The sequence below is a fragment of the Bradyrhizobium sp. UFLA05-125 genome, from assembly GCF_059803515.1.
In genome coordinates this window covers 1-57,045 of sequence record NZ_JBANBJ010000025.1, presented here as the reverse complement: position 1 = coordinate 57,045, position 57,045 = coordinate 1, and the positions used below count along the sequence as shown (strand labels likewise).

Annotated in this window: 51 protein-coding genes and 3 pseudogenes (1 of these 54 only partly in view); 39 read left to right on the top strand and 15 right to left on the bottom strand. The window is 64.3% G+C overall.

Going from position 1 to position 57,045, the window contains the following annotated elements; translation table 11 throughout:
• Nucleotides 1–1,255 carry the 3' portion of an SMI1/KNR4 family protein gene (locus tag SO156_RS22240; RefSeq protein ID WP_498536239.1) on the top strand. The gene continues 56 nt to the left of window position 1, outside the view, so only the last 1,255 of its 1,311 coding nucleotides appear in the window; the start codon falls outside the window, past its left edge; it ends in the stop codon at nt 1,253–1,255.
• Between the two features lie 6 nt (nt 1,256–1,261).
• Here the strand turns inward: SO156_RS22240 and SO156_RS22235 are convergent, their stop codons facing one another.
• Complete coding sequence (locus tag SO156_RS22235; RefSeq protein ID WP_458148234.1) at nt 1,262–2,377, bottom strand: FUSC family protein; 1,116 nt, start codon at nt 2,375–2,377, stop codon at nt 1,262–1,264.
• 117 nt (nt 2,378–2,494) lie between these two features.
• On the opposite strand from SO156_RS22235, the gene SO156_RS22230 reads away from it, so the two are divergent.
• Entirely contained in the window at nt 2,495–3,865 is a 1,371-nt protein-coding gene (locus SO156_RS22230; RefSeq protein ID WP_498536238.1) for an MmgE/PrpD family protein, read from the top strand.
• 55 nt (nt 3,866–3,920) lie between these two features.
• Here the strand turns inward: SO156_RS22230 and SO156_RS22225 are convergent, their stop codons facing one another.
• A complete protein-coding gene (locus tag SO156_RS22225) occupies nt 3,921–5,348 on the bottom strand; it encodes a serine hydrolase domain-containing protein (RefSeq protein ID WP_498536237.1) in 1,428 nt (475 codons plus the stop codon).
• Between the two features lie 145 nt (nt 5,349–5,493).
• Nucleotides 5,494–6,555, bottom strand: coding sequence for a helix-turn-helix domain-containing protein (locus tag SO156_RS22220; protein WP_498536236.1), 1,062 nt, complete (start codon nt 6,553–6,555; stop codon nt 5,494–5,496).
• Nucleotides 6,556–6,747: 192 nt separating this feature from the next.
• Here SO156_RS22220 and SO156_RS22215 point away from each other — a divergent pair, with 192 nt between their 5' ends.
• The 3 genes and pseudogenes from SO156_RS22215 to SO156_RS22205 all read left to right on the top strand — a co-directional run.
• Nucleotides 6,748–7,665 (top strand): pirin family protein, encoded by a 918-nt coding sequence (locus tag SO156_RS22215; RefSeq protein ID WP_284261466.1) that lies wholly within the window; start codon nt 6,748–6,750, stop codon nt 7,663–7,665.
• A gap of 216 nt (nt 7,666–7,881) precedes the next feature.
• Nucleotides 7,882–8,796, top strand: a complete 915-nt coding sequence (locus SO156_RS22210; protein WP_498536235.1) for a phosphoribosylaminoimidazolesuccinocarboxamide synthase — start codon at nt 7,882–7,884, stop codon at nt 8,794–8,796.
• Between the two features lie 2 nt (nt 8,797–8,798).
• Nucleotides 8,799–9,089, top strand: a pseudogene (locus tag SO156_RS22205) (cyclic nucleotide-binding domain-containing protein); the annotation flags it as partial.
• Nucleotides 9,090–9,203: 114 nt separating this feature from the next.
• Here SO156_RS22205 and SO156_RS22200 read toward each other — a convergent pair.
• Nucleotides 9,204–10,697, bottom strand: coding sequence for an NAD-dependent succinate-semialdehyde dehydrogenase (locus SO156_RS22200; RefSeq protein WP_498536234.1), 1,494 nt, complete (start codon nt 10,695–10,697; stop codon nt 9,204–9,206).
• 123 nt (nt 10,698–10,820) lie between these two features.
• Nucleotides 10,821–11,141 carry a hypothetical protein gene (locus tag SO156_RS22195; protein ID WP_458148228.1) on the bottom strand — a complete coding sequence of 107 codons (321 nt, stop codon included), beginning with the start codon at nt 11,139–11,141 and terminating at the stop codon, nt 10,821–10,823.
• Nucleotides 11,142–11,480: 339 nt separating this feature from the next.
• Between SO156_RS22195 and SO156_RS22190 the strand changes: the two genes are divergently transcribed.
• Nucleotides 11,481–12,674 (top strand): serine hydrolase domain-containing protein, encoded by a 1,194-nt coding sequence (locus SO156_RS22190; RefSeq protein ID WP_498536233.1) that lies wholly within the window; start codon nt 11,481–11,483, stop codon nt 12,672–12,674.
• A 116-nt stretch (nt 12,675–12,790) separates the two neighbouring features.
• The gene (locus SO156_RS22185) at nt 12,791–14,485 is read left to right on the top strand and encodes an AMP-binding protein (protein WP_498536232.1); all 1,695 of its coding nucleotides are present in this window, start codon (nt 12,791–12,793) and stop codon (nt 14,483–14,485) included.
• Between the two features lie 149 nt (nt 14,486–14,634).
• Here the strand turns inward: SO156_RS22185 and SO156_RS22180 are convergent, their stop codons facing one another.
• Complete coding sequence (locus SO156_RS22180) at nt 14,635–15,648, bottom strand: adenosine kinase (protein ID WP_498536231.1); 1,014 nt, start codon at nt 15,646–15,648, stop codon at nt 14,635–14,637.
• Between the two features lie 187 nt (nt 15,649–15,835).
• Between SO156_RS22180 and murJ the strand changes: the two genes are divergently transcribed.
• The 16 genes from murJ (at nt 15,836) to trmB (ending at nt 30,942) form a co-directional block, all read left to right on the top strand.
• Nucleotides 15,836–17,386, top strand: coding sequence for a murein biosynthesis integral membrane protein MurJ (murJ, locus tag SO156_RS22175; RefSeq protein WP_498536230.1), 1,551 nt, complete (start codon nt 15,836–15,838; stop codon nt 17,384–17,386).
• 87 nt (nt 17,387–17,473) lie between these two features.
• Nucleotides 17,474–18,526, top strand: a complete 1,053-nt coding sequence (trpS, locus tag SO156_RS22170; RefSeq protein ID WP_458148223.1) for a tryptophan--tRNA ligase — start codon at nt 17,474–17,476, stop codon at nt 18,524–18,526.
• Nucleotides 18,527–18,635: 109 nt separating this feature from the next.
• A complete protein-coding gene (locus SO156_RS22165; protein ID WP_498536229.1) occupies nt 18,636–19,130 on the top strand; it encodes a universal stress protein in 495 nt (164 codons plus the stop codon).
• A 157-nt stretch (nt 19,131–19,287) separates the two neighbouring features.
• Nucleotides 19,288–19,857 carry a NifU family protein gene (locus SO156_RS22160; RefSeq protein ID WP_458148221.1) on the top strand — a complete coding sequence of 190 codons (570 nt, stop codon included), beginning with the start codon at nt 19,288–19,290 and terminating at the stop codon, nt 19,855–19,857.
• 201 nt (nt 19,858–20,058) lie between these two features.
• Entirely contained in the window at nt 20,059–20,754 is a 696-nt protein-coding gene (gene tsaB, locus SO156_RS22155) for a tRNA (adenosine(37)-N6)-threonylcarbamoyltransferase complex dimerization subunit type 1 TsaB (protein WP_498536228.1), read from the top strand.
• Nucleotides 20,751–21,236 carry a ribosomal protein S18-alanine N-acetyltransferase gene (gene rimI / locus SO156_RS22150; RefSeq protein ID WP_458148219.1) on the top strand — a complete coding sequence of 162 codons (486 nt, stop codon included), beginning with the start codon at nt 20,751–20,753 and terminating at the stop codon, nt 21,234–21,236. Before tsaB ends, rimI begins: the two co-directional genes overlap by 4 nt.
• Nucleotides 21,237–21,274: 38 nt before the next feature.
• Nucleotides 21,275–21,730 (top strand): Fur family transcriptional regulator, encoded by a 456-nt coding sequence (locus SO156_RS22145; protein ID WP_254101272.1) that lies wholly within the window; start codon nt 21,275–21,277, stop codon nt 21,728–21,730.
• Nucleotides 21,730–22,410, top strand: coding sequence for an HAD family hydrolase (locus tag SO156_RS22140; RefSeq protein WP_498536227.1), 681 nt, complete (start codon nt 21,730–21,732; stop codon nt 22,408–22,410). The genes SO156_RS22145 and SO156_RS22140 overlap by 1 nt, the downstream gene beginning before the upstream one ends.
• 192 nt (nt 22,411–22,602) lie before the next feature.
• Complete coding sequence (gene miaB, locus SO156_RS22135) at nt 22,603–24,000, top strand: tRNA (N6-isopentenyl adenosine(37)-C2)-methylthiotransferase MiaB (RefSeq protein WP_498536226.1); 1,398 nt, start codon at nt 22,603–22,605, stop codon at nt 23,998–24,000.
• A gap of 64 nt (nt 24,001–24,064) precedes the next feature.
• Nucleotides 24,065–25,060 carry a PhoH family protein gene (locus SO156_RS22130; protein WP_498536225.1) on the top strand — a complete coding sequence of 332 codons (996 nt, stop codon included), beginning with the start codon at nt 24,065–24,067 and terminating at the stop codon, nt 25,058–25,060.
• A 56-nt stretch (nt 25,061–25,116) separates the two neighbouring features.
• Nucleotides 25,117–25,614 (top strand): rRNA maturation RNase YbeY, encoded by a 498-nt coding sequence (gene ybeY / locus SO156_RS22125; protein WP_458148215.1) that lies wholly within the window; start codon nt 25,117–25,119, stop codon nt 25,612–25,614.
• Nucleotides 25,615–25,627: 13 nt separating this feature from the next.
• Entirely contained in the window at nt 25,628–26,746 is a 1,119-nt protein-coding gene (locus tag SO156_RS22120; protein WP_458148214.1) for a hemolysin family protein, read from the top strand.
• Complete coding sequence (lnt, locus tag SO156_RS22115; RefSeq protein WP_498536224.1) at nt 26,743–28,356, top strand: apolipoprotein N-acyltransferase; 1,614 nt, start codon at nt 26,743–26,745, stop codon at nt 28,354–28,356. Before SO156_RS22120 ends, lnt begins: the two co-directional genes overlap by 4 nt.
• A gap of 217 nt (nt 28,357–28,573) precedes the next feature.
• On the top strand, nt 28,574–28,987 hold the full coding sequence (locus SO156_RS22110) for a helix-turn-helix domain-containing protein (protein ID WP_027550026.1): 414 nt from the start codon (nt 28,574–28,576) through the stop codon (nt 28,985–28,987).
• A 117-nt stretch (nt 28,988–29,104) separates the two neighbouring features.
• Entirely contained in the window at nt 29,105–30,232 is a 1,128-nt protein-coding gene (locus SO156_RS22105) for a M20 family metallopeptidase (protein ID WP_498536223.1), read from the top strand.
• Nucleotides 30,229–30,942 (top strand): tRNA (guanosine(46)-N7)-methyltransferase TrmB, encoded by a 714-nt coding sequence (gene trmB, locus SO156_RS22100; RefSeq protein WP_498536222.1) that lies wholly within the window; start codon nt 30,229–30,231, stop codon nt 30,940–30,942. The genes SO156_RS22105 and trmB overlap by 4 nt, the downstream gene beginning before the upstream one ends.
• 3 nt (nt 30,943–30,945) lie before the next feature.
• On the opposite strand, the gene SO156_RS22095 is transcribed toward trmB, so the two are convergent.
• A complete protein-coding gene (locus SO156_RS22095; protein ID WP_498536221.1) occupies nt 30,946–32,028 on the bottom strand; it encodes a DUF2336 domain-containing protein in 1,083 nt (360 codons plus the stop codon).
• 354 nt (nt 32,029–32,382) lie between these two features.
• Here SO156_RS22095 and rimP point away from each other — a divergent pair, with 354 nt between their 5' ends.
• From rimP to pnp, 8 genes are all read left to right on the top strand, one after another.
• The gene (gene rimP / locus SO156_RS22090; RefSeq protein WP_458150193.1) at nt 32,383–33,138 is read left to right on the top strand and encodes a ribosome maturation factor RimP; all 756 of its coding nucleotides are present in this window, start codon (nt 32,383–32,385) and stop codon (nt 33,136–33,138) included.
• A 2-nt stretch (nt 33,139–33,140) separates the two neighbouring features.
• Entirely contained in the window at nt 33,141–34,751 is a 1,611-nt protein-coding gene (nusA, locus tag SO156_RS22085; protein WP_027528329.1) for a transcription termination factor NusA, read from the top strand.
• A gap of 24 nt (nt 34,752–34,775) precedes the next feature.
• A complete protein-coding gene (locus tag SO156_RS22080) occupies nt 34,776–35,459 on the top strand; it encodes an RNA-binding protein (protein ID WP_458150194.1) in 684 nt (227 codons plus the stop codon).
• A 70-nt stretch (nt 35,460–35,529) separates the two neighbouring features.
• Nucleotides 35,530–38,214 carry a translation initiation factor IF-2 gene (infB, locus tag SO156_RS22075; RefSeq protein WP_458150195.1) on the top strand — a complete coding sequence of 895 codons (2,685 nt, stop codon included), beginning with the start codon at nt 35,530–35,532 and terminating at the stop codon, nt 38,212–38,214.
• A 152-nt stretch (nt 38,215–38,366) separates the two neighbouring features.
• Nucleotides 38,367–38,798, top strand: coding sequence for a 30S ribosome-binding factor RbfA (rbfA, locus tag SO156_RS22070; RefSeq protein WP_498536265.1), 432 nt, complete (start codon nt 38,367–38,369; stop codon nt 38,796–38,798).
• Nucleotides 38,795–39,913 carry a tRNA pseudouridine(55) synthase TruB gene (truB, locus tag SO156_RS22065; RefSeq protein WP_458150197.1) on the top strand — a complete coding sequence of 373 codons (1,119 nt, stop codon included), beginning with the start codon at nt 38,795–38,797 and terminating at the stop codon, nt 39,911–39,913. Before rbfA ends, truB begins: the two co-directional genes overlap by 4 nt.
• A gap of 2 nt (nt 39,914–39,915) precedes the next feature.
• Nucleotides 39,916–40,185, top strand: coding sequence for a 30S ribosomal protein S15 (rpsO, locus tag SO156_RS22060; protein ID WP_008540131.1), 270 nt, complete (start codon nt 39,916–39,918; stop codon nt 40,183–40,185).
• Between the two features lie 379 nt (nt 40,186–40,564).
• Nucleotides 40,565–42,727 (top strand): polyribonucleotide nucleotidyltransferase, encoded by a 2,163-nt coding sequence (pnp, locus tag SO156_RS22055; RefSeq protein WP_458150198.1) that lies wholly within the window; start codon nt 40,565–40,567, stop codon nt 42,725–42,727.
• 72 nt (nt 42,728–42,799) lie between these two features.
• On the opposite strand, the gene katG is transcribed toward pnp, so the two are convergent.
• Nucleotides 42,800–44,956 (bottom strand): catalase/peroxidase HPI, encoded by a 2,157-nt coding sequence (gene katG, locus SO156_RS22050; protein WP_498536220.1) that lies wholly within the window; start codon nt 44,954–44,956, stop codon nt 42,800–42,802.
• Between the two features lie 113 nt (nt 44,957–45,069).
• On the opposite strand from katG, the gene SO156_RS22045 reads away from it, so the two are divergent.
• The 4 genes and pseudogenes from SO156_RS22045 (at nt 45,070) to SO156_RS22030 (ending at nt 47,869) form a co-directional block, all read left to right on the top strand.
• Nucleotides 45,070–46,008, top strand: coding sequence for a hydrogen peroxide-inducible genes activator (locus SO156_RS22045; RefSeq protein ID WP_498536219.1), 939 nt, complete (start codon nt 45,070–45,072; stop codon nt 46,006–46,008).
• Nucleotides 46,009–46,030: 22 nt separating this feature from the next.
• A pseudogene (locus SO156_RS22040) lies at nt 46,031–46,517 on the top strand (GNAT family N-acetyltransferase).
• Between the two features lie 51 nt (nt 46,518–46,568).
• Entirely contained in the window at nt 46,569–46,988 is a 420-nt protein-coding gene (locus SO156_RS22035) for a Rid family hydrolase (RefSeq protein ID WP_458150202.1), read from the top strand.
• 284 nt (nt 46,989–47,272) lie between these two features.
• Nucleotides 47,273–47,869, top strand: coding sequence for a glutathione S-transferase family protein (locus SO156_RS22030; protein ID WP_498536218.1), 597 nt, complete (start codon nt 47,273–47,275; stop codon nt 47,867–47,869).
• 116 nt (nt 47,870–47,985) lie between these two features.
• Here the strand turns inward: SO156_RS22030 and fabI are convergent, their stop codons facing one another.
• From fabI to fabA, 4 genes are read right to left on the bottom strand one after another with little or no spacing between them, the layout of a single operon-like run.
• Entirely contained in the window at nt 47,986–48,786 is an 801-nt protein-coding gene (gene fabI / locus SO156_RS22025; protein ID WP_498536217.1) for an enoyl-ACP reductase FabI, read from the bottom strand.
• On the bottom strand, nt 48,783–49,136 hold the full coding sequence (locus tag SO156_RS22020; protein WP_458150205.1) for a hypothetical protein: 354 nt from the start codon (nt 49,134–49,136) through the stop codon (nt 48,783–48,785). The genes fabI and SO156_RS22020 overlap by 4 nt, the downstream gene beginning before the upstream one ends.
• A gap of 8 nt (nt 49,137–49,144) precedes the next feature.
• Nucleotides 49,145–50,368, bottom strand: a complete 1,224-nt coding sequence (gene fabB, locus SO156_RS22015; protein ID WP_458150206.1) for a beta-ketoacyl-ACP synthase I — start codon at nt 50,366–50,368, stop codon at nt 49,145–49,147.
• 47 nt (nt 50,369–50,415) lie between these two features.
• Nucleotides 50,416–50,937, bottom strand: coding sequence for a 3-hydroxyacyl-[acyl-carrier-protein] dehydratase FabA (gene fabA, locus SO156_RS22010; RefSeq protein WP_458150207.1), 522 nt, complete (start codon nt 50,935–50,937; stop codon nt 50,416–50,418).
• Nucleotides 50,938–51,289: 352 nt separating this feature from the next.
• Between fabA and irrA the strand changes: the two genes are divergently transcribed.
• Nucleotides 51,290–51,781: an iron response transcriptional regulator IrrA gene (irrA, locus tag SO156_RS22005; RefSeq protein ID WP_458150208.1), complete on the top strand. Its 492-nt coding sequence runs from the start codon at nt 51,290–51,292 to the stop codon at nt 51,779–51,781.
• A 99-nt stretch (nt 51,782–51,880) separates the two neighbouring features.
• Here the strand turns inward: irrA and SO156_RS22000 are convergent, their stop codons facing one another.
• A complete protein-coding gene (locus tag SO156_RS22000) occupies nt 51,881–52,408 on the bottom strand; it encodes an SH3 domain-containing protein (protein WP_458150209.1) in 528 nt (175 codons plus the stop codon).
• A 328-nt stretch (nt 52,409–52,736) separates the two neighbouring features.
• Between SO156_RS22000 and SO156_RS21995 the strand changes: the two genes are divergently transcribed.
• Complete coding sequence (locus tag SO156_RS21995) at nt 52,737–53,738, top strand: 2-hydroxyacid dehydrogenase (RefSeq protein ID WP_458150210.1); 1,002 nt, start codon at nt 52,737–52,739, stop codon at nt 53,736–53,738.
• 3 nt (nt 53,739–53,741) lie between these two features.
• On the opposite strand, the gene SO156_RS21990 is transcribed toward SO156_RS21995, so the two are convergent.
• Nucleotides 53,742–54,653: a LysR family transcriptional regulator gene (locus SO156_RS21990; RefSeq protein ID WP_498536216.1), complete on the bottom strand. Its 912-nt coding sequence runs from the start codon at nt 54,651–54,653 to the stop codon at nt 53,742–53,744.
• Nucleotides 54,654–54,772: 119 nt separating this feature from the next.
• Between SO156_RS21990 and SO156_RS21985 the strand changes: the two genes are divergently transcribed.
• Entirely contained in the window at nt 54,773–55,780 is a 1,008-nt protein-coding gene (locus tag SO156_RS21985; RefSeq protein WP_498536215.1) for an aldo/keto reductase, read from the top strand.
• 10 nt (nt 55,781–55,790) lie between these two features.
• On the opposite strand, the gene SO156_RS21980 is transcribed toward SO156_RS21985, so the two are convergent.
• Nucleotides 55,791–56,594 (bottom strand): HesA/MoeB/ThiF family protein, encoded by an 804-nt coding sequence (locus SO156_RS21980; protein ID WP_498536214.1) that lies wholly within the window; start codon nt 56,592–56,594, stop codon nt 55,791–55,793.
• Between the two features lie 239 nt (nt 56,595–56,833).
• Between SO156_RS21980 and SO156_RS21975 the strand changes: the two are divergent.
• Nucleotides 56,834–57,045 (top strand): annotated as a pseudogene (locus SO156_RS21975) (peptidoglycan-binding protein); the annotation flags it as partial.

Sequence of the window (57,045 nt, the reverse complement as noted above, 5' to 3'; positions counted from 1 at the left end):
GCTGATCCTGGGCGGCGATCCCATGATCATCGGTACCTACATGCGCGAGGGACAGGACGGATCGGACGAGTTTCTGCGCGAGACCTATTCGGATGTCACCGTGGCGATCTCTGCGTTCCGGCGCGAAGCGGCCGGGCTCATCGACGCCGGTTATTTCGAGACCAGCCACACCAAATATACACTGCGCGACCTCTTGCCCGATCCGCAGGCCAAGCCGGATTGGCAGAAGGGCCTGGACGAGCTGATGATGGCCGCGCTCAGCGCGCCGCTTACCGAGCAGGCAAAGCATCTCCGGGCGCTGAGGGGCACGCCGGCCGAGCACGAGCCGCTGTATCTGTGGCTTGCCGCTCATCACGGCCTCGCGGCCGATGCCGAAGCGCAACAGACGCTCGGCTTTGCCGAACGGGCGCGCGATACGCTGGCTGCGCGGCGTGCCGCAAAGCAGCCGCACTACGCCTGGTCGATTTACGAGAGCGATCTGGAGGGGCGTATTCTTGAGTCGCTCAGCGACGCCTATGTGCGCGCGGGCAATCCATCCGCAGCGCTCGCGGCGATCGAGCGAGCCTGCAGGGTCGCCGCAAACCACGAGCGCATCCTGCAGCGCGCGAACGTGATCTGCCTTTGCTTTCCCGAGCGGCGGGAGGAGGCCTTCGACGACGCCTATCAATGGTCGCGGTTCGGCGGCTACGAAGACATCATGTCGTTCCCCGACTATGCCGAATACGAAGCCCGGCGCAAGGTGGGAACGTCAGCCAAGGGCTGGCGCTGGAAACCCGGTATGCCGGCGAGCGAAGCGGATGTCAGCGCGGCGGAGCAGGCGCTCGGTGCTCGGCTGCCCGACGATTATCGCAATTTCCTGCTGACGCGCGGCGAGACCGAGCTTTTGGTGCGGCTGCCCGAATCGTCGTCCGAGCTTCGCTTCTATGCGCCGGACGAACTGGCCACGCAGCAGCGCAATGTCCTGAATTTCATCGCCCATTCCGAAGACGAGTTCGAAGACGCCTGCGATTATTTTCTCAAGGAGTACGGCGTATCGCTAAGGCGCCTGATACCGGTAGCAGAACCGTCGCAGCTCAGCCGCTGCCTCCTGCTCCATGTCGAGCCTGGCGAGCGTTATGGCTGGTGCTTTCAGTGGGACCATGACGGCGCATGGGAACTGGAGCAGCCGCAGCCGGGCTTCGATGTCGCGTTGAAGGCGCTGACTGAGGGTATCGAGCGGCGCGACGCGGCGCAGCTCGCGTTCTTCGATCTCTAGCGCAATTTATTCCGCAACCCGCACCGGCTTGTCCGCCGCCGCTTCCGACCACTCGCCGATGACGCGATCGAGGTCGCAGAGATTCTGGTGCATCTGCTCCAGCGAGAAGCCGAGCGCGAAGAAGCGCTCTGCGGTGTCGCCGGGCTGGCCGCGGATCAGGCCATCGCGACGGACGGCAGCGACCGCATCGGCATAGTTTTGGAGCGCGACGTGCACGGGATGGATTGGCGGCGCGCCGGCGCCGCTCCGCAGCGCCGCGGCTGCCGAGCGCAGGAATTGCGCGATGACCATGCCGACCTCCGAGAGCGGCGCGGCGAGCCGGGTCTGCACGTCGGCCGGCAGCGGCACCACGGTGGCGCGGCCGATCATCACGACGTCGTGGCGCAGCCGCAGGACGGTTCGCAATAGCGGCCCGGTATCGGGGCCGCTCGACAGGCGCGCCGAGCGCTCGCGCTCGGCCTCGGCGCCGGTGGCGTTGAGTCCCACCATCGCGGTGCCGATGCCGTCCTGGATCCGATGCAGCGCGTCGTTGTCGCGGCCGCGCGTCAGGCCAGCCAGCAGTTCGGTGAAGGCGTCGGCGATCAACTCGAGCAGGCGCGCGGCGCCGGCACGAATCTGCCGGATCGCACGCGATGGCAGCACCAGGAAGGAGACGAGCAGCCCAGTGATCGCGCCGACCGCGACCTCGCTGACGCGATCGATCGCCGAAGTCATGGGATCGGAATGATGCATGGTGGGAACCAGGAGCACGATCACGGCGGTCACGGTCGCCGCGCTGAGACTCGGGTTGATCGCGGCGATGAAGGCGAGCGGGGCGACGGACAGGACCAGAAGCCCCAACAGCCCGGCTTCGCTGGAATAGGGGATCAGGATTGCAATGGCGCCACCATAGATGGCGCCGCCGATCGTCCCGAGCATGTAGTCGCGCGTCGCCTTCAACGAGCGCCCGACGCTCATCTGGGTCACGATCAGCGAGGTCAGGACCGCCCAGAGCGGCAGCAGCAGGTGCAGCGCGGTCGCGATCACATAGGCCGCTGTCGCCGCCACCGTGACCCGGATCGCCAGCCCCAGTTGCGTCCTTCGCGACCGGACCTGATCGTATAGCTGCCGTGCGAATGCCATCGTCGAATATCCCGATCCACCTAACCGGCCAAAAGCATAGCTGATACCCGCAGCCGAGGGGCGACTTGAAAGGGGAAATCCGCCCGCCTACCCTGCCGGCCAAAACGAGGAAACACGATGGCCCACGAAACCGCAACGCTCGCCGCCTATGTCGCCAATCTGAAGTACGGGGATATTCCGGCGGAGGTGCTCGAGCGCGCAAAAGTGCTGACGCTCGATTTCCTCGGCAGCGCGATTCGCGCGCGCCGCGAGGCGGAATCGACGCCGTCGCTGCTGAAGATGCTGGAGGCGCTCGCGCTCGACAGCAAGGGCGAATCCACCGTGTTTGGCGATGTCAAGACCTGGACGCCAGCGGTCGCCGCGCTCCTCAACGGCGCCCTCGGCCACTCCCTCGATTTCGACGACACGCATGCCGATTCCTCGCTGCACCCGAGCGCGCCAGTGGTGCCGGCCGCATTCGCGGTCGGCGAGATGGTCGGCGCCTCCGGGCGCGACGTGCTGACCGCGATCGTCGCCGGCTACGAGGTCTGCTGCCGGCTCGGCAACGCGCTTGATCCGACCTCGCATTATGCCCGCGGCTTCCATCCGACCGCGACCGCGGGCACCTATGGCGCGGCAGCCGCTGCCGCAAAGTTGTTCGGCCTCTCCGAGATACAGATCATCTCGGCCTTCGGAGTCTCCGGCAGCCAGGCCGCAGGCTCGCTGCAGTTTCTGGTCAACGGCGCCTGGAACAAGCGCTACCAGGTCGGCGCTGCCGCAATGAACGGCGTGATCGCAGCGACGCTGGCGCGCAACGATTTCATCGGCTCGACGGAATCGGTCGAGGGCAAGCACGGCCTCCTGGTCGGCTACACCGATGACGCGCATCCGGACAAGGCGATCACCGAACTCGGCAAGAGCTATGAGACCATGAAGATCGGCGTCAAACCGTATCCGAGCTGCCGCTACACGCACGCCGCGATCGACGCGCTGATCGCGATGCGGCGCGAGCACAATCTGACGCCCGGGCAAGTCAAGCGGGTCGAGATTGGGCTGCATCGTAACGGCATCACGCTGACCGGCGATGCCACCACCAAGCGGCACCCGCGCTCGATCGTCGGCGGCCAGTTCTCGATGTTCTTCACCGGCGCGCTCGCGCTCGACCAGGGCAGCTTTGGCTGGGACGATTATGGCAGGCTCGGCGATGCCACGATCGATGCGCTCGCGGACAAGTTCGACGTCGTGCAGGATGCTCGCCTGGAGGGGCGCGTCCATCCCTTCGGCGCGCGCGTCAGCATCACCACCGACGATGGCGTGCACGAGCGGCTCTACGCCGATCCCTCCGGCGAGCCCAACTCGTTCCCGGATGCGCAGGCGATGCAGCAGAAATTCCTGACACTGGCACGACCGGTGCTGAAAGCACGCGCGGAGCAATTTGCGGATGCGATCCTGTCGCTGGAGCGGTTTGATCGCGTGGCGAAAGCGACGCAGTTGGGGAGGCAGAACTAGCAGTGGCGCCTCGCTCACCCTCCCCTGGAGGGGGAGAGTAAGAAGCAACGAGCACTCAATTCCCGCCCGCCATCTTGCTCCTGTCATGCGTCGCGGCGACCACGTCGCGGACGAGGTCGAACACGCCATCCACCTCCGGCGGCCAGTTCGGCGAGCGACCGAGGCGCACGATCACCAGACGCTCGGACGGGATCACGATTGAATATTGCCCGATCGTCCCCTTGGCGAAGAAGGTATCGCGCGGCCAGCCGTGTTCGACGCGAAATTTCGCGCCAAAGCTGTCGCCCTGGTTGGTCCAGAAGCCGGCGCCGATGCCGACCCAGGCGTTCGGCGTGGCTGACGCCGAGTAGTTCACCCAACCCTCCGGCAGGATGCGCTTGCCGCCGGCGACGCCGTCGTTGAGATAAAGCTGGCCGAAACGCGCCCAGTCGCGTGCGGAGGCCAGCATTTCGCCGGAACCCTCGATCGTGCCGGCACCGTCGAGCTGAAGCGTGACGTTGACCATGCCGAGTGGCGCGAACAATTCGCGGCGCGCGAAGCGGAGCGCATCGGCGGGCTTCCCGCCGGCGGCCTCGCGCAGCAGATGCGCGAGGATGAGGAAGTTGCCGTCGTGATAATTCCACGCCGTGCCCGGCGCGGTCGCAAGCGGCGCACGCTCGGCAAAGCTGGCCATATCGTCCTCGGCGTATTTCATGGTGGTGACCGGTTCGAGCGTAGAGCCAAGCGAGGCCTGCAACGAGCTTCCGAGCGCAATGCCTGCAGTGTGACGCAGCAACTGGTCGACAGTGATGACATGGCGCGGATCATCCGGATTTTGCCAGGCGACGATGGGCGCGGGCCCGTCGAGCTTGAGCTTGCCCTGACGCACGAGAATGCCCGTCAATGCAGACATCACCGACTTCGTCATGGAGAAGCCGAGCAGCTGCGTCTCCGGTCCGATACCGTCGGCATAGCGCTCGGCGATGATGCGGCCGGCCTTCATGACGACGATCGCGCGGGTGCGGCGATAAGGCGGCTGCGCGGGCTCGGCGAAGGCGCGATCGAGCGCAGCTGCCAGGCCCTCGCTTTGTGGAGGCACGAGCCCGGGGCCGGCGATCTCGGGGAGTAACGTGGGCTGCTTATCGTCAGGCGGCAACGCGACGTCGACGATCCCCTGGCCGTGCTCGAGCGTGCAACCAAGTCCCTCGCGATAGACGGCATGGCTGCGGCCAATCCCGAACAGGGACACCGTCACGTCCTTGCGCGCGCGATCGACCTGAAAATTCATCGCCCAGGTGAGCAGACCCGCGCCCGGCATCGCATCCGTGGTCTCGGCGAGGTCGTGCATGGGATCGAGGCCGGAGACGAAGATCTCCGAACAGAGCGTGTGGGCGATGAAGCCGGTAGCAACCTTGGGCACGTCGCGGGCCCGCGCCGCGCCGAGCGCGAGGCCTGCACAGGCGATGGCGGTGGTCAGGAGAACGATCTTACGGCGACGGGTCACGGGCTTTCTCCGGCTGCGGGGCGTGTGGCGGAAAAGGAGCCTGACATGAGCGGTGGGCGCTCGCCGGATTTGAAAAACGACCTCGTCGAAAGTGATCGATGCTAGTCGATTTCGAAATTCTTACGTGATTTCAAAGATCTAAAATCTAGACTGCATCGACCTTGAGCCGCCGGTACTCCGTCGGCGTCACCCCTGTCACTGCCTTGAAGGCGCGATTGAACGGGCCGAGCGACTGGAAGCCGGCGTCCATCGCGATGGTGATGACGGGGACCTCGGCCTGGGCGGGATCGGCCAGCGCGGCCTTGGCTTCCTCGATACGGTGGTTGTTCAGAAACACATTGAAGTTGCGATAGCCGAGCCGCTGGTTGATCAAACGGCGCAGCCGGTATTCGGGAATTTTCAGCCGACCCGCCAGCACGCCGATGGTGATGTTCTCCTGGCGGTAGATCCGCTCGTCCGCCATCAGCCGCATCAGGGCGTCGATGAGTTTTTGGTCGGCGGCGTCTTCGGCCGCTTGCGGGCTGAACACGATCGCCGGTGCGGCCTCCGCGGCGGCCGGAAACAGATCGGCGCCATCCACGCGCATCATGGCATAGACGATCGCCGCGATGGTGCAGGCGAGCGCGCCGGCATTGATGGTTTCGACGACATCGCCGACGTGGTGCCCGGCGGCGGCGATCTGGAGCACTGCGTTCAGCCCGCCATAGAGCGCGGTTGCGCAGACGATGAAGACGCGAACGCTGCGGCGGCGCTCGACCAGGTCGGCCGGCCAGGAGGCGATCGTCTGCCCGACCGCAAGCGCGATGAAGGCGAGCACGATCAGATTGACCAGCCTCACCGAGAACCGCACATGACCGCTGGGTGCAATCAAGACGCAGCCTGCGAAGCTGAAGGCCGTCACCAGCGCCCAGACCCATCCGTGCCACCAGCGGAGGCGAAACTCGTCGTCGAACAGGGAGCGTGTGAACAGCCAGAACACCACGATGGTGCCGGTCGACAACGCGATCAGCGGTGCATGCCAGAGCGGGATCCGCGACGTGACATCCACCGAATAGCTCACCGCATGCGCGACCGAGCCCAGCGCGAAGGCCGCGCCGAGCCGCGCCGCCAGCACATTGCGGAAATCCGAGACCAGCAACGCCGCCAGCACCAGCAGCAGCGCCACGCTGGCAGCGCGAAAGGCAAGTTCGGTTGCGGCAAGTGTCATCGAATGGTGCGGTCGCGCGTGAAGGAAATCAGCCGAACATCCTCCGTCAGGCCGGTTTTTTCAAGGACGACCTGATCGACAGGGTCAGCGATGCCTCTTCACGCGTATGCGATGATCGGTCCGGGCTTTGTCGCGACGATCCCGTGAATTTCTGCTACGATCGGGCTCAAGAAACTCAAGAAGGAGCCCGTCATGAGCTGGATGCCCGACAACGATCCCGTGCTCGGCGATCCCAAAACATGCGACGCGCTAGATCTCGTCATCGTACCGCGCACGCGCGATCTCGGCGATGGGTTTGAGGTCCGCCGCGCGCTGCCGCATGGCAAGCGGCAGATGGTCGGGCCCTTCATCTTCTTCGATCATTTCGGCCCGGTGCAGTTCGTCTCCGGGAAGGGCATGGACGTGCGGCCGCATCCGCATATCGGCCTTGCCACCGTCACCTATCTGTTCGACGGCGCGATCATGCACCGCGACAGCGAGGGCAACATCCAGGAGATCCAGCCTGGCGCGATGAACCTGATGACCGCAGGCCGCGGCATTGCGCATTCCGAGCGCACGCCGGATACGCAGCGCGCCTCGGGCCAGAAGATGCTGGGCTTGCAGAGCTGGATCGCGCTGCCGGCGGCATCGGAAGAGATCGCCCCATCGTTCCAGCACTACGCCGCCGGCGATCTGCCGATGATCTCCGAACGCGATTTCACAGCACGGGTGATCGCCGGCTCCGCGTTCGGCATCACGTCTCCCGTATCGATGGTCTCGCCCTGGTTCTATACCGAGGTCACGGCGGCGGAAGGCGCGCGCGTGCCGCTCGATCCCGATCACGAGGAGCGCGCGATCTATGTCGTCGACGGCGAGGTCGAGATCGCCAATGAGCGGTACGAGGGACCGCGGCTGCTGATCTTCCGCCCCGGCGACCGCATCACTGTAAAGGCCGTGAGGCCGACGCGGATGATGTTTCTCGGCGGCGATGCGCTCGAGGGCCCGCGCCACATCTGGTGGAATTTCGTCTCCTCCAGCAAGGAGCGGATCGAGCAGGCCAAGCAGGACTGGAAAACTGGCCGCTTTGCGGCGGTTCCGCAGGAACACGAGTTCATTCCGCTGCCGGAATAGGCTATCTCTGCTGCGTTACAAGCATTCGCCCTCATCCTGAGGAGCCCGCGACAAGCGGGCGTCGAAGGATGGCCACGGGGCGAGAGCCGGGCCTTCATGGTTCGAGACGCGCTTACCGCGCCCTCACCATGAGGGTCATGTAACGTCGTAGACCCATCCCGATCTCCAGCCGCGTTTCCCGCTCGACTTGAGACCTCCTGTCCGAAGGCCCTGCCGATGACCACGATGCTCTCCAGTGATCTGCCGCTTCCCAAGATCGGGCGTGGCAAGGTGCGCGATATCTACGCCGTCGATGACGACCGTCTGCTGCTCGTCACCACCGACCGCATCAGCGCCTTCGACGTCGTGATGGGCGAGACCATCCCGATGAAGGGCGCGGTGCTCACGCAAATCAGCGCCTTCTGGTTCAGGGAACTCGAAGGCGTGGTGCCGCATCACGTCATCAGTGCCAACACGGACGAGATCATTGCAGCCGTGCCAGCGCTGAAAGCGCACCGCGCCGACATCCTCGGCCGCGCGATGCTGTGCAAGCGCACCACGGTGTTTCCAATCGAATGCGTGATCCGCGGCTACATCTCCGGCTCCGCCTGGAAGGAATACGCGGCGTCCGGCACGCTTGCCGGAGAAAAGCTGCAGATGGGCCTCGTCGAGAGTGAAAAACTCAATCCTGCGATCTTCAGCCCGGCGACGAAGGCCGAGACCGGCCATGACGAGAACATCACGATCGCGCGGATGCGCGAGATCGTCGGCGACGAGGTCGCCCATACGCTGGAGAGCATGACGCGCGCGATCTACACGCTCGGCGAGGAGCTGGCGCGCAAGCAGGGCATCATCATCGCGGACACCAAGTTCGAGTTCGGCCGCGACAAGGACGGTCGCATCATCCTGATCGACGAGGTGATGACGCCGGACAGTTCGCGCTTCTGGGCGGTCGACGCCTACAAGCCCGGCCAACCGCAGGCGAGCTTCGACAAGCAGCCCTTGCGCGACTACCTCGATGCTGAGCGCCGCGCCGGCCGCTGGAACGGCGACGCGCCGCCCCCGCCGCTCCCGGCGAGCGTGGTCGAGGCGACGAGCAAGAGATATCTGGAAGCGTATCGGCGCGTGACGGGGGCGGAGCTGAAGATTTAGCTCTCCGCGGACGTGTCGGCGTCATGGTCCCGGCCGACGACCGCACCACGCGCGTGCGCAGCCTCGGCCCCTACACCACGATCGGCGAGATGGGTCTGGTGTCGCATACGCCGCGCAGCGCGACCATCCAGGCCGAGGTCGCAAGCGTGCTCTATGTGCTGAACACGCACCAGTTCGATGCGATCAGGGACGAAGACCCCGAGCTCAGCCACAAGCTGCTGACCTATTTCGTGTCGGTCATGGCCGAGCGGCTGAGCTTTGCAAACAGGACGATCGCGGTGCTGCGGCGCTGATGAAGGGCGCAGCCCGGATGGACGCAGCGCAATCCGGGTTTCTCACCAGACTCGGAGGTCTCGGATTTCGCTTCGCTCCATCCGGGCTACGGGACTCCATCCGCGGCTACAGGCCTACACCCCCGCCATCATCACGTATTTGATCTCGACATATTCTTCCATGCCGTGATGCGAACCCTCGCGACCGAGACCACTCTCCTTCACGCCGCCAAAGGGCGCGACTTCCGTCGTGATCAGGCCGGTGTTGACGCCGACCATGCCCGACTCCAGCGCCTCGGCAACGCGCCAGACGCGGCCGAGGTCGCGGGAGTAGAAGTAGGAGGCGAGGCCGAACGGCGAGTTGTTGCACATCGCGATCACCTCGGCTTCGTCCCTGAAACGGAACACCGGCGCGAGCGGGCCGAAGGTCTCTTCATGCGCAACGAGTGCATCCGGCTTGACGTTGGCGAGCACCGTCGGCTCGAAGAAGCTGCCGCCGAGCGCATGGCGCTTACCGCCGGTGACGATCTTGGCGCCGCCCTTGACTGCATCCTCGATGTGCTTTTCGACCTTCAGCACTGCGTCCATATTGATCAGCGGCCCCTGCACCACGCCGGTTTCGGTGCCGTCGCCGATCTTCATCGCTGCAACCTTCCTGGACAGCTTCTCGACGAACTCGTCGTAGATCTTGTCCTGGGCATAGAGGCGGTTGGCGCAGACGCAGGTCTGACCCATATTGCGATATTTCGAGACGATCGCACCTTCAACCGCCGCATCGATATCGGCATCGTCGAACACCACGAACGGCGCATTGCCGCCAAGCTCGAGGCCGAGCTTCTTCACCCCGACGGACGCCTGCTGATAGAGGATCTTGCCGACCTCCGTCGAACCGGTGAAGCCGACGAAGCGCACGGCGGGATGCTCGCACAGCACCTTGCCGATCGCCGACGAATTGCCGGTGAGGATGTTGAACACGCCCTTCGGCACGCCGGCTTTTTCGGCGAGCGCGACCAGCGCAAGCGCCGTCAGCGGCGTTTCATTCGCGGGCTTCAGCACCACGGTGCAGCCGGCCGCGAGCGCAGGCGAGACCTTGCGGGTGATCATGGAGCAGGGAAAGTTCCACGGCGTGATGGCCCCGCAGACGCCGATCGGCTGCTTGATCGCAAGCAGGCGCGCATCGGGACGCTGGGTCGGGATCGTCTCGCCATAGACGCGGCGGGCCTCCTCGGCAAAGAACTCGACATAGGCGCCGCCGATATCGACCTCGCCGAGCGCCTCAGTCAACGGCTTGCCTTGCTCGGAGGTCAGGATCAGCGCGAGATCCTCGCGATTGGCCGCGATCAATTCGAACCATTTGCGCAAGATGTTGGAGCGCTGCTTGGCGGTCAACTTGGCCCAGGCCGGGAAGGCGCGCTCGGCGGCTTCCACCGCCTGCGTCGTCTCCGCTGTGCTCATGACCGGGACCTTTGCGAGTTCGACGCCGTTCGCCGGATTGGTCACCGGCCGTGACGGCGTACCGACCCAGGCGCCATCGATGTAGCAGGCCTCGCGCAGCAGCGAGGGATCCTTGAGACGATCGCGCAGGGTGGAGGTGGCTTGCGAGGTGCGTGCAGCGGCGGTCGGGGTCATGGCGTTGCTCCTGGGACTGTCGGATTGCCCCGGAATATAGGGGTATGCCGTGCGTATTGCACCGCCCCGCAACGCAAGTCTGCTTTTAGCTAATCTTGTAGCTAATCTGGGGGGTGGCGCTGCCTACGCTGCGCCGCTCATGTAGGTCTCGCGCCGGCCAATCATGCGCTCGGCGGCTGCCTTGGCATCAGCCCTGGTCGAGGTCGCGCAGGTCCGGTATTCGAGATCCGGCGCGGCGGTGGTGTCGCGCCGGCCAAACCACGATTTCGAGCCGACCGGCAGCAGTGCGAGGGCCTGCGCCAGATTGTCGACCGCACCGAAGGAATATAGCGCGCCGGTCCCGGCGATCCGGACCTCGTATATGCCCGGCGAAATCGGCGCCTCGAGGTTCTCGCCCCGCCCCTGACGGGGATAGCGTTTCCATTCACTCCAGGTCGAAATCATTTTAAGCCCCCCGCGGCCGTCGAGGCCGCCAAGATTTGCATCAATCGTTTGGCCGGCCGCGTCGATTAGCCGGGTTCGAACGCCTTGGTTCACAAAATGTTTCCGAGCAGTATGCGCAAAGCATACTGCCTGGCATCCCGCGAGGTCTCGGCGAAGTGCGGCCATCCACCGCAGATTGTGACGAGGTGTTGCAGTTTCGTCCGCTTGTCCTCCTTCGCGGGTGCCCCGTCGTCAAGTCACGACATCGCGAACGGTGCAGCGGTTGAGATGCTTGCCGCACTTGGTTGTCGGGAGGACAATCGATCGCTTCCAACAATAATCAAACCGGAGGAAACGCGCATGCAAAGCAAAGCCCAGATTGATCAGGTTCTGCGCCAGAAGAGCGACGCGAAAGCCATTCCCGGCGTCGTCGCCATCGCCGCGACAGGCAAGGACGTGCTTTATGAAGGCGCGTTTGGCAAGCGTGACCTGTCCAAGCCCGATGCGATGACGGTGGACAGCGTGTTCTGGATTGCCTCGATGACGAAGGCGGTCACCGCGGCGGGCGCGATGCAACTGGTCGAGCAGGGCAGGCTCTCGCTTGAAGCGCCGATCAGCACGGTGTTGCCGGACCTCACCTCAGTGCAAGTGCTCGAAGGTTTTGACGCCAGCGGCGCGCCCAAGCTGCGCCCGGCATCGAGACCGATCACGCTACGTCAGCTCCTGACCCATACTGCCGGCTTCTGCTACGACGTGTGGAACGGCGACTGCGCGCAATATCTGGAGAAGACCGGAACTCCGAACATCTTTTCCTGCCAGAACGTCGCACTGAAGGCCCCGATCATGTCCGATCCCGGCACACGCTGGGAATATGGCATCAATATCGACTTCGTCGGCAAGGCCGTGGAAGCCGTCAGCGGCAAGAAGCTCGATGCCTACTTGCACGACAATCTGTTCGCCCCCCTCGGCATGAGCGATACCGCGTTCAAGATCACCGACAACATGCGCCAGCGGCTGGTCGCCACGCATGCACGCGGCGAGGATGGATCGCTGGCGCCGATCCCGTTCGAGATCGAACAGAATCCGGAATTCCACATGGGCGGCGGCGGCCTTTACAGCACCGCCGGCGACTACATCAAGTTCACACAAATGATCCTCAACAAGGGCCGCGGCAACGGCAACCAGGTGCTCAGGCCGGAGACGATCTCGACGATGAGCCAGAACCACATCGGCGATCTCAACGTCACCAAGTTGACCTCCGTGGCACCGATGTACACCAACGACGTCGATCTCTACCCCGAGCAGGCGAAGAAATGGGGCCTCAGCTTCCTCATCAACACCGTCAAGACGGCTGAAGGCCGCAGCGCCGGCAGCTTCGCCTGGGCCGGACTTGCCAACACCTATTTCTGGATCGACCCGTCACGTGACGTCACAGGCGTGATCCTGATGCAGTTGTTGCCGTTCGTCGACAAGGACTGCCTGGAAGCCTTCTCCGGCTTCGAACGTGGCGTCTATGCCGGCCTCGATGCCGGAAGCGGGCAGAGGGCGGCATAGCCCCTTAAGTCTAAGACGCGCCTTGTCGCGCGCGCTTGCAACAAGATGTACCGTGCCCCGAAGGCTCTCGCCCTCGGGGCACGTGGCCGTGATGAACCAGGCTGGAGGACACGACCTTGGCAGACAAAGCTGACAGCTATGTTTGTGGTATCTCCGATACGCCGCTGCTCGGCGACACGATCGGCCGCAGCCTAGACCTGGCCGTGCGGCGCTGGGGCGATCGCGAGGCGCTGGTCTCGCCCAGCCACGGCGTGAGATGGACCTGGAAGGAGTTTGCCGAACGGGTCGACGCGCTTGCCGCCAGCTTCCTAGCGCTCGGTCTCGAGCGCGGGGCGCGGATCGGCATCTGGTCGCTGAACCGCCCGGAATGGACCTTGACCCAGTTCGCGGCCGCCAAGGCCGGACTTGTTTTGGTGACCATCAATCCCGCCTATCGCCTGAGCGAGCTTGAATTCGCGCTTCACAAGGTCGGCTGCGCGGCGATCGTCACGGCGACGGCCTTCAAGACCAGCAACTACATGGAGATGCTCAACACGCTGCTACCCGAGCTTGCCAGCGCCAGGGCCGGGCAGCTGCACGCGGCGCGACTCCCCGATTTGCGCATCGTCATCCAGATCGGCGGCCCCGCCGTATCAGGCACGATCCCGTTCGACGAGGTCGCGCGCATGGGTGGCGCCCGTCACCGGGAACAGCTCGCCGCACTCGGCGCGTCGTTGCAGTTCGACGATCCCGTCAACATCCAGTTCACCAGCGGCACGACGGGGTCGCCCAAAGGCGTGACGCTGACCCATCACAACATCCTCAACAACGGCTATTTCACGGGCCGCGCGATGCGGCTCACCGAGACAGACCGCATCTGCATCCCGGTGCCGCTCTATCACTGCTTCGGCATGGTGATGGGCAACCTCGCCTCCGTCACGCTCGGCGCGGCCATGGTCTACCCTGGCGAGGGCTTCGATCCGCTCGTAACGCTGCGCACGATCGAGCAGGAGAAGTGCACTGCAGTCTATGGCGTACCGACCATGTTCATCGCCGAGCTCGATCACCCCGAGTTCTCGACCTTCAACCTGACATCGCTGCGCACCGGCATCATGGCCGGGGCGCCGTGTCCGATCGAGGTGATGAAGCGCGTCAACACCGATATGAACATGCAGGAGGTGACGATCGCCTACGGCATGACCGAAACCAGCCCGGTCAGCTTCCAGAGCGCGGTCGATGATCCGCTCGAACGCCGCGTCTCCACCGTCGGACGCATTCATCCGCATGTCGAGGTCAAAGTCGTCGATCTCGACGGCAAGATCGTCAAGCGCGGCGAACGCGGCGAGCTCTGCACCCGCGGCTACAGCGTCATGCTCGGCTATTGGGAAGACAAGGAAAAGACCGCCGATGTGCTCGACGCCAACGGCTGGATGCACACCGGCGACCTCGCCACCATCGACGATGAGGGCTATTGCAACATCGTCGGCCGCATCAAGGACATGGTGATCCGCGGCGGCGAAAACCTCTATCCGCGCGAGATCGAGGAATTCCTCTACCGCCACCCCAAGATCCAGGACGTCCAGATCTTTGGCGTGGCGGATACCCGCTACGGCGAGGAGCTCTGCGCCTGGATCCGCGTCAGGTCGGGCGAGAAGCTGTCCGCCGAAGACGTCCGCGCCTTCTGCGAGGGCCAGATCGCCCACAACAAGATCCCGCGCTACGTCGAATTCGTCGACGAGTTTCCGATGACCGTGACGGGAAAGATCCAGAAGTTCCTGATGCGGGATGCCGTGGAGAAACGGCTCGGGCTGAAGGCGGCGAAGACAGCGTGAGGGCAATCACATCACAATGAAGCTGTCATTCCCCGCGAAAGCGGGGAATCCCGTATTCCAGAGGCCGCGACGTTCACAACGACCGCCGCGGCGTACTGGGTCGCCCGGTCGAGCCGGGCGATGACATCGGAGACTGAGGCGAGCCCGAGCTACACCGTCAGCCCGCGCTGCTGCGCCAGCTCCTTCAGCGACACTTGCGGACGCGCGCCGATGTGCTGAATCACTTCGGCCGCAGCGAGCGCGCCGAGCTGGCCGCATTGCTTGTAGGAGAGATCCCGCGCCAGGCCAAACAGGAAGCCGGCAGCGAAGAGATCGCCGGCGCCGGTGGTGTCGACGAGCTTGTCGATCGGCGAGGCCGGTACCGCGACGGCATCTTCGGACGACACCACCATGCAGCCCTTCTCGCTGCGCGTGACCACGCCGAGATTGACGTCGTTGCGGAGCTGCTTGAGCGCGGTGTCAAAGTCAGACGTGGTGTACAGCGAGTGCAATTCCGACTCGTTGGCGAACACGATATCGACCATGCCATTACGCATCAGCGACAGGAACTCGTCGCGATAGCGGTCGACGCAGAAGGAATCCGACAGCGTCAGTGCCACCCTGCGGCGCGCATCGTGCGCGATCTTGGCTGCCTTGACGAAGGCATCCTTGGCATTCTTGGGGTCCCAGAGATAACCCTCGAGATAGACGATGCGCGCGGCTGCGATCTCGGCCGGATCGATATCGGCGGGCGACAGATCCTGCGCCGCGCCGAGATAGGTGTTCATGGTACGCTCGCCATCCGCCGTCACCAGGACATAGCAGCAGCCGGTGGCCGGACCATCCTTGGCCGCCGGCGTGTCGAAGGCAACGCCCGCGGCGCGGATGTCGTGCACATAGAGCTTGCCGATCTGGTCGTCCTTGACCTTGCCGACATAGGACGTCCGCGCCCCCAGGCTTGCGACCCCGACGATGGTGTTGGCAGCCGAGCCGCCGGAGACCTCGGTGGCCGGCCCCATGTTCTTGTAGATGGCAGCGGCGCGGGCCTCATCGATTAGGGACATGCTGCCCTTGGTCATGCCGTGCGTGGCGAGAAAAGCCTCGTCGGTTTGGACCAGCACGTCGAACAGCGCGTTGCCGATCCCCAAGACGTCATATTTGGCGTCAAATTTCGCGTCAGCCATTCACCTTGATCCTGTTGCCCGATTGCGGTTACGGGGAAAATCCGCTTCCTGTTCGGCTTGAAAATCCGGCTCGCGGCCTATCACGTTAGGCCCCGCGCGAGCAAGCAACGAAGGGTTATCTTTTGACGCGTTTTCTTCACGCGAACGGGGACCACTTCGCTCGAAAACGCTATGGTATGCACTTCTGATGATCCGCTCCTTCCTGACAGTCTCGACGGGAACATTGGCCTCGCGGCTATTGGGGTTTGCGCGCGATTCCCTGATTGCGGCGCTGCTCGGCACGGGCGCGGTGGCCGATGCGTTCCTGGCGGCCTTCCAGCTCGTCAACGTGGTGCGCCGGCTGCTCAGCGAAGGCGCGCTCAATGCGGCGCTGGTCCCGGCCTGGCTGCGCACGCGCGAGCGCGACGGCGAAGAGGCCGCGGCCGCTTTCGCAGGACGCGTGCTGGGGACGATCAGCGCGGCACTGATCGGGGCCTCGATCGTCATCGCGCTGGTGATGCCGCTGATCATCACCGTCATCGCCCCGGGATTCGCCGGAAGCGACACGCGCGATCTTGCCGTGGCGAACGCGCGGCTGATGCTGCCCTACCTCGCCTTTGCCGGACCGGTCACGGTGCTGATGGGGTTGCTCAACGCGCAAGGCCGCTTTGCGCTCACCGCGTTCTCGCCGCTGCTGTTCAACATCGCGCTGATCGCCGCGATCGCCGCTCTCTTGCTGGGACACGCCGATGCGGTCTTCGCCGCGTGGACGCTGGCGGCAACCGTCGGCATCGCCGGCTTCTTGCAATTGTTGATGCTGGGCTCGCAGCGCAGCGCGCGCCTCGCCACGCCCTTGCGCGTCACCTTCGACAAGGAAATGCGCGGTTTCTTCGCCAAGGCGATCCCCGGCATGATCGCAAGCTCGGGGCCGCAATGGCTGATGGTAGCCGGCACCATCATTGCATCGGCGACGCCATCGGCAGTCTCCTGGCTCTATTTCGCCAACCGCCTGATCGAATTGCCGCTCGGCATCGTCGGCGTCGCCATGGGTACCGTGCTGGTGCCGGAGCTGACACGCGCGACCGGTAGCGGCGACCGCAGCGCCGTGGCGCACGCTGAATCGCGTGCGCTCGAGCTCGCCACGGGTCTCGCGCTGCCGGCGACCCTTGGCCTGATCGTACTGGCCGAGCCGATCGTGCGGCTGCTGTTCGAGCATGGCGCGTTCGGCGCGAGCGACAGCGCGGCCACGGCACGCGCGCTGATGGCACTGGCGCTGGGACTGCCGGCTCATGTCCTGATCAAGGCGCTGGCGCCGGCCTTTTTCGCGCGCGGCGATACGGTGGCGCCGCTGATCGCGACCGCAAAAGGGTTCGTGGTCGCCGTAGCGCTCGCCGTGGTGCTCGGCCATGTCTTCGGCGCGACCGGCATTGCGGCGAGCATCGCCTGCGGCGCCTGGAGCAGCGCGCTCTCGCTGCTTCGCAAGGGTGCCACCGAATTCGGCTTCGCGGTCGACGACGCCGCCCGCAGGCGGCTGCCGCGGGTCGCGCTCGCCGCGCTCGCCATGGGCACTCTGCTCTGGCTCGCGACGGCCATCGCGCCCACCGGCGGCCACAGCCTGCTCGGGATGATCGTTCTCGGCCTCCAGATCGCGGGCGGCCTGATGGCCTATGGCCTGTTCCTGAGACTGTTCGGCATCGCCTCCTGGCGCGAGGTGCGCGCCGCCTTGAGGCGGCCGGCGCATCGGGACCAGAGCGCGTGAGAACGAGCGAATTACACTTGACGGAGCAGCGCCGCTGTTGGAAACGACGGCCCGTACCTTCCAGGAAAGCTTGCCAGGAAAGCTGCCATGCCATTCGTTGAACGGGTTTTTTCGGGCGTCCAGCCGACGGGCAATCTGCACCTCGGCAACTATCTCGGCGCGATCGTCAACTTCGTGAAGATGCAGGAAACGCACAACTGCATCTATTGCGTCGTCGACATGCACGCGATCACGCAAGGCGTGGACGTCTGGGGCGGACCGGCCGAGCTCGCGCGGAACACCCGCGAGGTGACTGCGGCGTTCATCGCCAGCGGCATCGATCCGAAGAAGCACATCGTGTTCAACCAGAGCCAGGTCGCCGGCCACGCCGAGCTCGCCTGGATCTTCAACTGTGTCGCGCGCATGGGCTGGCTCAACCGCATGACTCAGTTCAAGGAGAAGGCCGGCAAGGATCGCGAGAACGCCTCCGTCGGGCTTTACGATTATCCGGTGCTGATGGCGGCCGACATTCTGCTGTATCGCGCCACGCATGTGCCGGTCGGCGAGGACCAGAAGCAGCATCTCGAGCTTTCACGCGACATCGCGCAGAAGTTCAACAACGATTTCGGCGATTCGATTCGTGGTCATGGCTTCGGCGACAGTCTGTTCTTCCCGCTGCCGGAGCCGCTGATTACGGGACCGGCGACGCGCGTGATGAGCTTGCGCGACGGCACCAAGAAGATGTCGAAGTCCGACGCGTCGGACTATTCGCGTATCAATTTGACCGACGATGCCGACACCATCGCGCAGAAGGTCCGCAAGGCGAAGACCGATCCGGAGCCGCTGCCGACGGAGGAAAAGGGCCTGGAAGCGCGCCCCGAGGCGGACAATCTCGTCGGCATTTTCGCTGCGCTGTCGGGCCGGGCGAAAGCCGACGTGCTGCGCGATTTCGGCGGCGGCCAGTTCTCCAGCTTCAAGAACGCGCTGGTCGATCTCTGCGTGACAAAGCTGGCGCCGATCGCCGGCGAGATGAAGCGCCTGGTCGCCGACCCCGGTCACATCGACGCCATCCTGAACGACGGCGCCGACCGCGCGCGCGCGATTGCGGACGAGACCATGGCGCTGTCCAAGGACATCGTCGGCTTCATCCGCAAGCGCTGATTTTTGCGCCTGCGAAGTCTGGCCGACGCCAGGAGCGCCGGCCAACGCCCCTCTCCCAAAGACAAAGGGAGTGTGGCAGCATGTCAGGCGTGGATACGCCGAGACATGCATGAGCAGCACGCGACGATGCTTCGAGCCGGGTCACAAGCCCAAATGCCTTGTCATCGTTGACGACACCGCCGAATGGGATCGCGCGGTCTATTACGCCAGCCGCTGGGCGATCCGCGCCGGCGGCGGCGTGGTGATGCTGCGCATCATCGAGACCGAGGACCAGAACCAGCAATGGCTGGGCGTCGCCGACATCATGCGCGCCGAGGCGCAGGAGGCAGCCGATGCCGCGCTCGACCGCGCCGCCGGCCGCGCCAACGGCATCGCCGCGATCACGCCCGAGCGCGTGATCCGTGAAGGCGCCCCGATGGAACAATTGCTCGAGGTGATCGACCAGGACCCTGATATCGCGATGCTGGTGCTCGCCGCCAATCCCGGCGCCGAGGGACCGGGGCCGCTCGTCGCGCTGCTCGCCAATGCGGTCGGCACGTTCCCCGTACCGGTGACGATCATTTCGGGCGAACTCAGCGACCCCGAGGTCGACGCGCTGTCGTAGGACCCTTCACCTCTCGCTACAAGCGTGGGGGGCGAGGTTAACCCGCTGATCCCGCAGCGAAACTCCCCCTCCTGCCCCTTGACCGTGCGTTTGGCGTCGCCATCTGGTACTGAGAGCTCACGCGCCGGCCTTGAACCGGCGACGTCCGGAGAAAACCATGTTCATTCAGACCGAAGCCACCCCCAATCCCGCCACGCTGAAGTTCATCCCCGGCCGCCTCGTGTCCGACGGCGGTCCGATGGAATTTGCGAGCCGCGAAGCGTCCACGCGCTCGCCGCTCGCCGAAAAGCTGTTCGACGTGCCTGGCGTCACCAGCGTGTTCTACGGCAGCGACTTCATCACCGTGACCAAGGCGAGCGGTGAATGGCAGCAGCTCAAGCCAGCGATCCTCGGCGCCATCATGGAGCATTACATGTCCGGCGCGCCGCTGCTTGCCGATGGCGTGGCCGCCAGCGACGACGACCTCGACGAGGAAGACGAATTTTTTGACGAGGCGGATGCCGAGACGGTCGACATGATCAAGGATCTGATCGAGACGCGCGTGCGGCCTGCGGTCGCCAATGATGGCGGCGACATCACCTTCCGCGGCTTCAAGGACGGCGTCGTCTACCTCAACATGAAGGGCGCCTGCTCCGGCTGCCCGTCGTCGACCGCGACGCTCCAGCACGGCATCCAGAACCTGCTCAGGCATTTCGTGCCTGACGTGGTCGAAGTCAGGCCGATGTGATCGAGGTATCGTAGGGTGGGTAAAGGCGCATTTGCGCCTTGCCCACCGTCCAAGATGAGATAGCAGTGGTGGGCACGCCTTCGCTCTTCGAGCTACGGCGGACAAGCCGCTTTGCCCACCCTACGAAGTTCGGCGAGAGTGGCGGATAAGCGCTTGGTTCGCTAGACTATTCGCTATTCGCCACTCGCCATTCGTTCTTTCATGCTGATCCTTGCCATCGATACTGCGCTCGACGCCTGCGCCGCCGCCGTGCTCGACACCGAAACGGCCAACCTGCGCGCCCAGGAATCGCTGCCGATGAAGCGCGGGCATGCGGAAGCCTTGATGCCGCTGATCGCGCGGGTGATGCAATCGGCGGGGCTCAGCTTCACCGCACTCGACCGCATCGCGGTCACCACAGGTCCCGGCAGCTTCACAGGTCTTCGGGTCGGCATCTCGGCCGCGCGCGGACTTGCGCTCGCCACCGGCAAGCCGGCAGTAGGGCTGACGACGCTGTCGGCCTATGCTGCCGCCATCGTCAGCCAGAACAAGTCGGCGCCTGTCGTCTCTGCGATCGATGCGCGGCATGATCACGTCTATTTCCAGGTCGTCGCCGGCGACGGCAGCCAGCTTGTCCGGCCAAGAGTTGCAGGCGTCGATGAGGCGATTGCCGCCTCGCAATTCGGCGCGCCGCATCTGGTCGGCAATGCCGCAAAAATTCTCGCCGACCGCTGGCCGAAAGACAGATCTCCACCGATCGCCGTCGATCCGCAGGCCGCGCCTGACATCAATTGGGTGGCGTGGCTGGGTGCGGCCGCAGATCCCGACACCACACCGGCGCGTCCGTTCTATCTGCGTGCGCCCGATGCGAAACCGGCAGCCAATCCGCCGCTCGCAGCACACGCCGCACCCTCATGAGGAATTGGCTCGCCGAATGGTGGCGCGGCGGCAGCGCCATCGTCGAGGGCGCGACCGCGCGCGACGCAGCAAAGCTCGCACAACTGCATGGCGCGTCCTTTGCGCGCGGCTGGGGCGAAGGCGAATTCGAGAGCATGATGAGCGAGCGCAACACGCTGGTGCATCGCTTGCGATTGGGACACAAGACGATCGGCTTTGCGGTCTCGCGGATGGGTGCGGACGAGGCCGAAATCCTCTCCATTGCCGTCGACCAGGCCTACCGCGGCCGCGGGTTCTCCCGTGCGCTGCTCTTGACCCATCTCGGCCACCTCGCCGGCCGCGGTGTGCGCACTATATTTCTCGAAGTCGAGGAAAATAACCGGCCGGCGCGGGCGCTCTACGACGGCATCGGATTCATGGTGGTCGGGCGCCGCGAACGCTACTATAAGCAGGCGAACGGGGAACAATTGAACGCACTTCTGATGCGACGTGACTTGTCGTAACATCGATTGAACAAGGCGCTCGTCAGGCAGACAACCCTATGACCGTACTCAAACATTCTTCCGCGACCAAGGCGACCGGCATCGAGGCGCGCTGTGCCGCCACCGGCATGCGCATGACCGAGCAGCGCCGCGTCATCGCCCGCGTGCTCGCGGAAGCCGTCGATCATCCCGATGTCGAGGAACTCTACCGGCGCTGCGTCGCCGTCGACGACAAGATCTCGATCTCGACCGTCTATCGCACCGTAAAGCTGTTCGAGGATGCCGGCATCATCGAGCGCCACGATTTCCGCGAGGGCCGCGCCCGCTACGAGCAGATGCGCGACAGCCATCACGACCATCTCATCAATCTGCGCGACGGCAAGGTGATCGAATTCACCTCCGAGGAGATCGAGAAGCTCCAGGCGGAGATCGCCCGCAAGCTCGGCTACAAGCTGGTCGATCACCGGCTCGAGCTCTATTGCGTCCCGCTCGACGACGACAAACCCCAGAACTAGTGCCAATCGATCTCATCATCTTCGACTGCGACGGCGTGCTGGTCGACAGCGAGGTCATCTCCTGTCGCGCGCATGCCGATGTGCTGACGCGCCACGGCTACCCGATCACGCCGGAGCAGGTGCTGGTCCGCTTCCTCGGCGTATCCGAGCGAGATGCGCGGCTGATGGTCGAACAGGAGATCGGCTGCAAGCTACCCGACGATCTGGAGCAGCAGGTGACTGCGGCGACGCTGCGATTTTATGCCAGCGATCTGCTGCCGATCACCGATGTGGCCGCTGCGATTGGCGCAATCGATTTACCCAAGTGTGTTGCATCAAGCGGCACACCAGAGAAGATTCGTCACGGCCTGTCTTGTGCCGGGCTATACGATATGCTTGCTCCGCATATCTTTTCCGCAAGCCAGGTCGCACGCGGCAAACCCGCCCCCGATCTGTTTCTGTTTGCGGCCGAGCAGATGAAGGCAGCGCCGGAACGATGCCTTGTGATTGAGGACAGTGTTCCCGGGGTGACCGGTGCGTACGCTGCCGGGATGACCGTGCTGGGCTTTCACGGCGGCAGCCACTGCCCGCCCGGCCACGCCGACAGGTTGCGTGCCGCCGGCACCAGACTAACGTTCGACGACATGCGGCAATTGCCGGAACTGGTGCGGCGGGTGGATGCGGACGCTGCAGTGGGCTGATTTCGCCCGTTCGACGTCATTCCGGGGCACGCGCAAAGCGCATGAACCCGGAATCCGGAGGTTTTGGCGCAAGATTCCGGGTTCGATGCTTCGCATCGCCCCGGAATGAGGGTCTTTCAGGCGCCCGTTCGCTGGATTTTCGCCCTCTCAACCTATATCTGAGGGGCGTTCTCCACCTCAAATCCGGGTTCCATGACGCCGCCGCGCAAGCTGCACATCAAATCATATGGCTGCCAGATGAACGTCTACGATGCCCAGCGCATGGTGGACACGCTGGCGCCGGAAGGATTCGTGGAGACGGCCAGCGTCGAGGATGCCGACCTCGTCATCCTCAACACCTGCCATATCCGCGAGAAGGCGTCGGAGAAGGTCTATTCCGAGCTCGGCCGCCTGCGCGTCGCCAAGGACGAGGCGGCGCGCGGTGGCCGCACCATGCAGATCGCGGTCGCCGGCTGCGTGGCGCAGGCCGAGGGCGAGGAGATCGTGCGCCGCGCGCCGGTCGTCGATGTCGTGGTTGGCCCGCAAAGCTATCACCATTTGCCGGAGCTGTTGAAGCGCGCAGGCCATGATGGCCGCGCGATCGAGACAGAATTTCCGGCCGCCGACAAGTTCGGCTTCCTTGCCCAGCCCAAGCCCGAAGCGATCCGTGCGCGCGGCATTTCCGCCTTCGTCACCGTGCAGGAAGGCTGCGACAAGTTCTGCACCTTCTGCGTCGTGCCCTATACGCGCGGCACCGAGGTCTCGCGCCCCGTCGCGAAGATCGTCGACGACGTGAAGCGGCTCGCCGACAACGGCGTGCGCGAGCTCACGCTGATCGGCCAGAACGTCAATGCCTATCACGGCGAGGGACCGGACGGACAAAGCTGGCCGCTCGGCAAGCTGCTCGAGCATCTCGCGCGGATTCCCGGCATTGCGCGACTGCGCTACTCGACCAGCCATCCCCGCGACGTCGATGACAGTCTGATTGCCGCCCACCGCGATCTTCCAGGCCTGATGCCCTTCGTGCACCTGCCGGTACAATCCGGCTCGGACCGGATACTGGCCGCCATGAACCGCAAACATACCGCCGATGATTATCTGAAAGTCATCGACCGTTTCCGGGCTGTGCGCCAAGACATTGCTTTTTCATCAGATTTTATCGTGGGCTTTCCGGGGGAGACCGAGCAAGATTTTCGCGCGACACTCGCACTGGTCACACAAATCGGCTACGCTGCAGCCTACTCGTTCAAATATTCGGCCCGGCCGGGAACCCCTGCCGCGGACATGCAGGAGACGGTGTCCCTAGTCGAGATGGACCAGCGATTGGAGCGGCTCCAGGAATTGATCGACGCCCAGCAATCGGCCTTCAACAAGGCTGCGATTGGCATAACCGTCGACGTGTTGTTCGAGCGCGAGGCGCGCAAGGACGGCCAGATCGTCGGCCGCACCGCTTACCTTCAGCCCGCGCATGTGATGGCATCGCCCGACATCATCGGAAAAATCCTGCCGGTTCGTATCGACAGCCTCGAACGCTACAGCCTGCTCGGCGAGCTCGTGACGCCTGAGCCCGCGCAGCGGCCCGCTTTATCGCCAATCGCCACTGGAGCCTGAACCCTTGCCAAAAAGCGCATCGGATTCGTCTTCGTTCGCTCCCAGCCGCAAATTTGACCGCGACATGCAAGTTCCGCCCGAAACCGAGGTCGTCATCGACTTCGACGACAACCGCGCCGCTTCGGCGCTGGTCGGCCCCTACGGGCAGAACTTGGCGCAGATCGAGCGCCGGCTCGGCGTCGTCGTCGACTCCAAGGGCAACCACATCACCATCGGCGGCACGCGCGATGGCTGCGACGCGGCGCGGCGCGTGCTGGAAATGCTCTACGCCGAGGCGGTGAAGGGGCAGGATCTCGACCAGGGCGAGGTCGAAGGCGCGATCCGCGCCGTGATCGCGCAGGGCTCGCTGTTCGAGTTCGACGCCAAATCGGCCAAGTCGACCTTCGAAAGCATCAACCTGCGCAAGCGGCCGGTGCGCGCGCGCACCGCCGCGCAGGATTCCTACATCCGCGCATTGAAGCGCCACGAGCTGGTGTTCGGCATCGGCCCCGCCGGTACCGGCAAGACCTGGCTCGCTGTCGCGCACGCTGCGCAACTGTTCGAGCGCAAGGAGGTCGACAAGATCATCCTGTCGCGCCCGGCGGTAGAAGCTGGCGAGCGGCTCGGCTTCCTGCCCGGCGATCTCCGCGAGAAGGTCGATCCCTATCTGCGCCCGATCTACGACGCGCTGTATGACCTGATGGACGCGCGCATCGTCGAGCGCGCGCTGCAGACCGGCGAGATCGAGATCGCGCCGCTCGCCTTCATGCGCGGCCGCACGCTGACCAATGCCGTGATCATCCTGGACGAAGCGCAGAACACCACCTCGATGCAGATGAAGATGTTCCTGACCCGTCTCGGCGAGAACAGCCGGATGATCGTGACCGGCGATCCGTCGCAAATCGACCTGCCGAACGGCCAGACCTCCGGCCTGTCGGAGGCGACCCGTTTGCTCGGCGGCGTCGAGGGCATTTCACAAGTTCATTTCACCGCCGAAGACGTGATCCGCCACGAGCTCGTGGCACGGATCGTTGCCGCCTATGAAGGGTCGGCGCAGCGGCCCGCCGCAGGCAAGCCATAGCGAGAAAAGCCGGATCGAAGGACGCAAGACAAGCGCCGTCCGTTCCGAACAACACCATGTCGCATTCCAACCTTCCCATGACCGAGGTTCTCGTCGTTGCCGACTGTTGGCAGAGCGAGCCCGGTGCCGAAGCGGTGATCCAGCGCGCGATCGCCGCGGCCGCCTCTTCCGTCGACGACGACGTCACCGACGCCGAAGTGGCCGTGATGCTGACCGATGATTCCGGCATCCGCACGCTGAACAGCAACTGGCGCGGCATCGACAAGCCGACCAATGTGCTGTCTTTTCCTGCACTCCAGCCGGAGGGCGAATGGAAGGCCGGGGATGCCCCGCGCATGCTCGGCGACATCGCCATCGCCTACGAGACGCTGCGGCGCGAAGCGGACGAGGAACAGAAGCCGTTCGACCACCATTTGAGTCATCTTGCGGTGCACGGGTTTCTGCATCTGATCGGCTACGACCACGAAAACGACGCTGACGCGGAGGAGATGGAAGCGCTCGAACAGGACGTCCTGGCCCAACTCGGTATCCCAGACCCCTATGCAGAGCGCTGACGGATCGATCGACATGGCGGATTCCGAACCAATCCACGACAATCCGCGCAACACCCGCAACCTGCCCGCGGTGGTGCAGCCGGGCGAGATCACGCGTCCGACCGCCGAAGGCTGGCTGATCCGCGCCATCCGCACGCTGTTCGGCTGGAAGGCGGGATCGGTCCGCGACGATCTCCAGGTCGTGCTCGATGCCACGACGCCTGACGATGCCGGCTTCTCTGCCGTCGAGCGCACCATGTTGCGCAACATCCTCAACCTGCATGAGCGCCGCATCGCCGACGTCATGGTGCATCGCGCCGACATCATCGCGGTGAAGCGAGACATCCCGCTCGGCGAGTTGATGGACCGCTTCGAGAGCGCGGGTCACTCACGCTTCGTGGTCTATAACGAGACGCTCGACGATCCCGTCGGCATCGTGCACATCCGCGATCTCCTGACCTTCATGACGGCCAAGGCCCGCGTCTCGGAAGCCACCAAGACCAAGCGCAAGAAGCCGCTGCCCGCCGGTCTCGATTTGCGCGCCGTCGACCTCGCGCTGCCGCTGCAGGACGCCAACATCATCCGCAAGCTCCTGTACGTGCCGCCCTCGATGCGGGCGATCGACCTGCTCGCGCAAATGCAGGCCTCACGCATCCATCTCGCGCTCGTCGTCGACGAATATGGCGGCTCCGACGGGCTGGTCTCGCTCGAGGATATCGTCGAGCAGATCGTCGGCGAGATCGACGACGAGCATGACAGCGACGAGCCACCGTCGATCGTGCGCCAGCTCGACAATTCCTTCATCGCCGATGCGCGCGCCAGCCTCGACGACGTCCGCTCCGTGATCGGCGAGGATTTCGTGACCGGTGAAGCCGGTGAAGAGGTCGAGACGCTCGGCGGCTATCTCGTCAGCTTCGTCGGCCGTCTGCCGGTGCGCGGCGAGGTGATCTCCGGCCCCGGCAATTACGAGGTCGAGGTGCTCGACGCCGATCCGCGCCGCGTCAAGCGCCTGCGCATCGCGGCTCGCAAGGAACGTCCGGCCCCGCGCACCCAGCGCGAAAGCCGCCGCCGCGAAGCCTCACCCGAGCAAGGCACGCCGCCACCCGGCGACACGTCCAATCCGCCACCCGGCGACGGAGCCGGCACGCAGTGACCCCAGCACAACGACTTCGGATGGTCGCGCTTGCCGTCATCCTGACCTGGGGATGGAAGCGCGCGCTCATTGCCATGGCGGCCGGCGCGCTCTCGGTGCTGGCGCTGGCGCCGTTCAACGCCTGGCCGGTGCTGTTTCTGACCTTCCCCGTACTGGTCTGGCTGATCGACGGCGCCGGCGGCGGCCGGTTCGGCGGCGTTCCCGCCGCGGCGCTGACCGGCTACTGGTTCGGGCTCGGCTATTTCGTTCCCGGCCTCTACTGGATCGGCTACGCCTTCTTCGTCGATGCCCAGACCTTTGCCTGGCTCACGCCGTTCGCGGTGCTGGGCTTGCCGGCCTATCTCGCGATCTACACGGCGATCGGATTTGCGTTGGCCCGGCTGCTCTGGACCAAGGACGCCGGGCGCATCCTCGCGCTCGCGGCAAGTCTCACCGTCGCCGAATGGCTGCGCGGCCATGCCCTGACCGGCTTTCCCTGGAATGCCTTCGGCTATGCGCTGTCCGAGCCGCTGCCGCTCGCACAGACCGCGTCGCTGATCGGCCTGTGGGGCATGACGTTCCTGACGGTCGCGATCTTCGCCAGCCCGGCGGCGCTGATCGACCGCACGCCGGACAAGAAAATTCCGTGGCGCGTGCCGGCCGCAGCGATCGCATTGCTGATCGTCATGGGCATCTTCGGCGCGATCCGCCTGTCGCTCCATCCAACGACGATGGTCGCAGGCGCAAAGCTGCGCCTGATGCAACCGAACCTCCGGCAGGACGCCAAGTTCAACTACTCCGCCAAGGCGGAGGTGATGAAGAAGTACCTGGCTTTGTCGGACCGCGCCTCCGGACCCCAGTCGACTGGCGTACGCGATGTCACCATCCTGATCTGGCCGGAATCCGCGTTTCCATTTTTCCTGACCCGCGAAGCCGACGCGATGGCGCAAATCGCGGACCTCCTGCCCAAGGGAACAGTGCTGATCACGGGATCGGTCCGTGCGCCCGATCTGCCACCGGGCACGCGAATCACGCGCGCCTATAACTCCATCTATGTGATCGACCACGACGGCAGCGTGCTTTCCGTCTACGACAAGCTGCACCTGGTACCGTTCGGAGAATTTCTTCCCTATCAGGACCTGATGGAGGAGATCGGCTTCGAGCAGCTGACGCGGGTCCAGGGCGGTTTCATTCCCGGCACCGTGCGGCATGCGCTGCCGGTACCGAGCGCGCCGTCTGCCCTACCGCTCATTTGCTACGAGGCCATCTTTCCCGGCGACGTTGCGGGACTCAAGGAGCGGCCGGGCTGGATCGTCAACCTGACCAATGACGGCTGGTTCGGAATTTCCACTGGTCCCTACCAGCACATGGAGCAGGCGCGGATGCGCGCCATCGAGCTCGGATTGCCGCTGGTCCGCTCCGCAAATACAGGGGTTTCGGCGGTCGTCGATCCCGTCGGCCGGGTCGTCGCCAGTCTTGGCCTCGGCATCGAAGGCGTGCTGGATTCGGGCCTGCCGGCCGCGATCCCGCCGACCGTATATGCCAGGACCGGCGACATTCCGGCCGTGATCCTCGTCGCGCTCGCCGTCATTCTTGCAGTGCGCAAGCGCATTGCCAGACGGTTTCCCTGATCGCAGGCGGCGCAGTCGGTAAACTTTTGACAACCGTAATCCACCGGTTGACAGAGCCGCAGCGTGCTCCGCATTCTGCCCTTGCTGCACCAAGACAGTGGGCGTTGCTAAATTTCTCCGCAATGTTTCCCAAAAATCCAACGAGAGGTTTTGGCGACGTTATCACCTGACGCATACTCCCCTGTTGCGCTAAAGGTGTCTGAGGAGGGCAGAGGAGATGTCGAAAGCGCCCAACCCTGTTGACAAATATGTCGGCAGCCGCGTGCGCATGCGCCGCATCATGTTGGGCATGAGCCAGGAGAAGCTTGGCGAAGCGCTTGGCCTGACATTCCAGCAGATCCAGAAATACGAGAAGGGCACCAACCGGGTCGGCGCGAGTCGCATTCAGCAGATCGCAGAAATTCTCCAGGTGCCGGTGTCGTTCCTGTTCGAGGGCGGACCAAGCGGCACGCCCGGCCCGGACGGCTTCAGCGAGGGCGCCTCGCCCTCTTACGTCTCCGATTTCCTCGCCACGTCGGAAGGGCTGGCGCTGACGAAAGCCTTCACCCGAATCACCGATTCCAAGCTGCGTCGCTCGATCGTCGATCTCGTCGAGCAGATCGCAGCCCGCGAAGGCCCCGACAAGCGCTGACGCGTCCTGCATTCGGGCCATGAGGCTCCGCCAAATCTGGCCTATGTCGTGGTGTGTGGTCCGCGTATAAATGCGCGGCCTTCCATGACATTCCTTACCCGAGCAACAGGCGACGACATGTCCAGCTCAAATCCGTTCGACACTGCGACCATCCTTGAGGCGATCCGCCGCTGGGTGGAGATCGAGACACCGACGGAAGCATCTGAGCAGGTCAACAAGCTTGTGTCCGTCGTCACCGAGCAGCATCGCGGCCTGCCCGTCACGACCGAACGCGTCGCGGGCGTCAATGGCTGCGGTGATCATCTCGTGGTGCGCTCGGCATGGGGACAGGACAAACCCGGCATCCTCGTGCTCAGCCACCTCGATACCGTACACCCGATCGGCTTCATCGAGCGCCTGCCCTTCAAGATCGAGGGTGACAGTGCCTTCGGCCCCGGCATCTACGACATGAAGGGCGGCGCCTATATCGCCCATCACGCCTTCCGCAACCTCTGCGCCACATCCGACCGCTCGCCGCTCGGAATCACCCACCTGTTCACCTCGGACGAGGAGATCGGCAGCCCGACCTCGCGCGCGCTGATCGAAGCGGAAGGGCGGAAGGCGAAATATGTGCTGGTGACGGAGCCGGCGCGCGACGGCGGCAAGATCGTCACGGGCCGCAAGGGCGTCGGGCGCTTCGAAGTCTTCATCAAGGGCGTGCCCGCGCATGCGGGCTCGCGGCCCGAGGATGGCCGCAGCGCCATCCGCGAGCTCGCCAATGTCATTCAGACGCTGGAAGGGATGAACGATCTCAGGCGCGGGGTGACCGTCAATGTCGGCGTGGTGCGTGGCGGCACGCGGCCGAACGTCACGCCGGAAGAAGCCTATGCCGAGGTCGACTTGCGCGTACTCAGCAATGCTGACGCCGAAGAATTCGTCGGAAAGATTCTTGGGCTGACGTCGAAGACCGATGGCGTCACCGTCAATGTGAAAGGTGACCTCAACCGGCCGCCTTACGAAAAGAGCAATTCCGGCGCCTCGCTCTATGAGCACGCGAAAACGCTCGCGGGCGAGCTCGGCTTCGATCTGATCGACACTCACACCGGCGGCGGATCGGACGGCAATTTCACCGCGGCGCATACCGCAACGCTCGACGGACTCGGCGTCGACGGCAAGGGCGCACACACCCACTATGAGCAGCTCTATGTCTCCTCGCTCGAGCCGCGCGCGCGGCTGCTCTATCGCCTGTACCAGACGCTGCAATGAGCGAGCGCAGATCGGACCCGGCTCGCGCTGACGACGGCGAACGGGCATTCTTCGGCCGGCGCAAGGGGCACAAGCTCCGGCAGCACCAGGCCGACCTCGTTGCGCATCTGCTGCCGCATCTTGCGCTCGACATCACGCAAGACACGCCTGCGAATGCGCAGGAGATCTTCGATCCCGCCGCGCAAGCGCTGCGGCTCGAGATCGGCTTTGGCGGCGGCGAGCATCTCGCGGCAGAGGCACAAAACTTTCCAGCCACCGGCTTCATCGGCTGCGAGCCCTATGTCAACGGCATGGCAAAAATCCTCGCGCAGATCGAGGCGCACAATATCGGCAATATCCGCCTGTTCGCGGGCGATGCCGCCGAGCTGCTGGCCTGGCTGCCCAACTCTTCGCTGTCGCGGATCGACCTGATCCATCCCGATCCCTGGCCGAAGCGGCGGCACTGGAAGCGGCGCTTCGTCCAGGACAAGACCATTGCCGCGATGGCACGCGTGCTCGGAAGCGGCGGCGAATTCCGCTTCGTCTGCGACATCGACGATTACTGCGCCTGGACGCTGTCGCACCTCGCGCGCTCGCCGGACTTCGTCTGGCTCGCCGAGCGCGCCGACGATTTTCGGCAGCCCTGGGAGGGCTACACCATGACGCGCTACGGCAGAAAGGCCGAGCGTGAGGGCCGCAAGGCGGCGTATTTGCGATTCCGGAGAGTCTGAGCCTCAGATCGCCTGGCGGCTGCGCCAGAAATTCACGACGCGCTCCGCGGTCGACGGCATCAGCTTGGTGAAGTTCATTCGGGCCGCTTCAATATCGGCGGCTGCGGGCGCGCGCTGCGGGCCGTACCACAGAAGGATCAGGGCGCGCACGGTCGGCCAGCCGAAATTCAGAACCCGGCCCAGGATCAGGATCGGATCGTAACGGTCGCCAGCGATCAGCCGGTCGAGCACGGAGAGCCTGACGCCGGACATCGCGGACAGCGCAGCGATGGATTCCTCGTATTTGTGGGCCTTGGCGAAGCCGAGCAGCGCGCTTTCGCCGAGGTGGCCTTCGCGATTGAGACCGAGCACGGTGCGCTGCGCCGCCGAGAAGTCGCGGCGCGGACCTTGCGGCAGCGAGGCCTCTTCGATCTCGTTCATCGCCCGCCTGATCTCCATCTGGCGCGCAGGCTTGACCACGCTCGACAGACGACGACGGATGACATCCAGCGTTCCGCCCAGAAGCTCCTTGAGCTGGTCGCCGGAGAGATCATCGCGCTGGCCGATCTTGAGCGTCAGCACGCCGTCCTGCGCCGCTCGTTTGATCAGCTCCGAATAGCCGCCTTCTGAAAACATCGCACCGGCATTGCCGGCAGCACGCCGCACCACGTCGCGATCGCCGCGCTCGACCAGCACATCGGTGATATCGGCGGACAGAATGGGCCGCTCGGTCATGGCGAGAAGGTGACCCTGACCTTTCAGGCGCGCGATCTCGATCAGCGCGGCTTCGTCGAGCACCGGCGAGCGGCGCAGCACGGGGCCCGCCACCTGAATTTCATTCTCGCGCGCGAGCTGGCCGATGAGGTGGCGCGGCGCGTTGCCCACGCGCGAAAACCGTTCGGCGAGATCGATGCGCGCTGTCAGATCGGCATGCGGAACGAGATCGATCAGGAGGTTGTCGAAGAGATCGACGAGATCAGGCCTGAGCTTGGCAGCGTCCTGGAAGAACAAATCGGCGATGGCGCGCGCGATGTCGCTGCGACGCCTGGGATCACCGCGCCTGACGATCTCGTCCAGTCCGGGAATGAGCGACGTGGCAACGGTCATGAAACGCAAACTCGCATTGGACACGCCGGGAGTACACGAGAAGCCTTAAAATGCACCGCCAGCAGGCAATTTAGGCCATCCTTGGTGAAGGAACGGTTAGGCCAGGGGCTGCATAAAAAGGCGCTCCCCGGGCGGCCGGGTCTTGTCGAGAGGAGCGAAAAGCGCTATATCCGCGCCAACTTATCTTCTCATACGATCGGTATTGAGAGTGGGCCCGGAAGGACCCGCTCTTTTTTATTACCTGTATCGACGACGTGATCGGGCGACCACCTCTGTGAAGGCCGACCGACCCCACGAGTTCCCTGAAGCAGCGTAAAGCAAGCGTTAACCACTAGAAGCGTCTTGACCCCAGACATGATCGAACCCAGCGCTGGTTCCACAGATGCCGAGCTATTGGCCGAGCCGCGGCTCGTGGTCGAGCCGGGCGTGGCCGCGCGGGTCTCGGCGATCGCGGGCCCGGTGCTGCAAGGCATGGGCTATCGCCTGGTGCGGATCCGCATTTCCGGGGAAGCCGGCTGCACGGTCCAGGTCATGGCGGAGCGGCCCGACGGCTCGATGCAGATCGAGGATTGCGAGGCGATCTCGCGGGCACTGTCGCCGGTGCTCGACGTCGCCGATCCCATCGACCGCGCCTATCGGCTGGAGATTTCCTCGCCGGGGATCGACCGGCCGCTGGTGCGTCGCTCCGATTTCGAGCGCCATCTGGGGCACCTCGTGAAGATCGAGATGGCCGTCGCCCATGACGGACGAAAGCGCTTCCGCGGCACCATTGCCGGCACCGTGGACGATCGCGTTCGCATCACGCGCGACGACGTCAAAGCCGGCGAGGACGCCGACGTTCTCCTGGTGATGGAGGATATCGGCGAGGCGCGGCTGGTCCTCACCGATGAGCTGATCGCGCAGTCCATGCGCCGCGGCAAGGCGCAGGAGCGCGTGATGCGCCGCAATCTCGGCCTGGAGCCGCCGCAACCGGCGCACGCCAAGATCAGCGAAAAGACGACCAAGAACACCAAGCCGAAGAAGAAGCCGGCACCGAAGAACACCAAGCAACATCGCCTGGCCGCCGAACGTGCGCGGCGCGGCGAAATCGAGCCTGACGAAGGAGACTAACCATGGCAGTCAGCGCCAATCGACTTGAATTGCTGCAGATCGCCGACGCCGTTGCGCGCGAGAAATCGATCGACCGCGGCATCGTCATTGCCGCGATGGAGGACGCCATCGCGAAGGCGGCGCGCGCCCGTTACGGCAGCGAGACCGACGTTCACGCCGAGATCGATCCCAAGAAGGGCGAGCTCCGGCTGTCGCGCCACATGCTGGTCGTGGACAAGGTCGAAAATCATTCCAACCAGATTTCGCTGGTCGACGCGCAGCGCGCCAATCCCGGCGCCCAGGTCGGCGATACCATCGCCGATACGCTACCGCCGCTGGAATATGGCCGTATCGCCGCGCAATCGGCCAAGCAGGTCATCGTGCAGAAGGTGCGCGAGGCCGAGCGCGACCGGCAGTACCAGGAATTCAAGGACCGCATCGGCGACATCGTCAACGGCGTCGTCAAGCGCGTCGAATATGGCAGCGTGATCGTCGATCTCGGCCGTGGCGAAGCCATCATCCGCCGCGACGAGATGCTGCCGCGCGAGGTCTTCCGCAACGGTGACCGCGTCCGAGCCTATATCTTCGACGTGCGCCGCGAGACTCGCGGTCCCCAGATCTTCCTTTCCCGCACCCATCCGCAGTTCATGGCGAAGCTGTTCGCGCAGGAAGTGCCGGAAATCTATGACGGCATCGTCGAGATCAAGGCAGTGGCCCGTGATCCCGGCTCGCGTGCGAAAATCGGCGTGATTTCCCGCGATTCCTCGGTCGATCCGGTCGGCGCCTGCGTCGGCATGCGCGGCTCGCGCGTGCAAGCCGTGGTGAACGAATTGCAGGGCGAGAAGATCGACATCATCCCCTGGTCGCCGGATATCGCGACCTTCGTGGTGAACGCGCTGGCGCCGGCCGAAGTGTCCAAGGTCGTCATCGACGAGGACCGCGAGCGCATCGAGGTTGTGGTGCCCGACACCAACAACCAGCTTTCGCTGGCGATCGGCCGCCGCGGCCAGAACGTCCGCCTCGCCTCGCAGCTCACCGGCTGGGACATCGACATCCTGACCGAGCAGGAGGAATCGGAGCGCCGCCAGGCCGACTTCGAGAACTCCACCCGTGTCTTCATGGAATCGCTCAATGTCGACGAGGTGGTCGGTCAATTGCTCGCGTCCGAAGGCTTCACCTCGGTCGAGGAACTGGCGATGGTCGACGTCAAGGAACTGGCCGGCATCGAAGGTTTCGACGAGGAGACCGCGCAGGAGCTTCAGAACCGCGCGCGCGAATATCTGGAGCAGCAGGAAGCCGAGCTCGAGGCCAAGCGTAAGGAACTCGGCGTCGAGGACGCCGTCAAGGACGTGCCCGGCGTCACCTCGAAGATGCTGGTGAAGTTCGGGGAGAACGACATCAAGACGGTCGACGACCTCGCCGGCTGCGCCACCGACGACCTGGTCGGCTGGACCGAGCGCAAGGAAGGCGGCGAGCAGACCAAGTTCAAGGGCGCGCTCGACGGCATCGACATCTCCCGCGACGATGCGGAGGCGATGATCATGCAGGCGCGCGTCAAGGCCGGCTGGATCACCGAGGCCGACCTCGCCAAGCCCGCTGAAGACGCCGAGGCGTCCGAACAGCAGCCGGCTTAAGGGCGATCAGGAGATGTCGCCCGGATGCTTGCCAGCACTGACCCCGAACTCGACCATGGACCGCGGACCGAAAGGTCCGCGACCATGCGCATGTGCGTGGTCAGCCGACAGGTCCGGCCGATCGACGAGCTGATCCGCTTCGTCGTTTCCCCCCAGGGCGATATTGTTCCCGACCTCAAGCGCAAGCTTCCTGGCCGGGGCATGTGGATATCGGCCTCCCGACAGGCGGTTGCGGAAGCCGTCCGCCATCACCATTTCAGCAAGGCCTTCAAGCGCAATTTGCGCGTCCCGCCGACGCTTCCCTCTGACACGGAAACGCTGCTGGTTCGGAGTGCGACCGAGGCGCTGGCGATTGCCACCAAGGCAGGTCAGGTCCTGGCGGGCTTCGGCAAGGTCGAGACCGCCCTGAAAGAAGGAACGGTTGCGGTCCTGATCCACGCCAGTGACGGAGCCCAGGACGGAATCCGCAAATTGGACGCGTTGGTGCGGCAAAACGAGCGGAATCGCGACGACAGGCCGCAAATTCCCGTCGTCACCGCATTGAAATCGGCAGAATTGGATTTGGCACTAGGCAGGTCAAATGTGATACATGCTGCGCTGCTCGCGGGCCCGGCGAGCAGGACATTTTTGTCACGTAGCCAGATGCTGGTCCGATACCGGCTGGCGGACGATGACGAGACTGCCGAAAAGCGCGGCCAGGATTTCTGAAGACAAACGACGACCGGTATGACGGTGCGGCAACGCACAACGACAACAAGATCAGGATTAGGACTGCTGAATGGTTGATACCAAGACCCCTGGCGACAAGAAGCTGAGCGTTCCGAGCAAGACGCTGACGCTCAAGCCGCGCGTCGAAACGGGCACCGTGCGCCAGAGCTTCAGCCATGGCCGCAGCAAGCAGGTTGTGGTCGAGAAGCGCGGCAAGCGCCGGATCGGGGACACCGGTCCCGAGCCGCACGTGCCTGAGGTTGCGAAGCCGGCGCCGGCCGCGCCGGCTCCCTCGCGCCCGGCTCCGCCGCCCGCTGCGCCGCGCAACGCCAATTCCGGCGTGGTGCTGCGCACGCTGACCGAGGACGAACGTTCTGCCCGCGCCAGCGCGCTGGCCGATGCCAAGCTGCGCGAGGTCGAAGAGCGCCGCCAGGCCGAGGAAGAGGCCCAGCGCCGCGCCATCCGCGAAACCGCCGAGCGCGCCGAGCGCGAGGCCGCCGAAGCTCGCCGCAAGGCCGAGGACGAACGTCATCGCCACGAAGACGAAGCCAAGCGAAAGGCCGAGATCGAGGCCAAGAAGCGTTTTGGCGAAGGCGAGCAGCCGCAATCTGCCGCGCGTACCGCGACGGCGGCACCGGCGGCTCCTGCGCCGCGGCCCGGGACGACCACTGCGCGACCGACGGCCTCCGCGGCCCGGCCCGCAACGACCACGCAGCGGCCGGCCGGCCCGGCGGGTCGCGCCCCCGCAGTCGCGGCCGGACCGGACGAGGACGAGGGTCCGCGCCAGATCCGCCGCGGTCCCGGCGGCGTCGCGCGTCCTGCGGCAGCCCCCAAGACCACCCACAAGCCCGGCCCGCAGAAGGAGCGCGGCCGCCTGACGGTCGTCACCGCGCTCAATGCCGACGAAGTGCGCGAGCGCTCGATCGCCTCGTTCCGCCGCCGCACCCAGCGCCTGAAGGGCCATGCCTCTAACGAGCCGAAGGAAAAGCTGATCCGCGAGGTGACGATCCCGGAGGCGATCACCATCCAGGAACTCGCCAACCGCATGTCCGAGCGCGCGGTCGACGTCATCCGCATGCTGATGAAGCAGGGCGCGATGCACAAGATCACCGACGTGATCGACGCCGACACCGCGCAGCTCATTGCCGAGGAGCTCGGTCACACGGTGAAGCGTGTTGCCGCCTCCGACGTCGAAGAAGGCCTGTTCGACGTCGTCGACGATTCCACCGATACCGAACCGCGTTCGCCGGTCGTGACCGTGATGGGTCACGTCGACCACGGCAAGACCTCGCTGCTCGACGCGCTCCGCCACGCCAATGTGGTCTCGGGCGAAGCCGGCGGCATCACCCAGCATATCGGCGCCTATCAGGTGTCTTCGCCCGAAACCGGCAAGAAGATCACCTTCATCGACACGCCTGGCCACGCCGCGTTCACCGCGATGCGCGCCCGGGGCGCCAAGGTCACCGACATCGTCGTGCTGGTGGTCGCGGCCGACGACGGCGTGATGCCGCAGACCGTCGAGGCCATCAACCACGCCAAGGCGGCGCGCGTGCCGATCATCGTGGCGATCAACAAGATCGACAAGCCCGATGCCAAGCCCGAGCGCGTGCGCACCGAACTGCTCCAGCACGAGGTGCAGGTCGAGTCGTTCGGCGGCGAAGTGGTCGACGTCGAAGTATCCGCCAAGAACAAGACCAATCTCGACAAGCTGCTGGAGATGATCGCGCTGCAGGCCGAAATTCTCGACCTGAAGACCAATTCGCAGCGCCCGGCCGAAGGCACCGTGATCGAGGCCAAGCTCGATCGCGGCCGCGGCCCGGTCGCGACCGTGCTGGTCCAGCGCGGCACCTTGCAGGTCGGTGACATCATCGTCGCCGGCGCCGAGATGGGCCGCGTCCGCGCGCTCATTTCGGATCAGGGCGAGACGGTCGACGAGGCCGGTCCTTCCGTGCCGGTCGAGGTGCTCGGCTTCAATGGTCCGCCCGAGGCCGGCGATCGTCTCGCGGTCGTCGAGAACGAGGCCCGCGCCCGCCAGATCACCAGTTACCGCGCGCACCAGAAGCGCGAGAACGCGGCAGCCTCGATCTCCGGCATGCGCGGCTCGCTCGAGCAGATGATGTCGCAGTTGAAGACCGCGGGCCGCAAGGAATTCCCGCTGATCGTCAAGGCCGACGTGCAGGGCTCGCTGGAAGCGATCCTCGGCTCGCTCGAGAAGCTCGGCACGGAGGAAGTCGCAGCCCGCATCCTGCATGCCGGGGTCGGCGGCATCTCGGAATCCGACGTGACGCTCGCGGAAGGCTTCAACGCCGCGATCATCGGCTTCTCGGTTCGTGCCAACAAGGAGGCGGCCGCGGCCGCCAAGCGCAACGGCATCGAGATTCGCTACTACAACATCATCTACGACCTCGTGGACGACGTGAAGAAGGCGATGAGCGGCCTGCTCGCGCCGACCCTGCGCGAGACCATGCTGGGCAATGCCGAGATCCTGGAGATCTTCAACATCTCCAAGGTCGGCAAGGTCGCCGGCTGCCGCGTCACCGACGGTACCGTGGAACGCGGCGCCAATGTGCGCCTGATCCGCGACAACGTCGTCGTGCATGAAGGCAAGCTGTCGACGCTGAAGCGCTTCAAGGACGAAGTGAAGGAAGTTCAGGCCGGCCAGGAATGCGGCATGGCCTTCGAGAGCTACCACGACATGCGCGTGGGCGACGTGATCGAGTGTTATCGAGTGGAGACGATCCAGCGCTCCCTGTAAGTCCAAATCTTACCGAAGCGCGCGGATCTTTTTGAACTGAAATTGCGAGAGCGCGATGGCCGGATTCATTCCGGCCATCGACGTCTCATTCGTTTCAACAAACGACAATGCCCGTGTCCCATCACGGGCATGACGAGGTGATTTTTCAGAGAATGCCCCGCCATCATCAGAAAAAGAGCTCCGCGCCCGGCGGCTCGCAGCGGCAGCTGCGCGTCGGCGAGCAGGTTCGCCATGCGATGGCCGATATTCTGGCGCAAGGCAGCGTGCATGATGCGGACCTCGAAGGCCACATCATCACCGTGCCGGAGGTACGGATGTCGCCGGACTTGAAGCTCGCGACCATCTACGTGATGCCGCTCGGCGGCCGCGACACCGAGCGCGTGATTGCGGCGCTCGATCGCAACAAGAAATTCCTGCGCGGCGAAGTCGCGCGGCGCGTTAACCTGAAATTTGCACCTGACATTCGCTTCCGCGTCGACGAGCGATTCGACGAAGCGGAACGGATCGAGAAATTATTGCGAACGCCTGCGGTGCAAAAAGACCTGGAACAGGATCCGGATTCGGATCGGGAAGAAGAACAGTGATGATCGACCCGGCTCACGGTGCAATCGGCACCGAAGACGCTGATGCGCGCGACGTGCAGAAGAATAATTTTGCCGAGCTGCGCGGCGACGCCACGCCGCATGCGCAGGAGCGCCGCGTCAACAACGATCCGCGCGCCAAGCAGCAGAAGAACAATCAGCCGCGCCGCGACCGGCGCGACGTGCACGGCTGGGTCGTGCTCGACAAGCCGATCGGAATGACCTCGACGCAGGCCGTTGCGGTGCTGAAGCGCCTGTTCCAGGCCAAACGCGCCGGCCACGCCGGCACGCTCGACCCGCTCGCCTCCGGCGGCCTGCCGATTGCGCTTGGGGAGGCCACCAAGACCGTCCCCTTCGTGATGGACGGCCGCAAGCGCTACCGCTTCACCGTCTGCTGGGGCGAGGAGCGCGATACCGATGATATCGAGGGCCGGCCGACCGCCACCTCCGACCAGCGCCCGGCCCGCGAGGCCATTCTGGCACTGCTGCCCCGGTTCACCGGCGTCATCGAGCAGGTCCCGCCGCGCTATTCCGCGATCAAGGTCCAGGGCGAGCGCGCCTATGATCTGGCGCGCGACGGCGAGGTCGTGGAGCTGGCCCCCAGGCCGGTCGAGATTCACCATTTATCTCTTGTAGATCAACCGGATAGCGATCGAGCAGTATTCGAGGCCGAATGCGGCAAGGGGACCTATGTCCGCGCGCTGGCCCGGGATATGGGCCGGATTCTCGGCACTTACGGCCATATTTGCGCGCTGCGGCGGACCCTGGTCGGCCCATTTGGCGAGAACGACATGATTCCGCTGGATCAGCTGGAAGCTTTGTGCCATAGAGCCGCGTCCGGCGAGGGCAGCCTCGCCGACGCGCTTTTGCCCGTTGAGACCGCGCTGGACGACATCCCGGCACTGGCCGTCACTCGGGCTGATGCGGCAAGGCTCCATCGGGGCCAAGCCGTTTTGTTGCGCGGACGGGATGCGCCCACTTGTAGCGGCACAGTCTATGTCACGGTGGCAGGCCGTCTTTTGGCGCTTGCTGAAGTTGGCAATGGCGAAATCATCCCCAAGCGTGTGTTCAACCTGACCGGCCTGACTGCCAGCACCGGTCGCAACGAGAGAAATTGACGATGTCGATTGCCGCAGAACGCAAAGCGGAAGTCATCAAGACGAATGCCACCAAGGCGGGTGACACCGGTTCGCCCGAGGTCCAGGTCGCGATCCTTTCGGAACGCATCAACAACCTTACGAACCATTTCAAGACCCACGTGAAGGACAATCATTCGCGCCGCGGCCTCTTGAAGCTCGTGTCGACGCGCCGTTCGCTCCTCGACTACCTGAAGAAGAAGGACGAGGCGCGGTACAAGGCGCTGCTCGAGAAGCACAACATTCGTCGTTAACAGCTCTTGCGCGCGCCACCGGCGCGCGTTTTTGCGCGTGGTTTCGAACGAAAGCACTTTTCTTCAAGGTTTTTGATCGAGGCTCACGCGCATGTCGGGTGCGAGCCAATACTGATTCGCATCCGGGGCATGATGGTCGAGGGCCGTGATTCGGCGTTCGCGCTCGTGCCGACTGACCAGTCCAGCAGCAATCCGGCGGCTGGGCGCAACGGGCGAGGCGCCCGTATGACCCGAAAGGATGGACGCCATCCGAAATCCAAAAACCATGGCAGGATCGCAGGACGCTGATCACCCGTTCCGATCAGCGTCCCGCAATCTTGCGCATGGTTTTTGTTTTTCGACCGTCCCTTCTTTCGAGAACCCATGAAAGAAGACCTCTATGTTCAATAAGCATTCAGTCGAGATCGACTGGGGCGGACGCCCTCTCAAGCTCGAAACCGGCAAGATCGCACGTCAGGCCGACGGCGCCGTCGTCGCGACCTACGGCGAGACCGTGGTGCTCGCCACCGTCGTCGCGGCGAAGGCGCCGCGCGAAGGTGTCGACTTCCTGCCGCTGACGGTTGACTACCAGGAGAAGGCCTATGCCGCGGGCCGCATTCCCGGCGGCTATTTCAAGCGCGAAGGCCGTCCGACCGAGAAGGAGACGCTGGTCTCCCGTCTGATCGACCGTCCGATCCGTCCGCTGTTCGTCGACGGCTGGCGCAACGAGACCCAGGTCATCGCCACCGTGCTGTCGCACGACATGGAAAACGATCCCGATATCGTTGCGATGGTCGCGGCATCTGCCGCCCTGACGCTGTCCGGCGCGCCCTTCAAGGGCCCGATCGGCGCTGCCCGCGTCGGCTTTGCCAATGACGAATTCGTTCTCAACCCGACGCTCGACGAGATGACCGACACCCAGCTCGACCTCGTCGTCGCCGGCACCGCCGATGCGGTGCTGATGGTGGAATCGGAGGCCAAGGAGCTCAACGAAGACGTGATGCTCGGCGCTGTGATGTTCGGTCACCGTCACTTCCAGCCGGTCATCAACGCGATCATCGAGCTCGCCGAGAAGGCTGCGAAGGAGCCGCGCGAGGTCACCACGATCGACAATTCGGCGATCGAAAAGGAAATGCTCGGCCTGATCGAGCAGGAGCTGCGCGCCGCCTATGCGATCCCGGTCAAGCAGGAGCGCTATGCTGCGGTCGGCGTCGCCAAGGAAAAGGTGATGGCCCACTACTTCCCGGAAGGCCAGGAGCCGAAATACGACAAGCTCCGTGTCGCCGGCGTGTTCAAGGAGCTGGAAGCCAAGATTGTTCGCTGGAACATCCTCGACACCGGCAAGCGCATCGACGGCCGCGACGTCAAGACGGTCCGCAACATCATCGCCGAAGTCGGCGTGCTGCCGCGCGCACACGGCTCGGCGCTGTTCACCCGCGGTGAGACCCAGGCGATGGTCGTAACCACGCTCGGCACCGGTGAGGACGAGCAGTACATCGACGCGCTGTCGGGGACGTACAAGGAAACGTTCCTGCTGCACTACAACTTCCCGCCCTACTCGGTCGGCGAGACAGGGCGCCTCGGTGGCACCAAGCGTCGCGAGATCGGCCATGGCAAGCTCGCCTGGCGCGCGATCCATCCCGTGCTGCCGCCGCACCACGAATTCCCCTACACCACCCGCGTGGTGTCGGAGATCACCGAGTCCAATGGTTCGTCGTCGATGGCCTCGGTTTGCGGCGCCTCGCTCGCCCTGATGGACGCCGGCGTGCCGTTGAAGCGGCCGACCGCGGGCATCGCGATGGGCCTGATCCTCGAAGACAAGCGCTTTGCCGTTCTCTCGGACATTCTCGGTGACGAGGACCATCTCGGCGACATGGACTTCAAGGTCGCCGGCACGGAGGCGGGCATCACCTCGCTCCAGATGGACATCAAGATCGAGGGGATCACCGAGGAGATCATGCGCGTCGCCCTTGGCCAGGCCAAGGAAGGCCGCATCCACATCCTCGGCGAGATGGCGAAGGCCCTGACCGCGGCTCGCGCCGAGCTCGGCGAATACGCGCCGCGCATCGAGACCTTCAAGATCCCGACCGACAAGATCCGCGAAGTGATCGGCACCGGCGGCAAGGTGATCCGCGAGATCGTCGAGAAGACCGGCGCCAAGGTCAACATCGAGGACGACGGCACCGTGAAGGTCGCCTCCAGCGACGGCGAGGCGATGAAGGCCGCGATCAAGTGGATCAAGTCGATCGCATCCGAGCCCGAAGTCGGCCAGATCTATGACGGCACCGTCGTCAAGGTGATGGAGTTCGGAGCCTTCGTGAACTTCTTCGGCTCCAAGGACGGCCTCGTCCACATCAGCCAGCTCGCGGCCAGCCGCGTGCAGAAGACCACCGACGTCGTCAAGGAAGGCGACAAGGTCAAGGTCAAGCTGCTCGGCTTCGACGATCGCGGCAAGACCCGCCTGTCGATGAAGGCGGTCGACCAGCAGACCGGCGAGGACCTCGAGGCCAAGCAGAAGGCGGCCGAGGGCCAGCAGGCGCCGCGCGAAGCGGCCGGCGAGTAAATCTCTCCGTACTGAAAACACGAAGGGCGGCCTCTCGGCCGCCCTTTTTGTTTGTGCTGACGCTTCGAACGATCAGGCGATGTCGAAACGATCAGCGTTCATCACCTTGGTCCAGGCCGCCACGAAGTCCTTGGCGAACTTCTGCTTCGAATCTGCACTCGCATAGACTTCGGCGAAGGCGCGGAGCTGGGAATGCGAGCCGAAGATCAGGTCGGTGCGGGTCGCGGTCCACTTGACCGCATTGGTCTTGCGATCACGTCCCTCGTACGCGCCGTTGGCGGTCGGCGCCCACTGCGTGCTCATGTCGAGCAGGTTGACGAAGAAGTCGTTGGTCAGCGTCCCCGGCTTCGCCGTGAACACGCCGTTCTTCGAACCACCTGCGTTGGCGCCGAGCACACGCAGGCCGCCGACGAGAACCGTCAGCTCAGGCGCGGTGAGCCCCAGCAGCTGGGCCCGGTCCACCAGGGCTTCCTCTTGCCTCAGGAACTGATGCTTGCCGCCGACATAGTTGCGGAAGCCGTCAGCCCGCGGCTCGAGTGGCGCGAAGGACGGAACGTCCGTCTGCTCCTGTGATGCATCCATGCGGCCCGGCGTGAACGGCACCTTCACGTCGATACCAGCGTCCTTCGCGGCCTTCTCCACCGCGGCACCACCGCCGAGGACGATGAGGTCGGCAAGCGAGATCTTCTTCTTCCCCGCGCCAAACTCCTTCTGGATCGCCTCGAGCTTGCCGAGCACCTTGGAGAGCTGGGCCGGCTGGTTGACCTCCCAATCCTTCTGCGGGGCAAGGCGGATACGCGCGCCATTGGCGCCACCGCGCTTGTCGGAGCCGCGGAAGGTCGAGGCCGAGGCCCAGGCCGTGGAGACCAGCTCGGACACCGAGAGGCCGGAAGCCAGGATCTTCGTCTTCAGGCCTGCGATGTCCTGCTCGCTTGCGAGCTCGTGATCGACGGCCGGAATTGGATCCTGCCAGATCAGCGTCTCCTTCGGCACCAGCGGGCCGAGGTAGCGCGCGATCGGACCCATGTCGCGGTGGGTGAGCTTGAACCAGGCGCGGGCAAAGGCGTCCGCGAACTGGTCGGGATTCTCGAGGAAGCGCCGCGAGATCTTCTCATAGGCCGGATCGAAGCGCAGCGAGAGGTCGGTCGTGAGCATGGTCGGCACATGCTTCTTGGACTTGTCGAACGCATCCGGAATGACCGCCTCAGTGCTCTTGGCCTTCCACTGCTGCGCGCCGGCCGGGCTCTTCGTCAGCTCCCATTCGTGACCGAACAGATTCTCGAAGAAGTAGTTGCTCCACTTGGTCGGCGTCTGCGTCCAGGTGACTTCCGGACCACCAGTGATCGCGTCGGCGCCGATGCCCGTGCCGTACTTGCTCTTCCAGCCGAGGCCCTGATCTTCCAGCGCACCGGCTTCCGGCTCCGGTCCGACGAGGGACGGGTCGCCCGCACCGTGGGTCTTGCCGAAGGTGTGGCCGCCGGCGATCAGCGCGACGGTCTCCTCGTCATTCATCGCCATGCGGAAGAACGTCTCGCGGATGTCCTTGGCGGCCGCGACCGGATCCGGCTTGCCGTTCGGTCCTTCCGGATTGACGTAGATGAGGCCCATCTGCACCGCGCCGAGCGGCTCGGCAAGCTGGCGTTCGCCGCTGTAGCGTTCATCGCCCAGCCACGTGCCCTCGGGACCCCAATACAATTCTTCCGGCTCCCAGACGTCGGCGCGACCACCCGCAAAACCGAACGTCTTGAAGCCCATCGATTCCAGCGCGACGTTGCCGGCGAGGACCATCAGGTCGGCCCAGGAGATCTTGCGGCCGTACTTCTGCTTGATCGGCCAGAGCAACCGACGAGCTTTGTCGAGATTGGCATTGTCGGGCCAGCTGTTCAGCGGCGCGAAACGCTGCTGACCGGCACCGGCGCCACCGCGACCATCGGTGATGCGGTAAGTGCCCGCGCTGTGCCAGGCCATGCGAATCATCAGGCCGCCATAGTGACCGAAGTCAGCCGGCCACCACGCCTGAGAGTCGGTCATCAGGGCGTGCAGGTCCTTGACGACCGCATTCAGGTCGAGCGTCTTGAATTCCTTGGCATAGTCGAAGTCCTCGCCCATCGGATCCGACAGATCGGAATTCCGGTGCAGGACCTGGACATCCAGTTGGTTCGGCCACCACTCGCGGTTTGAGGGTGCGGGTTTTCCGCCCGTGAACGGGCATTTTGCTTGATCGTCCATGAATACCTCCTCTGGTGGCGTCGAACATCGCCATGACCCAGGTCAAACGACTCTAGGCGCCGCCTCTTATCAGGTAAAGTTGACTTTAATGATCGCTGCGATAGGATTTTCTGATGATAAATCTGACGCTGCGGCAGCTCCGATATTTCGATGCGCTGGCGCGTCTCGGCCATTTCGGGCGCGCGGCGGAAGCCTGCTCGATCTCGCAGCCGGCACTGTCGATGCAGATCAAGGAAATGGAGGAGACGCTCGGTGGATTGCTGCTCGAGCGCAGCGCGCGCCAGGTCGCACTCACGCGCTTCGGCGAGGAACTCGCCCAGCGCGTCCGCGAGATCCTGCGCTCGGTGGATGAGCTCGGCGACTTCGCGCGCGCCTCGCGCGACCGCTTCGCCGGCCGCCTGCGTATTGGCATGATCCCGACGATTGCGCCCTATCTCTTGCCCACCATCACCAAGAACCTCACGCGCCTGCATCCGGAACTCGACATCCGCGTGCGCGAGACGATGACACCCAAGCTGATCCAGGAGCTGACCGAAGGCCGGCTCGACACGGCGATCGTCGCCCTGCCGGTCTCGGAAGCCTCGTTGACCGAAGTTGCGCTGTTCGAGGAAAAATTCCTGCTGGTGCGGCCGAGCACGGATGAGGGAACGCCGGTGCCCTCACGCGAGATGATGCGCGAGATGCGGCTCTTGCTGCTCGAGGAGGGGCATTGTTTCCGCGACCAGGCGCTGTCTTTCTGCAACATGCAATCGGCCCCGCCGCGCGAAATGCTGGACGCGAATTCGCTGTCGACGCTGGTTCAGATGGTCAGCGCCGGCATCGGCGTGACCTTGATCCCTGAAATGGCCCTGCCGGTCGAGACGCGCTCGGCCTCCGTGTCGGTCGCGCGCTTCGCCGATCCGCAGCCCTCGCGCACCATCGGCATGGTCTGGCGCAAGACCAGCCCGTTGGCGCGGCAGCTCCTGCAAATCTCCGAGGTGGTGTGCCTCTCGGCCGGCAAGGTGCGCGCACGACCTGCGGCGAGCGCTATACCGCGCAATGCCAGGGCCTGATCAGCGCGCGGCAGATCATCCCATGTCCATTCCGTCAATCCGTCGCCGAGCCGCACGAATACGACGAGATCGCCCGCGTCTGGATGGAGAGCTGGGTCTCGACCGGCCTGGCGGAGGCGAGCAATTTCCTGCTCGCGAACCTGCGCGCACGCGTGCGGCGCGAAATCGAGGATGGCTGGAGCCTCTTTGTCGCCGATGATGACGGCGTGATCGCCGCCATCCTGGCGCTGCATGTGCCAAACCTCTATCTCGACCAGCTCTTCGTCGCGCCACGCTATCAGGGACGCTCGATCGGCCGGCAGTTGCTCGCCTTCACGCGGACGCAATTGCCTGACGAAATCGTCCTGCGCTGCGTGCGCGAGAACGAAAAGGCCTGGCGCTGGTACGAGCGCGAGGGATTTGTGTTCGAGCGGGAAGAAGTCGCGACGGCAACAGGCTTCATGATGAAGTGCTATCGGTGGCGCAGAAAGGACGGCGTCGATCGATTGCCAGGTAGTGTCTCAGTTTGAAAATAAGGCCTGGCTGCGATAGCCTCGCGATGCTCGCGACGGGGGAGCAACGTGCCAAGTTTCAAGCTTCATTCTCCGGGTGCTTGGGGCGAAAAGAACGCCCGAGAATACAGCTATTCGATGGTGTTGGAGACCGATGGCCGGGTTGAGTTGTCCGGCCAAGGCGGCTGGCATCCTGATACGCTCGATTTCCCGGTCGGCGTTCCGATTGAGGCGGAGATCAATCAAGCCTTCGATAACGTGGCCTTCATGCTGAATGAGATCGGGCTTGATTGGGCAAACGTCGCTCACGTCAACTCATACCATACGCCAGAACCGGACGGGACGATCCTCGCAGCTACAGCGGAGATGGCGCGGCAGTTTCGCCTTCGTATGCCCGATCATAGGCCGATCTGGACCTGCCTAGGCGTCGCGGTACTTGGCGACCCTAAGATGCACGTCGAAATCCGCGTGACGGCCTTTAGAGAGTGACGGCAACGCGCTTTCTGCAGGGGCCGCGCTTTCCAGGCTTCGGCGCAACAGCGTCCATCTTCTCGCAGAGATCGTCTCCATCGACCAAAGCGTCCGCGACACGCCAGCTGCGGGCCCATTTCAGGGCTTCTGCATTTTGATGGCGCTGCACCAAACCGTGGAAAAGCAAAGTTGACCAACATCTCGCGGGAAACATGCATCGTCACCCCAGCCATAGCGACTTGCCAAGTTGCATAGGACGCGCGATGCACGAGGACTCGCGTCCCGATGAAAGGTGAGATCCTATGATCAAGCTCTACTGGTCGCCCCGCTCGCGCTCGTTCTCCGCGCTCTGGCTGATGGAAGAAACCGGCCTCCCCTATGAGCGCGTGCTAACCGACATCTCGACGGGCGCGCAGAAGGCGCCGGAGTACTTGAAGATCAATCCGATGGGCAAGGTGCCGGCCCTGGTCGACGGCGACGCCGCGCTCGGCGAGGCGGCGGCGATCTGCGCCTATGTCGCCGACCGCTACCCGGAGACGAAGCTCGCGCCCCTGCCGACCGATCCGCGACGCGCGCGATATCTGCAATGGCTGTTCTTCGGGCCGGCCTGCATCGAGCCCGGGCTGATCCAGATCTTCACCAAGCTCGAAGTGCCCACCTCCACGGCGGCGTGGGGCAGTGCGACGCAGGTGTTCGACGTCCTCGACGCCGCGCTGGCCAAGGGACCATGGATCCTTGGCGACGAGTTCACGGCCGCCGACATCGTGATCGGCTCGGGGCTGAACTTTGCCGTGCGGATGTTCAAGCTGGTGCCGCCGCGGCCCAGTTTTGACGCCTATATCGCCCGCTGCGTGGCGCGACCGGCCTTTCAGCGCGCCGAGAAGATCGCGGCGGGGTGAGCGGCGGACGCGGTCCGTAGGGTGGGCAAAGCGAAGCGTGCCCACCCTTATCTATCAGCGCAACATTTGGCTTGGTGGGCACGTCGCTTGCGCTCCTTTGCCGACCCTACGGAGTTCTACTCCGGGGCCTTCAGATCGTCCGGCTTCGGCATCAGGACGATGTTGTAGCCGGAATCGACGTAGTGGATCTCGCCGGTGACGCCGCCGGAAAGGTCCGACAGCAGATACAGCGCCGAGCCGCCGAGCTCGTCGAGCGTGACGCCGCGGCGGAGCGGCGAGTGCTTTTGCATGAACGCAAACATCGCACGCGCCTCGCCGATGCCGGAGCCGGCGAGCGTGCGGATCGGGCCCGCGGAGATCGCGTTGACGCGGATGCCGCGCGGTCCGAAATCGGAGGCGAGATAGCGCACCGAGGCTTCCAGCGCCGCCTTGGCAACGCCCATCACGTTGTAGTTCGGCATCGATCGCTCCGAGGCGCCGAAGGTCAGCGTGATCATGCTGCCGCCCTCCGTCATCAGCTCGGCAGCTCGTTTTGCGACCTCCGTGAACGAGAAGCAGGAGATCACCATGGTGCGCGAGAAATTCTCTCGGCTGGTGTCGGCGTAGCGGCCCTTCAGCTCGTTCTTGTCGGCAAAGCCGATCGCGTGGATGACGAAGTCGAGCTGGCCCCATTTTTCGCGCAAGACAGCGAATGTAGCGTCGACGCTGGCGATGTCCTCGACGTCGCAAGGCAGCACCAACTCGACGCCGAGCGATTCGGCTAGCGGCTTGACACGTTTGCCGAGGGCATCGCCCTGGAAGGTGAAGGCGAGTTCGGCGCCGTGGGCATGCAGCGTCCTGGCCATGCCCCAGGCGATCGAGTGATCATTGGCGATGCCCATGATCAGACCGCGCTTGCCTTTCATCAACAATGTCATGTGGGAGCTTCCATCAGCCGAAAAGAGTTAGCCTCAACTTCAATCGTTCCGCCGAAGAGGCAGACCACCAGAATTTCCGTGTCCGCGGTGAACTCCATGCGTAACAGATCGATGTTCCCGCTGGATCGCCCCTTCAGAAGCCGCCCGACGTCGCCGTTCGCGACAAAACGAGTCACGTTCGTCCCAATGCAGTGAAAGCGGCGGCGTTGGCCAGATTTGTCATCGTCCGGGTAAAGGTCGACGACGAGGGCGAACTCTTGTTGGTCCGCCGCAAACCCTGACAGTCGAAAGTCAACGAGAACCCCGTCGTGCCAGTTGATCTCGTCTGGCCCAGCCGCCGAGGTCAGCAAGGGACGACTCAAGCATCCAGCCGGCTGAACACCAGCGTGGCGTTGGTGCCGCCGAAGCCGAACGAGTTCGACAGCACGGTGCCAATCTTGGCGTTGTCGATGCGCTTGCGCACGATCGGCATGTCGGCGAACACCGGGTCGAGCTCCTGGATGTGGGCGCTTTCGCAGATGAAGCCGTTGTTCATCATCAGCAGCGAGTAAATCGCTTCCTGCACGCCGGTCGCGCCCAGCGAATGGCCGGTGAGTGCCTTGGTAGCGGAGATCGGCGGACACTTCTCGCCGACGCCGAACACCTTTCGGATCGCCTCGATCTCCGGCGGGTCGCCCGCCGGCGTCGAGGTAGCGTGCGGGTTGATGTAATCGACCTTGGTCTTCACGGTCGACATTGCCATGCGCATGCAGCGCTCGGCGCCCTCGCCCGACGGCGCGACCATGTCGTAACCATCCGACGTCGCGCCATAGCCGACGATTTCGCCATAGATGCGCGCGCCGCGCGCCTTGGCGTGTTCGAGCTCTTCCAGCACCAGCACGCCGGCGCCGCCTGCGATGACGAAGCCGTCGCGATTGACGTCATAGGGACGCGAGGCGGTGGCGGGCGTATCGTTGTATTTCGAGGACATCGCGCCCATGGCGTCAAACAGCACCGACAGCGACCAGTCCAATTCCTCGCAACCGCCGGCGAAGATGATGTCCTGCTTGCCGATCTGGATCGTCTCATAGGCATTGCCGACGCAATGGTTCGACGTCGCGCAGGCCGACGAGATCGAGTAGTTCACGCCCTTGATCTTGAACCAGGTCGCAAGCGTCGCAGACGCCGTCGATGACATCGCCTTCGGCACCGCGAACGGCCCGACGCGCTTCGGCCCCTTGGAACGGGTAACGTCGGCGGATTCGACGATGGTACGGGCCGACGGCCCGCCCGAGCCCATGATGATGCCGGTGCGGATGTTGGAGACTTCGTCAGGCCCGAGACCGGAATCCTGGATCGCCTGCTCCATCGCGATGTGATTCCACGCCGCGCCCTGACCGAGGAAGCGCATCGCGCGGCGATCGATCACCGTCGCGGGATCGAGCGTCGGCTCACCCTGCACCTGCGAGCGGAAGCCGAGCTCGGCATATTTCTCTGCCCGCGAGATGCCTGACTTCGCCTCGTGAAGGCTCGCAAGCACTTCCTGGGTGTTGTTTCCGATGGACGAGACAATGCCCATCCCGGTGACCACAACCCGTCTCATGACCGCCTCGCCTTAATCGTTGTCTTCCTCAAGTGATGTGCTTTGCTTCAGCCTAGGCTCGTGCCCTGCTTGAACAGGCCTACCTTCAGATCCTTGGCGCGATAGATAATCGTGTCGTCGACCGAAAGCCACCCGTCGGCAATGCCCAGAACCAGCTTTGAGCGCATCACGCGCTTGATGTCGACGTTGTACACAACCTTGCGGGCCTCGGGCAGCACCTGGCCGCCGAACTTCAATTCGCTCAATCCAAGTGCACGGCCGCGCCCCTCACCGCCGATCCAGCCGAGGTAGAATCCGACCATCTGCCAGAGCGCGTCGAGGCCAAGGCAGCCCGGCATCACCGGGTCACTCTTGAAATGGCAGCCGAAGAACCAGAGGTCCGGCTTGACGTCGAGCTCGGCGCGCACCAGTCCCTTGCCGAATTCGCCGCCGTTGTCGGAAATTTCCGTGATACGGTCGAACATCAGCATCGGCGGCAGCGGCAATTGGGCGTTGCCCGGGCCGAACATCTCGCCGCGGGCACAAGCCAGCAAATCCTCGTATTCGTAACCGTTGCGCCTGTTCAGCATCCCGGAGCCTCTGTTCAAATCCCGATGGGGTAGTTTTGGCGAGCATGGCCCCGTTTCTCGACGGAAGGAGCGCCATTCGCCGTTGTCAGGCACGAATACCGCGCGACCGGACGGACCGCGGGCCAAGCCTGGTTGAGCCCGGCTGCGCCAAAATTGGCTAAGCGGGGCCGCGCGCTCTCTATCATAGGGCCTCCCGGCGTCAAAGCGCCCTTTACAGGGTAAAATGATCGCATCTCGTCCCGGTTCCACACCGACTTAGAACCGCTCTAGTTGCGAGAAACTTGCATCTGCATCTATCCGTCCATATATTGCAGAACAATAGTGTTTTTCCTCGCGTGCCCTGAAATCGGAAATGAGCGATAACGCCCCGAACCACCACGACGAAACCGCCCATTCCGCGTCCCTCCACTCCGGGCGCCAGCCGGCCTTGACCGGCTGCCCGTGGCACGACGTCAACGAAATGCTCCAGGCTGCAGGGCTTCGCCCGACGCGCCAGCGCATGGCGCTGGGCTGGCTCCTGTTCGGCAAGGGTGCCCGGCACCTGACCGCCGAAATGCTCTACGAGGAAGCGACGCTAGCCAAGGTTCCGGTGTCGCTGGCGACCGTCTACAACACGCTGAACCAGCTCACCGATGCCGGTCTGCTGCGCCAGGTCAGCGTCGACGGCACCAAGACCTATTTCGACACCAACGTCACCACGCATCACCACTATTATCTCGAGAACAGCCATGAGCTGGTCGACATTCCCGACCCGCATCTGGCGCTGTCGAAGCTGCCCGACGTGCCCGAGGGCTACGAGATCGCGCGCATCGACATGGTCGTGCGCCTGCGCAAGAAGCGCTGAGATTATCCCGAGTTTGATCTGAGATCGTCATGGCCGGGCTTTGTCCCGGCCGTTGTCATTCCGGGCGGTGAGTAGCATCGTCCCCGCGATGACTTCGCGTCAGTTCACCAGCTCGTCGGCGTAGACGCCCCAGAGCCGCTCCTGCTGGATCCAGCCGTCAAAACCGTTACCCGTGACGTGGCACCAGCCCGTGGTGCATTTCTTGACCTGGGCGACGACGCCGACCTGGAGCTTTGCGGCGACCGCGCTCTCGGCGTCGGCGCGATCATAGATCGGCGCGAGATCGTCCTTGTGCTTCATGGTGACGACGGCAGTGCGGCGCCCCGACAGCAATGAATGATAGACCCAGCCCTCGGCGCCTTCGGAATCGCGCACCCGGCGCCAGTTCTCGAACTCAGCGGTGATTTCGACCGGCAGGCCGGCGCGGGTGTAGACCCAGGCCACGTCGTTGTCCTTGGTCGGGCCGGCGCGGACATTCACATGGTCGGATTTGAGGCTGACATAGCGCGGCACGGGAAGGCCGCTCGCGGTCTGAACCGCATCCTTGGCCGAATGTCCGGGGCTGACCGATGCGCCCAGCCAACCCAAGACGAGCGCCACAAACGACCAAAAACGCCCCAACGCCATCACGACCCGTCTCCTGCCGGAACCCCGGCCAAGCGAGCCGAATTCCGCAAATCACTTCCAACTCCATGCCGCATGTCCCTCTCCCCGCCCCACGCGGGGTCTTTCCTTCCGCTGCCGTGGTTCTTGTCTTGGCCCGGCCATCTGCTAGAGAGGACGAGCGCCTAACAAACCAGTTTGGCCCGATTTTCCGGCGGGAAACGTCGGGAGAGCTTGAAGGAAACGCCGGGGACGATGCGGCAAGGCCAGTGTCGAACAACCGGGTTAATGAGGTCTGAACGGTAGGCCTTTGACCACAGAGGCAGCCAGCGAAGCCTCATGAGAGCAGGACATGTCGGTCAAGAAAAAACCCCTCGTCGTCGTGACACGCAAGCTGCCGGACTCCATCGAGACGCGCATGCGCGAACTGTTCGACGCCCGGATCAATCTTGACGACACCCCGATGTCGCGGGAGCAGATCGCGGAGGCCGCGCGTTCGGCCGACGTGCTGGTTCCGACCGTGACAGACCATATCAACGCCGACATCATCAACCAGCCAGACTGCAAGCTTCGTTTGATCGCGAATTTCGGCAACGGCGTCGACAATATCGACGTCGAGGCGGCACATGCGCGCGGCATCATGGTCACCAACACGCCGAAGGTTTTGACTGAGGACACCGCCGACATGACCATGGCGCTGATCCTCGCGGTGCCGCGTCGGTTGATCGAGGGCGCCTCGGTGCTCACGGAAGGAAAACCCTGGGCGGGCTGGTCGCCGACCTGGATGCTCGGCCACCGCATCGGCGGAAAACGGCTCGGCATCGTCGGCATGGGCCGCATCGGCCAGGCGGTCGCGCGGCGTGCCCGCGCCTTCGGCCTGCAGATCCACTATCACAACCGCCGCCCGGTAGCCCCGAAGATCGCCGAGGAGCTGGGCGCGACCTATTGGGAAAGCCTCGACCAGATGCTGGCGCGGATGGACATCATCTCGGTGAACTGTCCGCACACGCCTGCGACTTACCATCTGCTCTCGGCGCGGCGGCTGAAGCTGATCCGCAAAGAGGCCTACATCGTCAACACCGCGCGCGGTGAGGTGACCGACGAGGACACGCTGATCAAGCTGATCGAAGCCGGCGAGATCGGCGGCGCCGGCCTCGACGTCTACGAGCACGAGCCCGCGGTCAACCCAAAATTGGTGCGGCTCGCCAAGGCCGGCAAGGTGACGCTGCTGCCGCATATGGGCTCGGCCACCATCGAAGGCCGCGTCGACATGGGCGAGAAGGTGATCATCAACATCCGCACCTTCCTCGACGCCCACAAGCCGCCGGATCGCGTGCTGCCGAGCATGCTGTAATATCTATGCGCGCCGCGTCTCGCGCTTGCGCCAGTTTGCGACGAAATCGATGAACGCGCGCAACGCCGGCGGGATCTGTCGCCGGCTCGGATAGTACAGGAACGGCCCCGGGAATGGCTCGCACCAATCCTGGAGCAAGCTGACCAGTGCACCGGACTTCAGGGCTTCGCCGACATAACCATCGAGGGTTGCCCAGATTCCGGCGCCATCGAGCGCGGCGCGCATGGCCAGAGTCATGTTCGTCGAGATCAGCTTTGCTGGTGGATCGACCTTCACGATCTGGCCAGCCTTCTCGAACTCCCAATCGTGAATGACGCCGCTGCTGTAGCGGGCGCGGATGCAATCATGGTCGAGCAGGTCCTTCGGATGCCCGGGCCTGCCGCGGCGTGCGACATAGTCGGGCGAGGCGACGACTACGTAACTCTGCGGGCCGCTCAGCGAAATTGCCACCATGTCCTGCGCGAGGTGCTCGCCGTAACGGACGCCGGCATCGAAGCCCGCGCTGACGATGTCGACGAAACCGCTTTCGGAAACGATGTCGAGATCGACCTGCGGATAGGCCTGGAGAAACGGCCCGACCATCGGGGCGAGCACGAGATCGACCGCCGGCGGCGGCGCGTTGATGCGCAGGCGGCCTGATGCCACTTCACGCAGGCCCCGGACCTGGTCCAGGGCATCGCCGACGTCGCGCAGAGCCGGCGCCACGCGCGACAGCAGCAGCTCGCCCGCCTCGGTCAGCGCGACGCTGCGCGTGGTGCGGTTCATCAGGCGGACGCCGAGACGCTCCTCCAGGTCCCGCAGCCGTTGGCTAAGGCTTGACACCGACACGCGAATTTCCAACGCCGCACGCCGGAAATTGCGGGTGCGGGCGACCGCCACGAAAGCGTCGAGATCGCGAAGGTCGGGACCGGACATTGTCCTATATTTTGAACAAGGTATTCTGGATTGTCCATCTTATCGGCACAATGGAGCGAGCGCATATCTGGCCTCATCACGCGGCGCAATCAGCCTGCCGCCATTCGAGGAGAGCCATCATGCAACAGCGTAAACTCGGTTCAACCGGCCCTACCGTCTCTGCGATCGGTCTTGGCTGCATGGGCATGTCGGAGGTCTACGGTCCGGCCGACCGCGGCGAGAGCATCGCCACGATCCATGCGGCGATCGACGCCGGCATCACGCTGCTCGACACCGGCGACTTCTATGCCATGGGCCACAATGAAATGCTGGTCCGAGAGGCGCTGAAGGATCGCCCGCGCGACAAGGTGCAGATCAGCGTCAAGTTCGGCGCGCTGCGCGGACCCGCCGGCGAATTCGCCGGCATGGATTGCCGCCCCGCCGCGATCAAGAACTTCCTGGCCTATTCGCTCCAGCGGCTCGGCACCGATTGCATCGACATCTATCGCCCGGCGCGGCTCGATCCCAACGTTCCGGTCGAGGAGACGATCGGCGGAATCGCCGAGCTGGTGAAGGCCGGCTACATCAGGCATATCGGCCTGTCCGAGGTCGGCTCAGACACCATTCGCCGCGCGCACGCCGTACATCCGATCGTCGATCTGCAGATCGAGTACTCGCTGATCGCACGCGGCATCGAGCGCGACATTTTGAAGACCTGCCGCGAGCTCGGTATCGGCATCACCGCCTATGGCGTGCTGTCGCGCGGACTGATCAGCGGCCACTGGACCAAGAACAGCGGCAAAGTCGGCAAGGACTACCGGTTGATGACGCCGCGCTTTCAAGGCGCCAATCTCGATGCCAATCTCGCGCTCGTCGACTCGCTGCGTGCGATCGCTGCCGATATCGGTGCAACGCCGGCGCAGCTCGCAATTGCCTGGGTGGCGGCGCAAGGCAACGAGATCGTGCCGCTGGTTGGCGCCCGCACCCGCAATCGCCTCACCGAGGCGCTCGGCGCAACCAAGGTGACGTTGACGCAGGCGCATCTTGCGGCGCTTGCCAAGGCATTCCCACCCGACGTTGCGTCCGGCACGCGCTATGCCGCAGAGCAGATGGCTCATCTGGACAGCGAGAAGCCGGCAACGGCGTAAGCGGCCGTAATCAGGTTCGATGGATGCTCAGATCGTCAAACACGGGTCCATCGCCATTGAGCGGATTGGCCGGATCGCGCACGTAACGCAGCGTCTCGAAGCGCATCGCGCGCGCATCCAGCATCAACAGACGGCCGACCAGGCCCTCGCCAAAGCCGACGATCTCGCGGATCGCTTCCAACGCCATCATCGAGCCGAGCACGCCGGCGAGCGCGCCCATCACGCCGGCTTCCGAGCAGGCCGGCACGGTGCCGGGTGGCGGCGCCTCCGGGAACAGGCAGCGATAGGTTGGATTGAACGCGCCCTGTTCGTTCTTCTCGTGCGCCCGGATGGTCGTCAGCGAACCGTCGAAGGTGCCGAGCGCTGCCGTGATCAGCGGTCTTTCCGCGAAGAAGCAGGCGTCCGAAACAAGATAGCGGGTGGAGAAATTGTCGGAGCCGTCGAGCACGAGGTCGTAATCGCCGATCAGCGACAGCGCGTTGTCGGCATTGAGCCAGGTGGCGTGACCGACGAAGCGCACATGCGGATTGAGCGCCGCGATCCTCTCCGCGGCGCTCTCGACCTTGTGCCGGCCGATATCGGGCGTCGTGTGGATGACCTGGCGCTGAAGGTTGGAGAGCGACACGACGTCGTCATCGACCACGCCGAGCGTGCCGATGCCGGCGGCGGCAAGATACATCAGGGCCGGCGCGCCGAGACCGCCGGCGCCGATCACCAGCGCGGAGGCATGCTTCAGCGCGGCCTGACCCGGTCCGCCGACATCGCGCAGTACGATATGGCGAGCATAGCGTTCGAGTTCGTCGGGACTCAGCATCGTCGTTCCTCTCTTGACCCTCATGGTGAGGAGCGCGGAACGCGCGTCTCGAACCATGAAGGCCCGCATGTCACCCGGGGCCATCCTTCGAGACGCGGCCTTGAGGCCGCTCCTCAGGATGAGGACATGAGAACGTGGCTTCGCGCCCTCTATCGCAGGCCTGAACCACCCCGAGATTGTTTGCGACCAACGAGATGTGCTTCAATGAGCCCACGTTCAATGGCCGGGTTGGATTTGTCATGAGATCGATGCTCGCGGCAACATTTGTGTTGATGACCGCGACTGGCGTGCACGCGCAGATGACGACGCCGCCACTTCCCGGCGCCAAGCCGAAGACGGTCCAGACCGTCCCGATCCGTCCCGCATTGCAAACTCCGTCCGAGACTGCGGACACCATGGCGCAGGCGGAGCGGCTTACGCTGCAATCTGACCTCGCCTGGGTCGGGCAATA

What these genes read in the sequence shown, in the direction of transcription:
- SO156_RS22210 (WP_498536235.1), top strand. Translation starts at nt 7,882, where the DNA reads ATGACCACGATGCTCTCCAGTGATCTGCCGCTTCCCAAGATCGGGCGT.
- SO156_RS21980 (WP_498536214.1), bottom strand. Translation starts at nt 56,594, where the DNA reads ATGCTGAGTCCCGACGAACTCGAACGCTATGCTCGCCATATCGTACTG.
- SO156_RS22110 (WP_027550026.1), top strand. Translation starts at nt 28,574, where the DNA reads ATGTCGAAAGCGCCCAACCCTGTTGACAAATATGTCGGCAGCCGCGTG.
- rpsO (WP_008540131.1), top strand. Translation starts at nt 39,916, where the DNA reads ATGTCGATTGCCGCAGAACGCAAAGCGGAAGTCATCAAGACGAATGCC.
- nusA (WP_027528329.1), top strand. Translation starts at nt 33,141, where the DNA reads ATGGCAGTCAGCGCCAATCGACTTGAATTGCTGCAGATCGCCGACGCC.
- fabI (WP_498536217.1), bottom strand. Translation starts at nt 48,786, where the DNA reads ATGACATTGTTGATGAAAGGCAAGCGCGGTCTGATCATGGGCATCGCC.
- SO156_RS22195 (WP_458148228.1), bottom strand. Translation starts at nt 11,141, where the DNA reads ATGATTTCGACCTGGAGTGAATGGAAACGCTATCCCCGTCAGGGGCGG.
- SO156_RS22120 (WP_458148214.1), top strand. Translation starts at nt 25,628, where the DNA reads ATGGCGGATTCCGAACCAATCCACGACAATCCGCGCAACACCCGCAAC.
- SO156_RS22080 (WP_458150194.1), top strand. Translation starts at nt 34,776, where the DNA reads ATGCTTGCCAGCACTGACCCCGAACTCGACCATGGACCGCGGACCGAA.
- trpS (WP_458148223.1), top strand. Translation starts at nt 17,474, where the DNA reads ATGCCATTCGTTGAACGGGTTTTTTCGGGCGTCCAGCCGACGGGCAAT.
- SO156_RS22130 (WP_498536225.1), top strand. Translation starts at nt 24,065, where the DNA reads ATGCAAGTTCCGCCCGAAACCGAGGTCGTCATCGACTTCGACGACAAC.
- SO156_RS21990 (WP_498536216.1), bottom strand. Translation starts at nt 54,653, where the DNA reads ATGTCCGGTCCCGACCTTCGCGATCTCGACGCTTTCGTGGCGGTCGCC.
- SO156_RS22220 (WP_498536236.1), bottom strand. Translation starts at nt 6,555, where the DNA reads ATGACACTTGCCGCAACCGAACTTGCCTTTCGCGCTGCCAGCGTGGCG.
- trmB (WP_498536222.1), top strand. Translation starts at nt 30,229, where the DNA reads ATGAGCGAGCGCAGATCGGACCCGGCTCGCGCTGACGACGGCGAACGG.
- SO156_RS22180 (WP_498536231.1), bottom strand. Translation starts at nt 15,648, where the DNA reads ATGGCTGACGCGAAATTTGACGCCAAATATGACGTCTTGGGGATCGGC.
- rimI (WP_458148219.1), top strand. Translation starts at nt 20,751, where the DNA reads ATGAGGAATTGGCTCGCCGAATGGTGGCGCGGCGGCAGCGCCATCGTC.
- SO156_RS22200 (WP_498536234.1), bottom strand. Translation starts at nt 10,697, where the DNA reads ATGACCCCGACCGCCGCTGCACGCACCTCGCAAGCCACCTCCACCCTG.
- SO156_RS22215 (WP_284261466.1), top strand. Translation starts at nt 6,748, where the DNA reads ATGAGCTGGATGCCCGACAACGATCCCGTGCTCGGCGATCCCAAAACA.
- SO156_RS22235 (WP_458148234.1), bottom strand. Translation starts at nt 2,377, where the DNA reads ATGGCATTCGCACGGCAGCTATACGATCAGGTCCGGTCGCGAAGGACG.
- SO156_RS22045 (WP_498536219.1), top strand. Translation starts at nt 45,070, where the DNA reads ATGATAAATCTGACGCTGCGGCAGCTCCGATATTTCGATGCGCTGGCG.
- SO156_RS21995 (WP_458150210.1), top strand. Translation starts at nt 52,737, where the DNA reads ATGTCGGTCAAGAAAAAACCCCTCGTCGTCGTGACACGCAAGCTGCCG.
- rimP (WP_458150193.1), top strand. Translation starts at nt 32,383, where the DNA reads ATGATCGAACCCAGCGCTGGTTCCACAGATGCCGAGCTATTGGCCGAG.
- SO156_RS22095 (WP_498536221.1), bottom strand. Translation starts at nt 32,028, where the DNA reads ATGACCGTTGCCACGTCGCTCATTCCCGGACTGGACGAGATCGTCAGG.
- SO156_RS22105 (WP_498536223.1), top strand. Translation starts at nt 29,105, where the DNA reads ATGTCCAGCTCAAATCCGTTCGACACTGCGACCATCCTTGAGGCGATC.
- tsaB (WP_498536228.1), top strand. Translation starts at nt 20,059, where the DNA reads ATGCTGATCCTTGCCATCGATACTGCGCTCGACGCCTGCGCCGCCGCC.
- SO156_RS22145 (WP_254101272.1), top strand. Translation starts at nt 21,275, where the DNA reads ATGACCGTACTCAAACATTCTTCCGCGACCAAGGCGACCGGCATCGAG.
- SO156_RS22160 (WP_458148221.1), top strand. Translation starts at nt 19,288, where the DNA reads ATGTTCATTCAGACCGAAGCCACCCCCAATCCCGCCACGCTGAAGTTC.
- ybeY (WP_458148215.1), top strand. Translation starts at nt 25,117, where the DNA reads ATGTCGCATTCCAACCTTCCCATGACCGAGGTTCTCGTCGTTGCCGAC.
- murJ (WP_498536230.1), top strand. Translation starts at nt 15,836, where the DNA reads ATGATCCGCTCCTTCCTGACAGTCTCGACGGGAACATTGGCCTCGCGG.
- miaB (WP_498536226.1), top strand. Translation starts at nt 22,603, where the DNA reads ATGACGCCGCCGCGCAAGCTGCACATCAAATCATATGGCTGCCAGATG.
- pnp (WP_458150198.1), top strand. Translation starts at nt 40,565, where the DNA reads ATGTTCAATAAGCATTCAGTCGAGATCGACTGGGGCGGACGCCCTCTC.
- SO156_RS22165 (WP_498536229.1), top strand. Translation starts at nt 18,636, where the DNA reads ATGAGCAGCACGCGACGATGCTTCGAGCCGGGTCACAAGCCCAAATGC.
- SO156_RS21985 (WP_498536215.1), top strand. Translation starts at nt 54,773, where the DNA reads ATGCAACAGCGTAAACTCGGTTCAACCGGCCCTACCGTCTCTGCGATC.
- SO156_RS22000 (WP_458150209.1), bottom strand. Translation starts at nt 52,408, where the DNA reads ATGGCGTTGGGGCGTTTTTGGTCGTTTGTGGCGCTCGTCTTGGGTTGG.
- SO156_RS22030 (WP_498536218.1), top strand. Translation starts at nt 47,273, where the DNA reads ATGATCAAGCTCTACTGGTCGCCCCGCTCGCGCTCGTTCTCCGCGCTC.
- katG (WP_498536220.1), bottom strand. Translation starts at nt 44,956, where the DNA reads ATGGACGATCAAGCAAAATGCCCGTTCACGGGCGGAAAACCCGCACCC.
- irrA (WP_458150208.1), top strand. Translation starts at nt 51,290, where the DNA reads ATGAGCGATAACGCCCCGAACCACCACGACGAAACCGCCCATTCCGCG.
- SO156_RS22190 (WP_498536233.1), top strand. Translation starts at nt 11,481, where the DNA reads ATGCAAAGCAAAGCCCAGATTGATCAGGTTCTGCGCCAGAAGAGCGAC.
- infB (WP_458150195.1), top strand. Translation starts at nt 35,530, where the DNA reads ATGGTTGATACCAAGACCCCTGGCGACAAGAAGCTGAGCGTTCCGAGC.
- SO156_RS22230 (WP_498536238.1), top strand. Translation starts at nt 2,495, where the DNA reads ATGGCCCACGAAACCGCAACGCTCGCCGCCTATGTCGCCAATCTGAAG.
- fabB (WP_458150206.1), bottom strand. Translation starts at nt 50,368, where the DNA reads ATGAGACGGGTTGTGGTCACCGGGATGGGCATTGTCTCGTCCATCGGA.
- fabA (WP_458150207.1), bottom strand. Translation starts at nt 50,937, where the DNA reads ATGCTGAACAGGCGCAACGGTTACGAATACGAGGATTTGCTGGCTTGT.
- rbfA (WP_498536265.1), top strand. Translation starts at nt 38,367, where the DNA reads ATGCCCCGCCATCATCAGAAAAAGAGCTCCGCGCCCGGCGGCTCGCAG.